Annotated in this window: 57 protein-coding genes and 1 pseudogene (1 of these 58 cut by a window edge); 28 read left to right on the forward strand and 30 right to left on the reverse strand. The window is 63.9% G+C overall.

Features of this window, described 5'->3' with window-relative positions:
• Positions 1-844, forward strand: an 844-nt coding sequence (locus Q3C01_RS07315; protein WP_458144648.1) for an aminotransferase class III-fold pyridoxal phosphate-dependent enzyme, incomplete at its 5' end; no start/stop codon positions are given.
• Positions 845-1025: 181 nt separating this feature from the next.
• Here the strand turns inward: Q3C01_RS07315 and rnd are convergent.
• The 6 genes from rnd to Q3C01_RS07345 all read right to left on the reverse strand — a co-directional run bounded on the left by rnd (position 1026) and on the right by Q3C01_RS07345 (position 8255).
• The gene (gene rnd / locus Q3C01_RS07320) at positions 1026-2174 is read right to left on the reverse strand and encodes a ribonuclease D (RefSeq protein ID WP_458144649.1); all 1149 of its coding nucleotides are present in this window, start codon (positions 2172-2174) and stop codon (positions 1026-1028) included.
• Positions 2175-2572: 398 nt separating this feature from the next.
• Positions 2573-3892 carry an ABC transporter substrate-binding protein gene (locus tag Q3C01_RS07325; RefSeq protein WP_458144650.1) on the reverse strand — a complete coding sequence of 440 codons (1320 nt, stop codon included), beginning with the start codon at positions 3890-3892 and terminating at the stop codon, positions 2573-2575.
• Between the two features lie 11 nt (positions 3893-3903).
• Entirely contained in the window at positions 3904-4773 is an 870-nt protein-coding gene (locus Q3C01_RS07330) for a carbohydrate ABC transporter permease (RefSeq protein ID WP_458144651.1), read from the reverse strand.
• Positions 4770-5720 (reverse strand): carbohydrate ABC transporter permease, encoded by a 951-nt coding sequence (locus tag Q3C01_RS07335; RefSeq protein ID WP_458144652.1) that lies wholly within the window; start codon positions 5718-5720, stop codon positions 4770-4772. Before Q3C01_RS07335 ends, Q3C01_RS07330 begins: the two co-directional genes overlap by 4 nt.
• Before the next feature lies 1 nt (position 5721).
• Entirely contained in the window at positions 5722-6573 is an 852-nt protein-coding gene (locus Q3C01_RS07340) for a phosphodiesterase (protein WP_458144653.1), read from the reverse strand.
• Positions 6574-6776: 203 nt separating this feature from the next.
• Entirely contained in the window at positions 6777-8255 is a 1479-nt protein-coding gene (locus Q3C01_RS07345; RefSeq protein ID WP_458144654.1) for a protein adenylyltransferase SelO, read from the reverse strand.
• 194 nt (positions 8256-8449) lie between these two features.
• Here Q3C01_RS07345 and aspS point away from each other — a divergent pair, with 194 nt between their 5' ends.
• Entirely contained in the window at positions 8450-10222 is a 1773-nt protein-coding gene (gene aspS / locus Q3C01_RS07350; RefSeq protein ID WP_458144655.1) for an aspartate--tRNA ligase, read from the forward strand.
• Positions 10223-10390: 168 nt separating this feature from the next.
• Here aspS and Q3C01_RS07355 read toward each other — a convergent pair whose 3' ends face one another.
• Positions 10391-10807, reverse strand: coding sequence for a hypothetical protein (locus tag Q3C01_RS07355; protein WP_458144656.1), 417 nt, complete (start codon positions 10805-10807; stop codon positions 10391-10393).
• Positions 10792-12363, reverse strand: a complete 1572-nt coding sequence (locus tag Q3C01_RS07360) for a hypothetical protein (protein WP_458144657.1) — start codon at positions 12361-12363, stop codon at positions 10792-10794. The genes Q3C01_RS07355 and Q3C01_RS07360 overlap by 16 nt, the downstream gene beginning before the upstream one ends.
• A 249-nt stretch (positions 12364-12612) precedes the next feature.
• Between Q3C01_RS07360 and Q3C01_RS07365 the strand changes: the two genes are divergently transcribed.
• Positions 12613-14925, forward strand: a complete 2313-nt coding sequence (locus tag Q3C01_RS07365; RefSeq protein WP_458144658.1) for an NADP-dependent malic enzyme — start codon at positions 12613-12615, stop codon at positions 14923-14925.
• Between the two features lie 158 nt (positions 14926-15083).
• Positions 15084-15536 carry a DoxX family protein gene (locus Q3C01_RS07370; RefSeq protein WP_458144659.1) on the forward strand — a complete coding sequence of 151 codons (453 nt, stop codon included), beginning with the start codon at positions 15084-15086 and terminating at the stop codon, positions 15534-15536.
• Positions 15537-15683: 147 nt separating this feature from the next.
• Here the strand turns inward: Q3C01_RS07370 and Q3C01_RS07375 are convergent, their stop codons facing one another.
• The 4 genes from Q3C01_RS07375 to Q3C01_RS07390 all read right to left on the reverse strand — a co-directional run bounded on the left by Q3C01_RS07375 (position 15684) and on the right by Q3C01_RS07390 (position 19668).
• Positions 15684-16235 carry a dihydrofolate reductase family protein gene (locus tag Q3C01_RS07375; protein WP_458144660.1) on the reverse strand — a complete coding sequence of 184 codons (552 nt, stop codon included), beginning with the start codon at positions 16233-16235 and terminating at the stop codon, positions 15684-15686.
• Between the two features lie 9 nt (positions 16236-16244).
• Positions 16245-17243, reverse strand: coding sequence for a polysaccharide deacetylase family protein (locus tag Q3C01_RS07380; RefSeq protein ID WP_458144661.1), 999 nt, complete (start codon positions 17241-17243; stop codon positions 16245-16247).
• Between the two features lie 162 nt (positions 17244-17405).
• Entirely contained in the window at positions 17406-17978 is a 573-nt protein-coding gene (locus Q3C01_RS07385) for a glutathione peroxidase (RefSeq protein ID WP_458144662.1), read from the reverse strand.
• 91 nt (positions 17979-18069) lie between these two features.
• Positions 18070-19668, reverse strand: a complete 1599-nt coding sequence (locus tag Q3C01_RS07390; protein ID WP_458144663.1) for a L,D-transpeptidase — start codon at positions 19666-19668, stop codon at positions 18070-18072.
• Between the two features lie 207 nt (positions 19669-19875).
• Between Q3C01_RS07390 and Q3C01_RS07395 the strand changes: the two genes are divergently transcribed.
• Positions 19876-20424: a CreA family protein gene (locus Q3C01_RS07395; RefSeq protein ID WP_458144664.1), complete on the forward strand. Its 549-nt coding sequence runs from the start codon at positions 19876-19878 to the stop codon at positions 20422-20424.
• On the opposite strand, the gene Q3C01_RS07400 is transcribed toward Q3C01_RS07395, so the two are convergent.
• Positions 20414-20617: a hypothetical protein gene (locus tag Q3C01_RS07400; RefSeq protein ID WP_458144665.1), complete on the reverse strand. Its 204-nt coding sequence runs from the start codon at positions 20615-20617 to the stop codon at positions 20414-20416. The genes Q3C01_RS07395 and Q3C01_RS07400 overlap by 11 nt on opposite strands.
• 415 nt (positions 20618-21032) lie before the next feature.
• On the opposite strand from Q3C01_RS07400, the gene Q3C01_RS07405 reads away from it, so the two are divergent.
• Positions 21033-21197, forward strand: coding sequence for a hypothetical protein (locus Q3C01_RS07405; protein WP_458144666.1), 165 nt, complete (start codon positions 21033-21035; stop codon positions 21195-21197).
• A gap of 39 nt (positions 21198-21236) precedes the next feature.
• Entirely contained in the window at positions 21237-21599 is a 363-nt protein-coding gene (locus Q3C01_RS07410; protein WP_458144667.1) for a hypothetical protein, read from the forward strand.
• Positions 21600-21708: 109 nt separating this feature from the next.
• On the opposite strand, the gene Q3C01_RS07415 is transcribed toward Q3C01_RS07410, so the two are convergent.
• Together Q3C01_RS07415 and pdxR are read right to left on the reverse strand one after the other, a co-directional pair.
• Positions 21709-21954: a DUF6719 family protein gene (locus tag Q3C01_RS07415; protein ID WP_458144668.1), complete on the reverse strand. Its 246-nt coding sequence runs from the start codon at positions 21952-21954 to the stop codon at positions 21709-21711.
• A 67-nt stretch (positions 21955-22021) separates the two neighbouring features.
• A complete protein-coding gene (gene pdxR, locus Q3C01_RS07420) occupies positions 22022-23506 on the reverse strand; it encodes a MocR-like pyridoxine biosynthesis transcription factor PdxR (protein ID WP_458144669.1) in 1485 nt (494 codons plus the stop codon).
• 74 nt (positions 23507-23580) lie between these two features.
• Here pdxR and Q3C01_RS07425 point away from each other — a divergent pair, with 74 nt between their 5' ends.
• The 5 genes from Q3C01_RS07425 to kynU all read left to right on the forward strand — a co-directional run bounded on the left by Q3C01_RS07425 (position 23581) and on the right by kynU (position 28768).
• The gene (locus tag Q3C01_RS07425; protein ID WP_458144670.1) at positions 23581-24306 is read left to right on the forward strand and encodes a pyridoxamine 5'-phosphate oxidase family protein; all 726 of its coding nucleotides are present in this window, start codon (positions 23581-23583) and stop codon (positions 24304-24306) included.
• Positions 24307-24354: 48 nt separating this feature from the next.
• Positions 24355-25632: an ArgE/DapE family deacylase gene (locus Q3C01_RS07430; protein WP_458144671.1), complete on the forward strand. Its 1278-nt coding sequence runs from the start codon at positions 24355-24357 to the stop codon at positions 25630-25632.
• A gap of 219 nt (positions 25633-25851) precedes the next feature.
• The gene (locus tag Q3C01_RS07435) at positions 25852-26661 is read left to right on the forward strand and encodes an alpha/beta hydrolase (RefSeq protein WP_458144672.1); all 810 of its coding nucleotides are present in this window, start codon (positions 25852-25854) and stop codon (positions 26659-26661) included.
• A gap of 18 nt (positions 26662-26679) precedes the next feature.
• Positions 26680-27519 carry a tryptophan 2,3-dioxygenase gene (gene kynA / locus Q3C01_RS07440; protein WP_458144673.1) on the forward strand — a complete coding sequence of 280 codons (840 nt, stop codon included), beginning with the start codon at positions 26680-26682 and terminating at the stop codon, positions 27517-27519.
• A 40-nt stretch (positions 27520-27559) separates the two neighbouring features.
• Complete coding sequence (gene kynU, locus Q3C01_RS07445; protein WP_458144674.1) at positions 27560-28768, forward strand: kynureninase; 1209 nt, start codon at positions 27560-27562, stop codon at positions 28766-28768.
• Between the two features lie 7 nt (positions 28769-28775).
• On the opposite strand, the gene Q3C01_RS07450 is transcribed toward kynU, so the two are convergent.
• The 4 genes and pseudogenes from Q3C01_RS07450 to Q3C01_RS07465 form a co-directional block, all read right to left on the reverse strand.
• The gene (locus Q3C01_RS07450) at positions 28776-29186 is read right to left on the reverse strand and encodes a DUF1801 domain-containing protein (RefSeq protein ID WP_458144675.1); all 411 of its coding nucleotides are present in this window, start codon (positions 29184-29186) and stop codon (positions 28776-28778) included.
• A gap of 54 nt (positions 29187-29240) precedes the next feature.
• Positions 29241-29448: pseudogene (locus Q3C01_RS07455) on the reverse strand (hypothetical protein).
• A 130-nt stretch (positions 29449-29578) separates the two neighbouring features.
• A complete protein-coding gene (locus tag Q3C01_RS07460) occupies positions 29579-30004 on the reverse strand; it encodes an SRPBCC family protein (RefSeq protein WP_458144676.1) in 426 nt (141 codons plus the stop codon).
• A complete protein-coding gene (locus Q3C01_RS07465) occupies positions 30001-30324 on the reverse strand; it encodes an ArsR/SmtB family transcription factor (RefSeq protein ID WP_458144677.1) in 324 nt (107 codons plus the stop codon). Before Q3C01_RS07465 ends, Q3C01_RS07460 begins: the two co-directional genes overlap by 4 nt.
• Before the next feature lie 285 nt (positions 30325-30609).
• On the opposite strand from Q3C01_RS07465, the gene Q3C01_RS07470 reads away from it, so the two are divergent.
• The 3 genes from Q3C01_RS07470 (at position 30610) to Q3C01_RS07480 (ending at position 33563) form a co-directional block, all read left to right on the forward strand.
• Entirely contained in the window at positions 30610-31983 is a 1374-nt protein-coding gene (locus tag Q3C01_RS07470) for a metal-dependent hydrolase family protein (protein WP_458144678.1), read from the forward strand.
• A gap of 416 nt (positions 31984-32399) precedes the next feature.
• A complete protein-coding gene (locus Q3C01_RS07475; RefSeq protein ID WP_458144679.1) occupies positions 32400-32801 on the forward strand; it encodes a PaaI family thioesterase in 402 nt (133 codons plus the stop codon).
• Between the two features lie 150 nt (positions 32802-32951).
• Positions 32952-33563, forward strand: coding sequence for a GNAT family N-acetyltransferase (locus tag Q3C01_RS07480; protein ID WP_458144680.1), 612 nt, complete (start codon positions 32952-32954; stop codon positions 33561-33563).
• Positions 33564-33662: 99 nt separating this feature from the next.
• Here Q3C01_RS07480 and Q3C01_RS07485 read toward each other — a convergent pair whose 3' ends face one another.
• Both Q3C01_RS07485 and Q3C01_RS07490 read right to left on the reverse strand, forming a co-directional pair.
• Positions 33663-33968, reverse strand: coding sequence for a hypothetical protein (locus Q3C01_RS07485; RefSeq protein WP_027523921.1), 306 nt, complete (start codon positions 33966-33968; stop codon positions 33663-33665).
• A 103-nt stretch (positions 33969-34071) separates the two neighbouring features.
• On the reverse strand, positions 34072-34758 hold the full coding sequence (locus Q3C01_RS07490; protein WP_458144681.1) for a DUF2161 domain-containing phosphodiesterase: 687 nt from the start codon (positions 34756-34758) through the stop codon (positions 34072-34074).
• 140 nt (positions 34759-34898) lie between these two features.
• Between Q3C01_RS07490 and Q3C01_RS07495 the strand changes: the two genes are divergently transcribed.
• Complete coding sequence (locus tag Q3C01_RS07495; protein WP_458144682.1) at positions 34899-35246, forward strand: hypothetical protein; 348 nt, start codon at positions 34899-34901, stop codon at positions 35244-35246.
• On the opposite strand, the gene Q3C01_RS07500 is transcribed toward Q3C01_RS07495, so the two are convergent.
• Positions 35243-35923 (reverse strand): SDR family oxidoreductase, encoded by a 681-nt coding sequence (locus Q3C01_RS07500; RefSeq protein ID WP_458144683.1) that lies wholly within the window; start codon positions 35921-35923, stop codon positions 35243-35245. The two genes, Q3C01_RS07495 and Q3C01_RS07500, sit on opposite strands and share 4 nt — an antisense overlap.
• A 119-nt stretch (positions 35924-36042) precedes the next feature.
• Between Q3C01_RS07500 and Q3C01_RS07505 the strand changes: the two genes are divergently transcribed.
• Complete coding sequence (locus Q3C01_RS07505) at positions 36043-36762, forward strand: SGNH/GDSL hydrolase family protein (protein WP_458144684.1); 720 nt, start codon at positions 36043-36045, stop codon at positions 36760-36762.
• Between the two features lie 15 nt (positions 36763-36777).
• Here Q3C01_RS07505 and Q3C01_RS07510 read toward each other — a convergent pair whose 3' ends face one another.
• Positions 36778-37521, reverse strand: coding sequence for a tyrosine-protein phosphatase (locus Q3C01_RS07510; RefSeq protein ID WP_458144685.1), 744 nt, complete (start codon positions 37519-37521; stop codon positions 36778-36780).
• Between the two features lie 84 nt (positions 37522-37605).
• Here Q3C01_RS07510 and Q3C01_RS07515 point away from each other — a divergent pair, with 84 nt between their 5' ends.
• Entirely contained in the window at positions 37606-37914 is a 309-nt protein-coding gene (locus Q3C01_RS07515) for an MliC family protein (protein ID WP_458144686.1), read from the forward strand.
• A gap of 114 nt (positions 37915-38028) precedes the next feature.
• Here the strand turns inward: Q3C01_RS07515 and Q3C01_RS07520 are convergent, their stop codons facing one another.
• Positions 38029-38232, reverse strand: a complete 204-nt coding sequence (locus tag Q3C01_RS07520; protein WP_458144687.1) for a DUF2735 domain-containing protein — start codon at positions 38230-38232, stop codon at positions 38029-38031.
• A gap of 528 nt (positions 38233-38760) precedes the next feature.
• Between Q3C01_RS07520 and Q3C01_RS07525 the strand changes: the two genes are divergently transcribed.
• From Q3C01_RS07525 to Q3C01_RS07550, 6 genes are all read left to right on the forward strand, one after another.
• Complete coding sequence (locus tag Q3C01_RS07525; protein ID WP_458144688.1) at positions 38761-39795, forward strand: glutamine synthetase beta-grasp domain-containing protein; 1035 nt, start codon at positions 38761-38763, stop codon at positions 39793-39795.
• Between the two features lie 199 nt (positions 39796-39994).
• Positions 39995-40699 (forward strand): GrlR family regulatory protein, encoded by a 705-nt coding sequence (locus tag Q3C01_RS07530; RefSeq protein WP_458144689.1) that lies wholly within the window; start codon positions 39995-39997, stop codon positions 40697-40699.
• A gap of 17 nt (positions 40700-40716) precedes the next feature.
• On the forward strand, positions 40717-41403 hold the full coding sequence (locus Q3C01_RS07535; protein ID WP_458144690.1) for a substrate-binding domain-containing protein: 687 nt from the start codon (positions 40717-40719) through the stop codon (positions 41401-41403).
• 32 nt (positions 41404-41435) lie between these two features.
• Positions 41436-42257 (forward strand): tetratricopeptide repeat protein, encoded by an 822-nt coding sequence (locus tag Q3C01_RS07540; protein ID WP_458144820.1) that lies wholly within the window; start codon positions 41436-41438, stop codon positions 42255-42257.
• A gap of 95 nt (positions 42258-42352) precedes the next feature.
• Complete coding sequence (locus tag Q3C01_RS07545; protein WP_211985139.1) at positions 42353-42502, forward strand: hypothetical protein; 150 nt, start codon at positions 42353-42355, stop codon at positions 42500-42502.
• Between the two features lie 257 nt (positions 42503-42759).
• On the forward strand, positions 42760-43464 hold the full coding sequence (locus tag Q3C01_RS07550) for a GrlR family regulatory protein (RefSeq protein ID WP_458144691.1): 705 nt from the start codon (positions 42760-42762) through the stop codon (positions 43462-43464).
• A gap of 141 nt (positions 43465-43605) precedes the next feature.
• On the opposite strand, the gene Q3C01_RS07555 is transcribed toward Q3C01_RS07550, so the two are convergent.
• Both Q3C01_RS07555 and Q3C01_RS07560 read right to left on the reverse strand, forming a co-directional pair.
• On the reverse strand, positions 43606-43998 hold the full coding sequence (locus Q3C01_RS07555) for a peroxidase family protein (RefSeq protein ID WP_458144692.1): 393 nt from the start codon (positions 43996-43998) through the stop codon (positions 43606-43608).
• Between the two features lie 399 nt (positions 43999-44397).
• Complete coding sequence (locus Q3C01_RS07560; RefSeq protein WP_458144693.1) at positions 44398-44907, reverse strand: DUF2867 domain-containing protein; 510 nt, start codon at positions 44905-44907, stop codon at positions 44398-44400.
• A gap of 676 nt (positions 44908-45583) precedes the next feature.
• Here Q3C01_RS07560 and Q3C01_RS07565 point away from each other — a divergent pair.
• Positions 45584-46381, forward strand: coding sequence for a methyltransferase domain-containing protein (locus Q3C01_RS07565; protein ID WP_458144694.1), 798 nt, complete (start codon positions 45584-45586; stop codon positions 46379-46381).
• Positions 46382-46491: 110 nt separating this feature from the next.
• Here the strand turns inward: Q3C01_RS07565 and Q3C01_RS07570 are convergent, their stop codons facing one another.
• From Q3C01_RS07570 to Q3C01_RS07580, 3 genes are read right to left on the reverse strand one after another with little or no spacing between them, the layout of a single operon-like run.
• On the reverse strand, positions 46492-47109 hold the full coding sequence (locus Q3C01_RS07570; RefSeq protein WP_458144695.1) for an Isoquinoline 1-oxidoreductase subunit: 618 nt from the start codon (positions 47107-47109) through the stop codon (positions 46492-46494).
• Between the two features lie 8 nt (positions 47110-47117).
• Positions 47118-47642, reverse strand: a complete 525-nt coding sequence (locus Q3C01_RS07575; protein WP_458144696.1) for a (2Fe-2S)-binding protein — start codon at positions 47640-47642, stop codon at positions 47118-47120.
• The gene (locus tag Q3C01_RS07580; protein ID WP_458144697.1) at positions 47639-50410 is read right to left on the reverse strand and encodes a xanthine dehydrogenase family protein molybdopterin-binding subunit; all 2772 of its coding nucleotides are present in this window, start codon (positions 50408-50410) and stop codon (positions 47639-47641) included. The genes Q3C01_RS07575 and Q3C01_RS07580 overlap by 4 nt, the downstream gene beginning before the upstream one ends.
• 247 nt (positions 50411-50657) lie before the next feature.
• Between Q3C01_RS07580 and Q3C01_RS07585 the strand changes: the two genes are divergently transcribed.
• The gene (locus tag Q3C01_RS07585; RefSeq protein ID WP_458144698.1) at positions 50658-52256 is read left to right on the forward strand and encodes a multicopper oxidase family protein; all 1599 of its coding nucleotides are present in this window, start codon (positions 50658-50660) and stop codon (positions 52254-52256) included.
• Here Q3C01_RS07585 and Q3C01_RS07590 read toward each other — a convergent pair.
• Positions 52253-52729, reverse strand: a complete 477-nt coding sequence (locus Q3C01_RS07590) for a DUF3828 domain-containing protein (RefSeq protein WP_458144699.1) — start codon at positions 52727-52729, stop codon at positions 52253-52255. The genes Q3C01_RS07585 and Q3C01_RS07590 overlap by 4 nt on opposite strands.
• Before the next feature lie 292 nt (positions 52730-53021).
• On the opposite strand from Q3C01_RS07590, the gene Q3C01_RS07595 reads away from it, so the two are divergent.
• Both Q3C01_RS07595 and Q3C01_RS07600 read left to right on the forward strand, forming a co-directional pair.
• Positions 53022-54644: an ABC-F family ATP-binding cassette domain-containing protein gene (locus Q3C01_RS07595; RefSeq protein ID WP_458144700.1), complete on the forward strand. Its 1623-nt coding sequence runs from the start codon at positions 53022-53024 to the stop codon at positions 54642-54644.
• 76 nt (positions 54645-54720) lie between these two features.
• Positions 54721-54952 carry the start of an amidohydrolase family protein gene (locus tag Q3C01_RS07600; RefSeq protein WP_458144701.1) on the forward strand. The gene runs 1259 nt beyond the window's last position, so the window shows 232 of its 1491 coding nt (coding positions 1-232); its start codon is at positions 54721-54723; its stop codon lies beyond the right edge, outside the window.

Genomic DNA, 54952 nt, shown 5'->3' on the forward strand with positions numbered 1-54952 from the left:
CGCGGGCTCGCCGCATTTCTACAAGGATGGCCAGGCTGGCGAGAGCGAGGAAGCCTTTGCGACGCGACGTGCGGAGGAGCTGGAAGCGCTGATCGTGAAGGAAGGTCCGGACACCATCGCGGCCTTCTTCGGCGAGCCGGTGATGGGAGCCGGCGGCGTGATCGTTCCGCCTGCGACCTACTGGGACAAGGTCCAGCAGGTCTTGAAGAAGTATGACATCCTGCTCGTCGCCGACGAGGTCATTTGCGGCTTCGGCCGCACCGGCAAGATGTTCGGCTGCGATACCTACAACATCAAGCCCGATGCGATCGTCGTCTCCAAACAGATCACCTCAAGTTATTTCCCGTTCTCGGCGGTCTTGATGAATGACCGGATGTTCGAGCCGATCGCGGACGAGAGCAACAAGATCGGCGTTCTCGGCCACGGTTTCACGGCAGGCGGTCATCCGGTCGGCGCGGCGGTCGCGCTGGAAAACCTCAAGATCATCGAAGAGCGTGGCCTGGTCGCGCATGCTGCAGAGACGGGAGCGCATTTGCAGGCGCGGCTGCGTGAGCTTTCGAGCCATCCGCTCGTCGGCGAGGTTCGCGGCGTCGGCATGATCGCCGCGATCGAGCTCGTGCTCGACAAGCAGCGCAAGATGGCCGCAAGCACGCCGGGCGCCGTCGGCGGCATCGCGGCGCGGATGCTCCAGGAGCGCGGCGTCATCTCGCGCAACATGCTCGACGCCATCGCCATCTGCCCGCCGCTGATCGTCACCAAGGGCCAGATCGACGAGCTGGTTGGCACCATCGCTGGCGTGCTGGACGACATGAAGGCGGAAGCTGCAAAGCTGACGCCGGCGTAGGGGGCGTGTGGTGGTGAGCGGTACGGTTGGTCACATCTTCGGGTGTCGTCCTGGCGAAAGCCAGGACCCATACCGCGTGATCTATCGATAGAACTCGGGGCTAGTACCGACTGCCTAACGAAATCCTAGGGTAATGGTCCTGGCTTTCGCCAGGACCACCTTGGGGAGGGATTGCGGGCTATTACGCCCGGCTCACCCCGACGACGCGGCCCTTGTCGATCGCGAGCGCGAGCTGGCCGTGCTTCAGCTTGAGCGCGGCGTCGCCGAACAGCTCGCGGCGCCAGCCGCGCAGCGCGGGCACGTCGGCCTCGTCGTCGGCTGCGATCTCTTCGAGATCGTCGACGGTCGCGATCACCTTGCTCGCCACCGCGTGGCGCTCCGCGGTCATCCGCAGCAACACCTTCAACAGCTCGACGATCGCCGCGCCGTTGGAATTATTGCGCGGCTTCTCCAGCTTCGGCAGCTTCGAGAGGTCGCGCGCCAGCCCGCGCTCGACCGCGGCGATGATGTCCGCGCCCCACCTGGATTTCTCAAAGCCCTTTGGCACCGAGCGCAGATGGGCAAGCTTCTCCACCGTGGTCGGCGCGTGGGTGGCGATGTCGCTGATCGCGTCGTCGCGCAGCACGCGGCCGCGCGGCACGTCGCGGCTTTGCGCTTCCTGCTCGCGCCATGCCGCGACCTCCATCAGCACCGCCAGATCCTTCGGCTTGCGCACCCGCGTCTTGAGCCGCTCCCAGGCGCGCTCGGGGTGGAAGTCGTAGGTGCGGGGCGAGGTCAGGATCTCCATCTCGATGGAGACCCATTCGCTGCGACGGCGCTTCTTCAGGTCGGCATCGAGCGCGGCGAACACTTCGCGCAGATGGGTGACGTCGGAGACCGCATAGTGCATCTGCTCCTTCGTCAGCGGACGGCGCGACCAGTCGGTGAAGCGATGGGTCTTGTCCGGCCGGTGGCCGGTGACCTTTTCGACGAGCTGGTCATAGGCGATGCTGTCGCCATAACCGAGCACCATGGCCGCGACCTGAGTGTCGAACACCGGGTGCGGGATGATGTTGGCCTGGTGCCAGATGATCTCGATGTCCTGGCGGGCGGCGTGGAAGACCTTCAGGACCTTCTCGTTGGCCATCAGCTCGAAGAAGGGTTTGAGGTCGATGCCCTCAGCCAGCGCATCGATGACCACGGCCTCCTTCGGGCTCGCCATCTGCACCACGCACAGGAGCGGGTAGTAGGTGGTTTCGCGCAGGAACTCGGTATCGACGGTAATGACGGGGTGCTCGGCCAGCCGGCTGCAGGCAGCGGCTAGGTCAGCGGTGGTGGTAATCAGATCCATGAACGGCCCATGACACGTACATCAGCCGTTCTGCCGAAAGTGCTGTGATGTCAAGGGGGTTGGAACGAATTCGACGCTTGATTTCGGCCGGAATCGTCGATGCCGGCCGCGGAAGGGCTAAACCGCAGGCCGCGGACACGAAATCCTACTCGTACCGGATCCGCTGCGACGGTTTCCGCCCGCAGGGCAGCGCCACCACGACCACGCACATGGCGAGCATCGCCAGTCCCAAGAACTCGAAAACCAAGAGATCCACGGCCAACTCCCCGAAAGATCGCTAGACTTGTCGGCGGGAAATTGACGGTCTGTTAATTGTCGTGGTTACCGGCGCCGGGACGGGCCGGATGGTGGACGGGAGGTTAACGGGCGCTCCGTCTGACGGAGCGCCCGGTTTGACTTCAAGGCAGCTTCAGCGCCGTCTCGGCATTGTACGGCTTGAGCAGCTCGTCGGCGGCCTTCTGGGCAGCGGCGAGTGCATCCTTGGGCTGCTTCTTGCCGTTCAGGACCAGCATCACCTCGTCCTCGAGGGTCTTGCGGACCGGCACGGTCTTGTAGGTCGCAAACCAGGGCTTTGCGACTTCGAGCTGGTCGACCGCGGTTTTCGCGTCCGGATTCTTGCCAAGGAAGTCGAGCATCTCCGGCGTCTTGTAGGCGGCCACGTTCGGGGCGAAATAGCCGGTGGCACGGCTCCACCAGCCGCTCTTCTCCGGCGAGGTCATCCACTTGATCAGCGTCCAGGCCGCCTTCTGCTTGTCGGCCTCGAGTCCCGCCGGGATGATCAGCGATGCGCCGCCGATCGGCACGGCATTGCGGACGTTGCGCGGGATGAACGCGACCTTGTAGGGGAATTTGGCGTTGTCGCGCACGTAAGTGAGCGAGCCGGTCGAGAGCATCATCATCGAGGCATTGCCGGAGATGAAGGCGGTGCTCACGGCCGGGCCTGGCGTGGCGCCCGGCGGATGCACCTTGTGCTTGGCGATGAGGTCGTTCCACCAGGACAGCGCGCCGAGCATCGAGGGCGTGTCGTAATAGACTTCGCCGCCGAACTCCTCGTTGTAGTAGCGCCCGCCATTGGACATGGTGAGCGTCTCCATCATCCAGCCGCAATAGTCATAGGCGCAGGGAATCTCGATGCCCCAGCGCGTGACCTTGTCGCCCTCGCGCTTGGTGAGCTTCTTGGCCCAGTCGGTGACTTCGGCCCAGGTCTGCGGCGGCTTGTCGGGATCAAGACCGGCTTCCTTGGCATGCTCGGCGTTGATGTAGAGCAGCGGCGTCGAGTTGTGGAACGGCACGCCATAGACCGAGCGGTTGATCACGGCATTGCCGTGCAGCGCGGGGAAGAACTGGCCGAGGAACTGCGCCTTGGTGGTGCCATCGGCGGCGATCAGGGAATCGAGATTGGTGAGCTCGTTCTCGATCTGCATGTCGAGGAGAAAGTTCGCCGACATGATCACGGCCGCCGGCGGCTTGCCGGCCTTGATCGCGGCACGCGTCTTGATCAGCGTGTCGTCATAGGAGCCGGTATAGACCGCGGTCGTCTTGATGTCGGGATGGGTCTCGTTGAATTCCTTGATCATGGTGCCCATGTCGCGGGCGAGCTTGCCGTCGACGGGGACGGGGAAGAACAAGTCGATCTCGGTCGGGCCTTCGGCAAAGGCCGGAAAGGCGAGGGCGCCCGCGATGGTGAGGCCGAGCGCAAGCCGGCGGGAGAACAGCATCGAAAAATCTCCTATTTGATGCCTGAGGTGACGAAAGAGCTGATGAAGCGTTTCTGAAAGATCAGGAAGGTGACGAGCAGCGGCGCGATCACGATCAAGGTGCCGGCGGCGATCGTGCCCCAGGCCTGCGTACCTTCGGCGGTGGCGGTGAACACGGACAGCCCCACGGTGAGCGGCCGCTTGTCCGGCGAATTGATCACCATCAGCGGCCAGAGGAAGTCGTTCCAGTGGCTGGTGACAGAGACGATCGCAAACGCCGAGAAGCTCGGCAGTGACAGCGGCACGTAGATGTGGCGGATGCGCGCGAACACGCCGGCGCCGTCGATCAATGCCGCGTCCTCGAGCTCGGTCGGGATGGCCTCGAACGCCTGCCGCATCAGGAAGGTGCCGAAGGCCGAGGCGAAAAACGGCATCATCACGCCGGTCAGGGTGTCGTAGAGCCCGAGCTTTGCCACCAGCGTCAGGTTCGGCACGATCAGCAGCACCGGCACCAGCATGAGCTGGAGCAGGAACAGGTAGAAGGTCAGCGTCTTTCCGGCGAAGGAAAGCCGCGCGAAGGCGAAGCCTGCAAGCGTCACGGTGACGAATTGCACGAGCAGGATGCCGGTGCAGATGATGGTCGTGTTGAGGAAGTAGCGCGGGAAGTCGCCGATGTCCCACGCATCTTTGATATTGTCGAGCGTGGGTTTCAGGCTCGGCATCAGCTCGGCCATGGCGTTGATGCCGTCCGAGGCCGGCCGCAGCGTCGCCACCACCATCCACAGGAACGGGATGAGCCAGACCAGCGCGAGCAGCACCACGAGCACAAAGCCGAGCTTCGGCGTGATCTCGTGTCGCGTTGCGAGCGGAACGTCCTCGAACAGCCGCTTGAACGGATTCATGGCCCGCCCTCGCGGTTTGCCAGCGTGCGGAAGGACAGCGCGGTCAGCCCCATCAGCACGCCGAGCGAGAGCAGCGTCGCTGCCGAGGCCTTGCCGACGTCGTAATGCTCGACCGCCTGCTCGTAGATGTAGAACAGCACGAGATTGGTCGCGTTCGACGGTCCGCCCTTGGTCATGACGAAGACGTGGTCGACCTGCGTCACCGCATTGAGGCCGGCGATCACGGTGACGAACAGGAAGGTGGGCCTGAGCTCGGGCAGGATGATGTAGCGCAGGCGCGCATAAGGTCCGGCGCCGTCGAGGTAAGCTGCTTCCATCGCGTCTTCGGGCACGGCCTGGAGGCCGGCGAGGAAGAACAGCATGTAGTAGCCGGCGTTCTTCCAGATCGTGATCACCATGATCGCGCCGAGCGCGATGTCGGGATCGCCGAGCCAGTTGGGCAGCACCGGAAGCAGGCGGCCGATATAGTGGTCGAGCAGCCCGACATTGGGCAGGAAGATGAACAGGAACAGCGCCGATGCTGCGACCATCGGGATCAGCACCGGCAGGAACAGCGCAGCGCGCAGTGCGCTCGTCACCGCATTGGTGCGCGACAGCGCCAGCGCAAAGAGAAAGGCGAGCGCCATGCTCGGCACCACGGTGCCGACCGCGTAGATGAGATTGTTGACGACAGCGCCGGTAAAGGCGGGGTCGGCGAGCACGGCCGCCAGATTGTCCAGCCCGACGAAGCGGCTCGGTGCCCGCGGCGTGGCGCGCTGATAGAGCGCATCGACGAACACCCGTCCCACCGCGCCGTAGGTGAACGCCGCGAGGAAGATCAGCGACGGCAACAGCAGCAGATAGGCCGGAAGCGAGGCCTTGAAGCCGGCGGCGAACCTTTGGAGGACGTTGAGGCGCGGCGGTCCTGCTCTGGTAACGGCGAGCGATGCTGGTTCGGCCAGGCTCATCTCACCGCGCCGGGAAGTTGAGCGCATAGTCGCGGTCGTCCATCCCCTCTGGTGGGGAGAAGGGGAAACGCAGGTTGGTGTCGAGGAAGTCGTGGCTGTGCACGACCAGGTTCTCCTGGTCGATCAGCACCACGCCGTAGGCCGGCGGCTCATGGCTCGCCAGATGGTTGGTGGCGGCAGGATCGAGCTCGAACCAGACCTGGTGGTTGGTGCCGCGCAGGGTGGAGAAGGGGATCTTGCCGTAGCTGCCCGAGATCGGCCGGTGCACATGGCCGAAGAACAGGTGGCGGATGCGGGAACGATAGGGCGCGATCACCTCGGCAAATTCAGCGCTCTGCTTCAGCGCGATCTCGTCCATCGCGTGGACGCCGACCGGGAACGGCGGATGATGCATGAAGAAGACGAACGGCACATCAGTCGGCGCCCTGGCGAGGGTCTCGGCAAGCCAGCCGAGCCGCTTTGCACACATCTCGCCGGCATCGCTGGTCTCGTCCAGCGTGTCGAGGAAGACGAACAGGCCGTGATCCGTGGTCCGCGTGCCCTGCACGAAACCGTTGGTATCGCGCGGCGCCGCCTTGAGCCCGTCAAGGCAGGCGACGCGGCGGTCGTGATTGCCGACCATCGCGATGTAGGGAATCTTGAGCGGGGCCATCGCGCTTGCGAAATCGGCGTAAGCCTCGGCGTCACCCCAATGGGTGAGATCGCCGGTCACGACGGCAAAGGCGGCATCGGCATGGTGCGTGTTGATATCAGCGATGGCGGCATCGAGGCGGGCACGCGGATCGAGGCCGTAGAGTTTCAGGCCGGGGCCCGCAAGATGCGTGTCGGTGAGGTGGATGAATTTGAAAGGCATGGCGCGTGTGTCAGGTCTCTGGGAGGACGGTCGCCTCCGGCAAGACGGCCCGCCAGCCGGTTAGAGTGCGAGTGTTTCAGTTTGATGACGATGGTTGCCGATGCGACAAATTGTTGGGCAGAACGGCAGAGGGGGTCAACCGGGTCGTCTCGCGGTGCGGTAGGGAGCGGATCGTGCAACGGGTAGCAGCGAGCGCCAGCCGCTCACGTCCCGCAGAACGTCCGCAACACGCGTTGATCGGGCAGCGGCGGGTCGGAGTAGGCCGCGTAGTCCGGCTGATCTTCGTACGGCTTCGCCAGCACCTTCACCAGCTCTTCGAACGGCGCGTAGTCGTCATTGTCCACAGCGGCGCGGATCACCGCTTCGACGCGGTGGTTGCGCGGGATGAAGGCGGGGTTGACGGCGTGCATGGCGGCCTGCCGCTTGGATGCGGACTGTGGCTCTGAAGTGAGACGCTCGCGCCAGCGCTTGGCCCAATCGTCGAACGCTGTCGGGTTCATGAACTGCGCGCGGACGTCGGCAACTCCATCTTCGTCGGCCGCGGCCTCGCTGAGCTTGCGGAAGGTGAGGGTGAAGTCGGCGGCATTCTTGGCCATCGCATCCAGCAAGTCCTGGATCAGCGCCTCGTCGCCGCCGCGCTCGGTGAACAGGCCGACCTTCCTGCGCAGGCCCGCCTGATAGGCCCTGCTGAAAGTGTCCGGGAACGCGCCAAGAATTTCCTGCGCCTGCTCGATCGCTTTCTCCTGATCGTCGGAGAACAGCGGCAACAGGCATTCGGCGAGCCGCGTCAGATTCCATAAGCCGATGCGCGGCTGGTTGGCATAGGCGTAGCGGCCCATCTCGTCGATCGACGAGAACACCTGCGCAGGATCGTAGGAGTCCATGAAGGCGCAGGGGCCGTAATCGATGGTCTCGCCCGAAATCGAGGTGTTGTCGGTGTTCATCACGCCATGGATGAAGCCGACCAGCAGCCAGCGCGCGACGAGATCGGCCTGGCGGGCGACGACGCCGGCGAGCAGCGCGTGATAGGGGCGCTCGGCGCCACGCAGCTCCGGATAGTGTCTCTCGATGACATGGTCGGCGAGCCGGCGGATCGCGTCGGTGTCGCGGCGCACGGCAAAATACTGGAAGGTGCCGACGCGGATGTGGCTTGCGGCCACGCGGGTCAGCACCGCGCCGGGCAGCGCGGTCTCGCGGATCACATGCTCGCCAGTGACGACGGCGGCGAGCGAGCGCGTGGTCGGGATGCCGAGCGCGTACATCGCTTCGCTCACGACGTATTCCCGCAGCACCGGCCCGAGCGCGGCGCGGCCGTCGCCGCGGCGGGAGAAGGGGGTGGGGCCCGAGCCCTTGAGCTGGATGTCGCGGCGGACGCCGTCCTTGTCGATGACCTCGCCGAGCAGGATCGCCCGGCCGTCGCCGAGCTGGGGCACGAACTGCCCGAACTGGTGCCCGGCATAGGCCATCGCGATGGGGTCCGCGCCGGCAGGAACCGTCTTGCCAGCCAGGATCTCGGCGCCCTCCGGCGTCTCCAGCAGGTCCGGATCAAGCCCGAGCTGGACCGCGAGCGGCCGGTTCAGCTTGATCAGCCGGGGCGCGGCAACCGGGGTTGGCGCCACGCGGGCAAAGAAGGTGTCCGGCAGCGCCGAATAGGAGTTCTGGAACGGGAAATGGACGGTCATGGGCTTAAATGTAGGGCTGGAACGCCCATTGGCAAAGGCTCAGGTCCGGCTTGCGTAAAAATGGACTGTCCGGGCCGAAAACAGGCCGTTCCCTTGGTTGCCGCACCCGTCCTCGTCGGGTAAACCCACCCGCAACGTCGGACCGGCCATTTGGGTCGTCCGATTCGATCCTCCGACATCATTTTGGGACTACCATGCATCGCTACCGGTCACATACATGCGGCGCGCTCCGCGAGAGCCACATCGACGAGACGGTTCGCCTGTCCGGTTGGGTCCACCGCGTCCGCGACCACGGCGGCGTGTTGTTCATCGACCTGCGCGATCATTACGGCCTGACCCAGTGCGTGGTCGACCCGGACTCGCCGGCGTTCGCGCTGGCCGAGAAGCTGCGCTCGGAATATGTGGTGCGGATGGACGGCAAGGCCCGCCGTCGCCCGGAAGGCACTGACAATGACGACCTGCCGACCGGCAAGGTCGAGGTCTATGTCAATGAGATCGAGGTGCTGGGCCCGGCTGGTGACCTGCCGCTGCCGGTGTTCGGCGACCAGGAATATCCCGAAGACATTCGCCTGAAGTACCGCTTCCTCGACCTGCGCCGCGAGAAGCTGCACCAGAACATCATGACGCGCGTCGCGATCATCGATTCCATGCGCCAGCGGATGAAGGCGCAGGGCTTCTTCGAGTTCAACACGCCGATCCTGACCGCGTCCTCGCCCGAAGGCGCGCGCGACTTCCTGGTGCCGTCGCGCATCCATCCCGGCAAGTTCTACGCGCTGCCGCAGGCGCCGCAGCAGTACAAGCAGCTGCTGATGATGAGCGGCTTCGACCGCTATTTCCAGATCGCGCCCTGCTTCCGCGACGAGGACCCGCGCGCCGATCGTCTGCCCGGCGAGTTCTACCAGCTCGACGTCGAGATGAGCTTCGTCACGCAGGACGACGTCTTCGCGGCGATGGAGCCGGTCATCACCGGCGTGTTCGAGGAGTTTGCCAAAGGCAAGCCGGTGACCAAGGGCTGGCGGCGGATTCCGTTCGCGGAAGCTCTGCGCAAATACGGCAGCGACAAGCCGGACCTACGCAACCCCATCGAAATGCAGGACGTCTCCGAGCATTTCCGCGGCTCCGGCTTCAAGGTGTTCGCGCGCATGCTCGAAGACCCGAAGAACCAGGTTTGGGCGATTCCGGCCGCGGGCGGTGGCAGCCGCGCCTTCTGCGACCGCATGAATTCGTGGGCGCAAGGCGAGGGGCAGCCCGGCCTCGGTTACATCATGTGGCGTGAGGGCGGCGAGGGCGCGGGTCCGCTTGCAAACAACATTGGCCCCGAGCGCACCGCTGCGATCCGCACGCAGCTCGGCGTGAAGGAGGGCGATGCCGCCTTCTTCGTCGCCGGCGATCCCGACAAGTTCTGGAAGTTCTCTGGCCTTGCCCGCAACAAGGTCGGCGAGGAGTTGAACCTCACCGACAAGGAGCGGTTCGAGCTCGCCTGGATCGTCGACTTCCCGATGTACGAGTACAACGAGGACGACAAGAAGGTCGACTTCTCGCACAACCCGTTCTCGATGCCGCAGGGTGGCCTCGAGGCGCTGAAGGGCCAGGATCCGCTGACCATCAAGGCGTTCCAGTACGACATCACCTGCAACGGCTACGAGATCGCCTCGGGCGGCATCCGCAACCACGTGCCGGAAGCCATGGTGAAGGCGTTCGAGATCGCGGGCTATGGCGAGCAGGAAGTGGTCGAGCGCTTTGGCGGCATGTACCGCGCCTTCCAGTACGGCGCGCCGCCGCATGGCGGCATGGCTGCGGGCGTCGACCGCATCGTGATGCTGCTCTGCGGCACCACGAACCTGCGCGAGATCTCGCTGTTCCCGATGAACCAGCAGGCCATGGACCTCCTGATGGGCGCGCCGTCGGAAGCCACGACCAAGCAGCTCCGCGAGCTGCACGTTCGGGTGAACTTGCCGCAGAAGTGATGAGCAAGTTCGGGTCTCGTGCCCCGGACGCAGCGCAGCGCTCTTCAGCGGTGCGCTGCAGAGCCGGGGCCCACGTCCCCCCGACCAGCGGCCTCTCTAGGTCCCGGCTCTGCGCAGCAACGCTTGCGCGTTGCAGCGCGTCCGGGACACGAGACCAACCAGCTCTCTTTACAGCCTCGTCGACGCCTCGATCCTGAACTGCGCCAGCGTGCCCTCTGGGTCGGCGTTGAAGAGCTGCATCAATTGCAGCAGCGGCACCTTCGCGCGCGGCGTGACCTTGATGACGAGTGTCTGGCCCGGCGTCTCGATGAAGCTTGCGATCGAATCCACGGCCGCGCCTGCCTCGGGATTAGCGGCCGCGATCTCCGCCCGCTGGGCCTTGACGCTGTCAACGAGCGTCTGGCGTGCAGCGTCACGGCTGACATTTCGTCCTCGTGCATTCTGCGTCACCGCGGTATCGACGAGACCATTGTCGCGCACTGAGAATTCGAGCGAATCAGCCTCAATATTGGCCGCCTGACCCATGAACTGGGCTGGATCGGCCGAAAACAGCTCGCGTGGCACGTTGCTCAGCGCAATTCGCAATTGCGCTTTTGCGATGCCTCCGAGTCGAGGGTTGCCGGCGCCAGGGCGAAGCTCTTGGAGGACTCTGTCCACTCCGCGCCGAGATCGAGGTCGATGGGGAGTTGCTCGATTCCGCCGAGAACCAACGGAAGCTGCTTCGGGTCGGATGGATCGGTAGGCGTGACGAATTTCGCAACCACATGCGCCTTGCTCGGGATCGAGCCGATCAGCTGCCCCCAGTCCAGTCTCAGCGTGTCGATCGTGACGAGCTTTTTGGTGTTCTTGAAGGGCGCGGCCACGCCCTTGACCTCTGCGCCTGCGAGCACACCGAACAGCCCGAGCATCTGGTCGGGCGAGGGCGCCCGGCCGGGAGTGGTCAGACTCGCTGCCCAGCGCATCAGACCCGCTACACTGAAGGATTTCAGCGCGAAGCGCTCCATCTTGAACTGCCCCTGCGGCGCCGGCGCGTCGAGGCCTTCGAGCGCGAACTCGCCTTGGGCGTATTTGATCGCATTGAGCCGGACGGTCCCTTGCGGCGTACCCATCGACAGATTGCTGATCTCGATCTTGCCGACGCGCAGGCCCTCGTACATCGCGGCCACCTTCTCCATCATCTCGCGCCCCTGGGCAGGCGTTGGTGGAGACGACGGGTCCTTCGGCAGCAAGGCCAGAACCTCGGCCGGCCGGAATTTTGACGGCTGAAATCCGAGGTCCTCGATGGCGATCCCATCGACTTGCGCGCGCACGCCTTGGGTCGATGTCAGCACATAAGGCCCGACCGAAATCCTCCGATAGGCCCGATGATAGCTGTCGTCATTGGCCTTCTCCGGATCGAGTGCGGCGATCACGGCATTCACGTCGACATCGTCGATGATCATGTCGGAAAACTCGCCGATGAGCTTGTCGGGCTTAGCCGCCCTAAGCGTGGTGAAGCTGAAAACGGCGCGATCGATCTTCGCCGTATCGACCTTCCCGCGATTGATGTTGCGGATCGCGAGCCCCGAATAGGTGATTTCGCCGCTGCCGGCTGCGTTTGAGCCGGTGTCCATGGTGACGCTCACCGTCGGCACCATGACCGAGGCAGCCGTGAGGCTCGCATACTGCGCGAGCGCGAAGCGGTAGGCGTCGACCAGCGAGGGTGAGGCCGGCGCGCCTTGGGCGCGGGCTGGGCCGGAGTAGCCGGTCACCGCGATCTGCGGGAGCTTGTACGTTGCCTTTACCTTTGCCGGGCCGGCGGCGCCGTCAATGGCAAGCTCCGCGCCGGCGATGTCGATCGTCTCGGCCGAAAAATGCGCCTCGTCGGTCTGGCGGACGCCGGCCGCCTTGATGCTCGCGGCCTTGAGCCCGGCCAGCGGCGGCTGTGCCGGCTCGACGGTGATATCCTCGACCGTCAGGGTCCGCGTCATCAGGTCAAACGCCACCTTGCCATGGCTCGCCTTGCCGCCGCGGCTGCGGATCTGGTCGAACGCCGCCTCGACCTCGGCGGTGGCGCGGTGCTGAACGTAGAGATTGAAGCCAAGCCAGCCGCCGCCTGCGAGCAACGCAAGCGCGATCAGGCCGATCAGGATTCGTCTCATGCGGTCAGCTCCAGTTGCTGGCTCAGGGCAGAACAACCTGCCATATTCGCAATAGCTTGCCCGGTCCAGGGAAAGCCATGGTTTTCAAATGTTTGACGGCACCGTCTGTTGATGGGGCCACAATCGGATGTTGCCACAAAGCCGCCGGCCGTGCTTGATCCCGTTTCCATGATCCGGAATACCGTCTTCGGGCTGGGGCCGGTCGGGGAAAAAAGCTTTGAGGCCGCAAAACGCGAGGCGAGGCAGGGCATGTCGTCTTATTCTGAAGATCTCCACCAAGCGGCGCTGGCCTATCACCGTCTGCCGCGGCCCGGAAAACTCGAGATCCAGGCGAGCAAGCCGCTCGCCAATCAGCGCGACCTTGCGCTCGCCTATTCGCCGGGCGTCGCCGCCGCTTGCACCGAGATCGCCAACAACCCGGCCGAAGCCGCCACGCTGACGGCCCGCGCCAACCTGGTCGCCGTCGTCTCCAACGGCACCGCGGTGCTGGGGCTCGGCAATATCGGGCCGCTGGCCTCCAAGCCCGTGATGGAAGGCAAGGCGGTCCTGTTCAAGAAATTCGCCGGCATCGACGTCTTCGACATCGAGATCGCCGCCGACACCATCGAGCGCGTGGTCGAGACGGTGGCGGCGCTGGAGCCGACCTTCGGCGGCATCAATCTCGAGGACATCAAGGGCCCCGAGTGCTTCGAGATCGAGGCGCGGCTGAAGGAGCGCATGAAGATCCCGGTCTTCCATGACGACCAGCATGGCACCGCGATCATCGTTGCGGCCGCGATCACCAACGGCCTGCGGCTGAACGGCAAGAAACTCTCGGACGTCAAGATCGTCGCGTCGGGAGCGGGGGCGGCGGCGCTCGCGACGTTGAACCTTCTGGTCTCGATGGGTGCACAGCGCAAGAACATCTGGGTCTGCGACATCGACGGCCTCGTCTATGACGGACGCAACACGCTGATGGACCGCTGGAAGGCGGTCTATGCCCAGAAGACCGACAAGCGTACGCTCCGCGACGTGATCGGCGGCGCCGACATATTCATCGGGCTCTCGGCACCGGGCGTGCTGACGCCCGAGATGGCCAAGGCGATGGCCGACCATCCGCTGATCATGGCGCTTGCGAACCCCACGCCGGAGATCATGCCGGAGGAGGCGCGGAAAGCGCGCCCCGACGCCATGATCTGCACGGGGCGGTCCGACTACCCGAACCAGGTCAACAACGTCCTTTGCTTTCCTTTCATCTTCCGCGGTGCGCTCGACGTCGGCGCCACCGCGATCAACGAGGAGATGAAGCATGCCGCGGTCGATGCCATCGCGCAGCTCGCGCGCGAGGCGCCGTCGGACGCGGTCTCACAAGGCAGCTTCGACACCGGCGAGGCGGGTGGCTTCGGCCCGGGCTCGCTGATCCCGAGCCCATTTGATCCTCGGCTGATCCTTCGCATCGCGCCGGCGGTCGCCAAGGCCGCGATGGAATCCGGGGTTGCGACGCGTTCCATCACCAATTTCGATGAATATGCGGCCCAGCTCATGCGCTTTGCCTTCCGCTCCGGCATTGTCATGAAGCCGATGTTCGCCAAGGCCAAGACCCAGCCTGTGCGGGTGATTTACGCCGAGGGTGAGGACGAGCGCGTGCTGCGCGCCACGCAGGTGGTGCTGGAGGAGAAGCTCGCGCGTCCCATCCTGGTCGGCCGTCCGTCGGTGGTCGAGGCACGCATCAAGCGCTTCGGCCTCTCGATCAAGGCGGGCAAGGATTTCGACCTGGTCAACCCCGAGGACGATCCTCGCTACCGCTCCTATGTGCAGTCCTATGTCGAGGTCGCTGGCCGCCGCGGTATCACGCCCGAGGGAGCGCGCACCGTGGTGCGCACCAACAACACCGTGATCGCGGCGCTCGCCGTGGGGCGCGGCGAGGCCGATGCGATGCTCTGCGGCGTCGAGGGCCGCTACATGAGCCATCTGCGCCACGTCCGCGAGATCATCGGCTTCTCGAGCGGGATCAGCGACTATGCCGCGCTGGCGCTGCTGATCACCACCAAGGGGGCGTTTTTCATCGCGGACACCCAGGTGCGGCCCAATCCGAGTGCGGAGGAGCTGGCCGAGATCGCGGCGCTCGCAGCCATCCATGTGCAGCGCTTCACGCTGAAGCCGAAAGTCGCCTTCGTGTCGCATTCCGATTTCGGCAGCTATGACACGGACACCTCGCGCAAGATGCGCCGTGCGACGCAGCTCCTGAAGGAGAAGCATCCGGAGATCGAGGCCGATGGCGAGATGCAGGCCGACACTGCCCTGTCGGGGGCGGCACGCAAGCTGGTGCTGCCGCACTCGAACCTGGAAGGCGAGGCCAACATCCTGATCATGCCGACGCTGGATGCGGCCAATATCGCTTACCAGACCATCAAGGTGCTGGCCGACGCGCTTCCCGTGGGACCGATCCTGATCGGCCCGGCGCGCCCGGCACACATCCTCACGCCGGGTGTCACCGCGCGCGGCATCCTCAACATGACCGCGGTCGCCGTGGTGGAAGCCCAGGAGCGGGCGGCGCGGCAGCAGCCGAGCTTGTTTACGTAAGCAGTCCAGGCCTCACCGGATCACCGCGCTTTCTCTTCTCCCCTTACAAAGGGGAGAGGGGAAGATATTTCCCCGTTTGAAAATCGCGCGTGGACTCTTCATAATCGCGCTGTCATCGCGTCAGCGTCCCGCCCTAAAGCATTGCCAAGAGGCCGACCATGCCAGCGTTCGTGACTTTCGGGCGAATCCTGTTCGCCGTGCTGTTCATCTATACGGGCGCAACGAAGCTGTTCGCGATACAGGCGACTGCCGATTTCATTGCCAGCAAGGTCACTGTGCCCGAGATGATTGCGCCCTATGCCCAGCAGGTCGAGCAGGCCACCAGCATGACGACGCCGCAGCTGCTCGCGATCGCGGTCGGCGGACTCGAGATCATCGCGGGGCTGATGATCGCGCTGAACTTCGGGGCGCGTTTCTTTGCGCTGCTGCTGATCATCTACGTCGCGATCTCGACGTTCCTGTTCTACGACTTCTGGAACCAGACCCCGCCCGACAACGCGAAGATGCTGGTGGACGCGCTGAAGAACCTCTCGATCATCGGCGCGCTGTTCATGATCATGGGCTATGGCCGCGCCACACGCCCGGTCGAGGCGGCTTACGGCGACGTATAGCGTCGCAGTGCGACATCCAGGACACAACTGGAAGTGCCGGGGCTGATCTGACGGCAATTCCGTAGCCCCTAAGTTCTACTTTGCATGGGGTTGTTTTCGACGTTTTCGCACGGACGCGGGATGAAGGCGCCGCGAACATGGGTGTCGCTACCCCCGTCGCCACGGCGTGACCGTGACGCCGTGTGCGGCATCGAGCACACGCACTCCACCCGGCTTCATCCCATGCGCCGCAAGCACCTCGTGCGGCGTCCGCTCCGGCACACCGACGAAGCAGCCTTCGCCGCCAGGCAGGCGCACCCGCGGGGCTTCCGAGAGCCAGAAGGTGTCGTAGCGGTCCATGAACATGTCGAACACGACGGGGCCGCCGATGATTGCGACCGTGCCCGAGGATACGTCGGCGAAGGCGCAGGCCTCCTCGAAGCTCGCGCCATGCGGATTCCACAGTGTCGCGTTCGGCATCTCCGGATCGACCGCGAGCGCGGCTATCTTGCGGGTCAGGATCAGCCGCTTTCGCTTGGGTGAGTTCGGCTGTCCCTCATACGAGTGCCGGCCGTGCACGATCAGCGTGGCGAGATCGAGCGCCTGCTCGAAGAACCTCTTGTCGCCCTCGAACTTCAGGCTATCGGGCATGACATGCCACGCGTCGGCAAGCATGCCGTCGGCGGAGACGATGACGTAGCCTTCGAAACGGAAAGACAAGTGTGAAGGCTATTCGGAAACGGTCGTCACCACGCTGTTGACCGGGCGCTGGCTCACCGTCGGCAGCTTGACGTCCTTGAGCAGCTCCTGGTCGTACTCGGGCAGCGTCGATACCGGGCTCTTCGCGCGCATCGCCACGACCTTGTAGCCACCGGCCTTGAGCTGCTGCAGCAGTGCGGGCAGCGCTTCGGCGGTGTGCTTCTGGAAGTCGTGCATCAGGATGATGCCCTTGCCGAGCTTGGTCAGCTTCTTCATCACGGTGTCGATCACCTTCTCGGGCTTGGAGGCCTTGAAGTCGAAGGAGTCGAGATCGCAGGAGAAGATCGCGATGTTGCGGTTGCCGAGATAGGTGACCATCTCCGGCGGGTGCTGCAGGGCCGGGAAGCGGAAGAACGGCGAGGGCGAGATGCCGCCGAGCGCCCACTTCACCGCGGAGAAACCTTTCTCGATTTCGTCCTTCTTCTGCTGTTCGGTCAGCTTCTTGTCGTTGAGATTGGCGTGCGACCAAGTATGTGCGCCGACGGTGTGGCCGGCGGCATAGACCTGCTTCAGGATCTCCGGCTCGTAGGTCGAATGCTTACCGATCGGGAAGAAGATGCCGGTGGTGCATTCATCGGCCAGCGCCTTCAGCACCGCGGGCGTGTTGCGCGGCCAGGGGCCGTCGTCGAAGGTCAGCACGACCTCGTGGTCGCGCAGGAAGTCGAGCTCCTTGAAGTGCTCGAAGCCGAAGCCGGGACCACCCGTGGTGTCGATCTCGACGGTACGGGCGACGCCGAGCGCATTGGGATTGCTGCAGGCGGCGCGTGCCGGCTGCGCGCCTTGTGCCGCCGCTGGCGGGCTGGCGGCCGCCGCGGGAGCTGCCGCCGGGGCAGGTGCCGCTGCCGGCGCTGCGGCAGGGGCGGCTTGCGTGGCTGCCGCGGGCTTCGCGGCCGGGGTCTGCGACCATGCGGCGCTCGCCATCGCAAGAGAGATTGCGCTCGCCAAAATCAGTCTTGCCGCAACACGCATGACGTTGTCCTCGATAGATTGATCCCGTTGTTCGGCCGTAGCTTTTTTGCCCCTGTCCGAACCTGTCCGCCCCAGACAGTCTTAGCCTAGATGGTTGGCCATCGCCAATGCAACGGCTGTTTGGCTCCGCGAGGGAATTGTGCCCAAGCGCGTGAGACCGGCTCAGCTATCGGCAAGCGCCTTGGCAACGGCTGTCTTGATGCGGGTGTCGGTCGGCTCGACCGCCGAGGCAAAAACCTCGGTGATATAGCCGTCGCGGCCGATCAGGTATTTGTGGAAGTTCCAGCGCGGAACTTCCTTGGGCCGGGCTTCCGCGGCCCATTTGTAGAACGGATGGGCCTTCGGACCGACCACGACGACCTTGGCGGCGATCGGGAAGGTAACGCCGTATTGGTGATGTGCGGTCTCCGAGATTTCCGTCGCGCCGCCTGGCTCCTGGCCGCCGAAATCGTTGGAGGGCACGCCGATGATGGTTAGTCCGCGTTCGCGGAACTCGCTCCAGAGTTCCTGAAGTCCAGCATATTGCGGGGTGTAGCCGCACAGCGAGGCCGTGTTGACGATCATCAGCGGCCGGCCGGTAAACGCGGCGAGCCGGATATCGTCGCCGGAGAGCGCGGGGAAGGAGAAGGCATAAGCCGAGATCTTGCTCATCGCGCCCTCGGCAAGCGCGCGAGTCGCGGCGGGAACGGCGATCGCGCCGACCGCCGCGGTGAGCATTGTCCTTCGGTTCAGCATGGCGATGTCCCCCAAGTTGATCCGGGACGGATCATACTCCGGGAGAACGATCCCTCGCGCTCAATACCGCGTTATGCGCGCTACAGCGCGATCAGTGCAGACGAACGATGAAATCCGTGCCTTCGCCGGTTTCGCCCTGGTTGATGCCCTGGTCGGAGACGATGATCGAGCTGCCGGTGGTGAGCATCTCGTTGATCTTCGCCATGGTGTCGGCGGCGATGGAGATGCGGTCGAGCGCCTCGGCCGGACTATCCGCAGTGATCACGGGCTTTGCGGCAACCGGGATGACGCCGGCCATGCGGTGGTGGCGAGTCATCCGGCTGCCGTCGTCACGCTCCACCGAGCGGACGATGACGGGCACCGACACCACCGACCAATGCAGCGCGTTGGCATCGCTCTTGTCGGCTTCCGCGGTGAAGACATGCGTGCCGAGCGGACGGTCGCTGGCGGCGATCGTCACGGGCGCTTCGAACAGCGGCGAAAAGTTCTGCCGCACATAGATCTTGGAATCCTTGCGGCTGATGAACACCGCGATCTGGCCGGCGCGCTTCGGCGGCTCGGGCTTTGCGCCAGGGGCCGGCTCGGTGGCGCGGGTCTGATCCTTTTTCGCATCGGCAGCGGGCTGCGCAGGCGTCGGTGCCGTCACCGCGATATCGGGTTTCTTGGCATCGGTCGCTTCGGTTTTTGCAGGTTCAGGCTTGGCGGTCGCTTCGTCCGATGCCGGTTTTGCCGGCTCGGATGCGTCGGCGGTTTTCGCACCGTCCGTGCTTGCGCCTTCGTTCGGAGCGGGCGTGTTGGCGGGGGCTTCCTCGCGCGCCATCGCGTTGCCGATGGTTGCGTCGGACATCACGGTGTGGCCGACGGTCGAGCGGAGCTCCATCGCCGGCTCGACGTTCGCGCTCTTGACCTCGGTAGCCTCGTTGACCTCGGCGGCTTTGCTCTCGTCGGCCTTGCTCTCAGGAGACTTTGCCGCGGCCGCGCCCTTGTCCGACTTGTCGGCGACAGTCGTCGCAGGTTGCTCCAGGCTCGCAGCGGGCTGCGGCGGGACGCGCAGGCTCGCGAGCAGGGGATGCGAGAAACTGTGTGGCGTCATCTCGCCGGGCGTCACGATCACGCGCGCGCCCATCTTGGTCCAATTCCACATCTTCACCGCGAACGCCATCGGCATGCGGATGCAGCCATGAGAGGCGGGATAGCCAGGCAGGACGCCGGCATGCATGGCGACACCCGACCAGGTGATCCGCTGCATGTACGGCATCGGCGCGCCGCTATAGATGTTGGAATGATGGAATTTGTGTTTCTGAATGACGCTGAACACGCCCAGCGGCGTCGGATGGCCCTTCATGCCGGTCGACACCGGCGATTGCGCGAACACGCCGTTGGAATCGTAGACCGTCACCTTCTGCCGGTCGATCGAGATAGCGATGACCAGAGGCCCTTGCGGCTTGGCGCCGGTCTCCCTCTCAGCGATCTCCTTCTTGCCCGGGACAGTCGCGCGTTTGCGCGGCTTCGCACGCTCAATCCGCGGCTGTGGCTGGTGGTAGTAAGCACCGTCGGTATAGTCCGACCAGTAATACATCGCGGCTTCCGCCCGGGTCGTGGTGACAATCGCACCCGCCGCCGTCAAAATGGCGACCCGCCACAACTGCGCCCTTGCGGCAGAAGAACCGGTCACGCTCACGCTGTTCATCCTCGAATCCGTATTCCAAATCAGTAATTAGTCTCGCAAAGGGGATACGCGTTCACTACCACAGCGGTTCGGCTATCAGCCAATTTTGTCGAAGCCGTAGCAAAAAAGCCTCACAGACCGGTAAACGGTGGCCGCGCAGGTAGCTTCTCGCCTTCCTGATCGGCCCTCGCATCCCTAAATTGTGGGGACTTGTTACCGGAGAACTTCATGTCATCTCGTTTCCCCGGTCTTTCGGGCATGCGCTTGAAAGGCCTCGCTTTATTCCTCCTGCTCATGGCCATGCCGGCCAGCTTTGCCCAAGCCGCCGACGAGCCCGATCTGATCTTCCGCCGCTCCACCGTCTTCAAATGGCTGAGCCCGAACGACAAGCTCGCGACCTACGGCCTCGACGATCCCGAGGTCGAGGGAGTTGCCTGTCATTTCACGGTGCCGGAGAAGGGCGGCTTCAAGGGCTGGATAGGGCTCGCGGAGGAGGTCTCTGACATCTCGCTCGCCTGCCGGCAGGTCGGTCCTATCAAGTTCAAGGACAAGCTGGAGCAGGGCGATGACATGTTCCGCAAGCGCCGCTCGCTGTTCTTCAAGAGGATGCAGATCGTGCGCGGCTGCGATACCAAGCGCAACGTGCTGGTTTACATGGTTTATTCCGACAAGCTGATCGAGGGCTCGCCGAAGAATTCGACGTCGACCGTGCCAATCATGCCGTGGGGGCCGACGGATAACAGTATTCAGAAGTGCAGCGACTTCTTCACTCAGTGACGAGATTGCGGCTGAAGCGCGGCTTTGCGAGATGCGAGCCGCTCAGCCGCACGAAGGCCTGCGGTGCCGCCTCATAACCGCGGTCGGATTGCAGTGCCATCGCGCCGGTGGCGTAGCGCGGCCACTGCCTTTCGTTGGCTCGGTCAGAGCCCTGGTCCACGTCGCGCGCCATTGCGCGATCTAAAGCCATCATGATGGCCATCCCTCAACCCTGAGCCTCGGTTTGATGCCGGGCTTATCGCTGTTCGAAGCTTCGGTCGTCGCTGAAACGTCCCCGGTGCAGCGGAACTTCGCGCTTCTTTGCGCTCCTCTTCAGCAGAGAAACGTAAAATGCCTGTGAAGCGTCTGCTTCGGGACTGTGGCCGCGAGCGCGCGCGGGTCGCTGCGGGAACACCGGAGAGCGCCGCGAAGCAGCCATCGGCTGTGAGACGACCTCACTGAAATAATTGGGGTTTTTGACTTAATGTTTCGTCGTATCGGCGCCGACGAAACAATTCTCACGAAGATGAAACCATTTTACGCATTTGGCGCATCACGCATGAAACCGCCCGTGGTTATCAACCGACCAGAGGTAGCGGCGCACAGCCGCGGGGAACTGGAGACTTCACATGCGGGCGCTCAGCTTCATCCTTGCTTTCAGCTTTGTGCTCGCCGGGTCCTCCCTGGCCGGAACCAGCGACGGTGGGCTGCCGGGCGTCGGGACCTTTGCCTATAGCGGCACGCCGGTCGGCGCCAAAGCGCCTCAGCCGATCGTGATGGCCGCGCGTCTCTGATCGCAAGAAAAAGACCAGCAGGATCAAGAAAAGCCAGTCATGTCTCGCATAGGCGCCGCCGTTTTCCTCGCGTCCCTCCTCACGATCACTGCGGCCCAGGCTCAGGTGCGCTTTCCCAGCAGGTTGCCGGATCCTCGCACCGATTTCGTGCGCCAATGCGCGCCGCACATGCTCGGGCGATGGGCGCATCCGGAGGAAGTCTGCGGCTGTCTGCATGACCATGCCGCCGCAGTTGTCGAGGACCGCGACCTGCGCGAGGCGCTCCTTCGTGGCATCAGCGAGACCGGCGTGCCGACCATCGAGAACGAATGGGTGCCGGTCACAAAACAGTCCGAGATCGGACCAACCTTCACCAAGATCGCCAAGCCGACCCTTCAGTGCATGTTCGACCCGGCGAAGTAGACTTTAGAGCATGATCCGGAAAAGTGCGCAGCGGTTTTCCGAAGAGATCACGCTCAAACAATAACCTAGCGCAATGACGCTTCATCCCCGATCTCATCGCGAGTTGGGGCTATTTCGACTTCGGTCCGAACCGCGGCACGCAGGTGCGCGTCCGCGTGATGCCGCTTTCGGTCATCTTCGCGCCGCGCACTTCCTTGATCTGCCCGGCTGGGCAGGTGCCGTCATCGACCATCACGCGCTGGCCAAGCCGCAAGCCGACGATGTCCTGCTCGCGCCCGACCGTATCGGCGCGTGCCAACGTTATTGTTGCTGCGACGAACAGCGCACATACGCAGATTGCGCGGAAATGGGGCATGACGAAAATCCCGACCTCGATACCGCAATGTTAGAAAGCCGCGCGCGATTCTCATAGTGAACCTTCGTCACGCCCGGCGCGCCGGCTTGTCGCTGCCGCGAAGCGCGGCCAGCGATTGCGTCGCGAGCTTTTCGGCTGCCGCCACCAGTTGCGGAACCGAATGGCCGGAAAAGCCGAGAACGAAACCGGGCAGGGGACGGGCGCGCGCATAAGTGTCGGCGAGCAGCCAGCCTTCCGCTCCGGCCGCGTGCTTGGCCTGCGAGGCGACGCGCAAATCGACCGATGGCTCGAACCGCGCGACCAGATGCAGGCCTTGAGAGGGCACGGGAACCGACAGCCGGCCGTCGGACGCCGCCTGAAGCGTCGCAGCCAGTGCGTCGCGCGCTTCGCGATAAAGCTTTCGCACGCGCTTCAGGTTTGCGGCGAAGGCGCCGGAGTTGAGCATGTCCGCGACCGCGCCTTCCATCAGCGTACCGGGAAAGCGGTCCAGCGCGGCCCGCGCGGTCGCGACCGGCCCGATCAGGCGCTCCGGCAGCGCGCAATAACCGATGCGCAGGCCCGGAAACAGCGTCTTGGCAAACGTGCCCATGTAGATCACGCGCTCGAGCTGATCGATGCCGGCAAGCGACATCAAGGGCGCGCCGTCGTAGCGGAACTCGCTGTCGTAATCGTCCTCCAGCACGAAAGCGCCGGCCTCTTTCGCCCAGTCCAGGAGCTCGAGCCGGCGCGGCATCGACATCTGCACGCCCAGCGGAAACTGGTGCGACGGCGTGACATAGGCCGCGCGCGCCTTTGGTGCCGCCGTCCGGCCCTTGGCGACGCGCAGGCCATGCTCATCGACCGGCACGGAGACGGCGCGATAGCCGCAATGGAGGATCGCCGCGCGCGCGGTCGGATAGCCAGGATCCTCGCACCAGATCTGGTCGTCGCGCTCGAGGATCGCGCCGAGCACGATGCGCAGCGCATGCAGTGTGCCTGACGTCAGCATGATCTGGTCGGGATCGCAGCGCAGGCCCCGCGCCGCTAGCAAATGATCGGCAACCGCCGCGCGCAGCTCGCGGCTGCCGCGCGGATCACCATAGTGCAGATGTTCGGTGCCGAAGGCGCGCATGCGCCGGCCGACGAAGCCGCGAAAGCGCTGCAGCGACCGTTCGTCGACATGGGTGCAACCGAGTGCCAGCGTGCCCTGCCGTGGGACCTCGACGGTGATCCTCGCCTTGCGCAACTCGCGCGCGCGAGAGGGAATCTTAGCAGCGACGAACGTCGCGGAGCCGACGATCGCTTCCGCAAATCCATCTGCAATCAGTCGCTCATAGGCCGTGACGACGGCGTTGCGCCGGAAGCCGGTCTGCTTCGCCAGCGTCCGCGATGGCGGCAGCGGCTCGCCCGGCCTGGCAAGGCCCTGCACGATCGCGTGGCAGAGCGCCTGGTAAAGCCGGTGCGCCGAAGAGGCGCTTTCCGTGATGTGCGCTCCCGAAAAATCGAGCGGCAGCTCGGCCCTGCGCGGCGGGGCTTTCGGGGACGGCTTTGAATTGGTCGGATTTTTTAGCATCGAATTGGAACTATCGCAGACCAAATGGGCCGCTACAACTCCTTCCAGATTCAAATTCCACGACAGGAGTCGCCGTGTCCGATGGTATCGCCACCACGTCCTATCCGGTCTCGTCCCGTAACCAGGTGAAGCGCCGCCATGATCGCGGCGCTTACGATCACGCCACCGTTCACCGGATCCTGGACTCTTCGATGCTGTGCCACGTCTCCTATGTGATCGACGGCCAGCCCTATTGCACCCCGACCTTTTTCTGGCGGGAAGGGACAAAACTCTATTGGCACGGCTCCAGCGCGAGCCGCATGCTGCGCAATCAGTCGGAAGGCCAGAGAGTCTGTCTCACCGTTGCACATCTCGACAGCCTCGTGCTGGCGCGCTGCGGTTTCAACCATTCGGCGGATTATCGCGCGGTGATGGCTTTTGGCGCCGCTTACCTCGTGACCGATGCGGAGGAGAAGAGCCGCGCGATCAGCGCCATGGTCGACCGCTTCTTCCCGGATCGCACTGCGGGGCTGCGCCCGAGCAGCACGCAGGAGATCAAGGCGACGACCTTCATCGCGATGGAGATCGAGGAGGCCTCGGCCAAGGTTCGCGCGAAGGGGCTTGCAGACGACGAGGAGGACCATGCGCTGCCGATCTATGCGGAGCGGATATCCGTGCGCACCGTGCTCGGCGCGCCGGAACCTTGCGCGCGTCTGCTCGACGGCGTCACGCGGCCGCAGACCCTGAATGGCTATTCGGAAGGCCGACTGCTCGAAGATGCATTGCTGGAGGCCTATTTTCAGGAGTACCCGGAGGGTTGAAATCGACTAGCTTCGCGGCGCTCTTGAAAGCCGATCGGAGTTGCCAGCATGAATACCGAAACGCAGCAAAGGATTCTCGATGCCGTCGATGCGAGCTTCGAGGCCCAGCTTGCGACCACACGGGATTTCGTCGCGATCCCCTCGATCCGCGGCGCGGAGGGGCCCTGTCAGGACATGATCGGCGACCTCCTGCGCGCTCGGAGTTATGAGGTCGACGACTGGCATATCAACATCGACGAGTTGAAGGATCTGCGCGGCTTCGGTCCGATCGAGCACGATTTCTCCAAGGCGCGTACGGTGGTCGGCACCTATCGCCCGCTAACGAGCAGCGGCAAATCGCTGATCCTGCAAGGCCATTGCGACGTCGTGCCGGCTGGACCGCTGGAGCTCTGGGACACCCCGCCATTCTCGCCGGTCATCAAGGACGGCAAAATGTATGGCCGCGGTGCCTGCGACATGAAGTCCGGCACCATCGGCGCGCTCTACGCGCTCGATGCGATCAAGGCCGCAGGCCTTCGGCCCACGGCGCGGATCCATTTCCAGTCCGTGATCGAGGAGGAGAGCACCGGCGTCGGCGCGCTCTCGACGCTCCAGCGCGGCTATCGCGCCGACGCCTGCTTCATTCCCGAGCCGACCGGCGGCAAGATGGTGCGCTCGCAGGTCGGCGTGATCTGGTTCCGCCTGCGCGTCAAGGGCCATCCGACCCATGTGGCATTTGCCGGCTCCGGCGCCAACGCGATCATGGCGGCCTATCATCTGATCCAGGCCCTGCAAAAGCTCGAGATCGAATGGAATGAGCGGGCAAAGGCCGATCGCCATTTCAAGACACTCAACCATCCCATCAACTTCAACCCCGGCGTCATCAAGGGCGGCGACTGGGCCTCCAGCGTGCCGGCCTGGTGCGACGTCGATTGCCGCATCGCAGTGCTGCCGGGCTGGTCGATCGCCGATCACCAGAAAGAGATTCTCGCTTGTGTCGCGGCTGCGGCGCGCAACCATCGCTTCCTCGCCAACAATCCGCCCGAGGTGGAATGGTCCGGCTTCCTGTCGGAAGGTTATGAACTGACCAACGCGGCCGCGCCCGAAGCCGCCTTTGGCAAGGCGTTTAACGCCGTCTATGGCGGCGGGGTCGAAGACCTCGTCTTCACCGCGCTCACCGATACCCGCTTCTACGGCCTCAACCACGGCATCCCCAGCCTCTGCTTCGGCCCGAGTGGCGGTGAGATTCACGGATTCAACGAATATGTCGATCTGGAATCGCTGAAGAAGTCGACCAAGGCGATGGCGCTGTTCATTGCCGAGTGGTGCGGGGTGGAGAAGGCGTAGGCGTAGGCTCTGTCGCCGTGCTTCGTAGGGTGGGCAAAGTCGCCCTTGCGCCGTGCCCACCAGCTTTCCCGGATCGAGGCCAAAGTGGTGGGCACGCTTCGCTTTGCCCACCCCACAGGCGCCGGCGTCACGATGCTTTAAGCTTAAAATAAAGACTATGATGGCGGCGCTGCAGGTGGCAGACTGGCGACCTGTCGCCTGAATCTTCTGGGAGCAACGATGCGCGATTGGGATGACGCCTATGCCAACTCGGCTCACGTGCCGGGCTCGGACCGACTGCCTGAACTCTGGGCAGAGCGCGCAGCGGCCTATCGCGCGAGGCTGAGGGCATTTCGCCCCGACGTCGCCTATGGCGAAGGCGAGCGCAAGCGCTTCGACCTGATCCTGCCCGATGGAGACAGCAAAGGCCTCGTCGTCTTCGTCCATGGCGGCTATTGGATGCGCTTCGACAAATCGTCATGGACCGACCTTGCCGAAGGCGCGCGCCACCACGGCTGGGCGGTGGCGCTGCCGAGCTACACGCTGACGCCGGCCGCACGCATCTCCGATATCACGGCGGAGATCGCGGCGGCCGTTGCGGCGGCCGCTGCACTGGTTTCCGGACCGATCCGGCTCGCCGGGCATTCGGCGGGCGGCCATCTCGTCACGCGCATGCTCTGCGACGACAGCTGGCTTGAGTCCGCGGTCTACAATCGCATCGCCGCGACGTTGTCGATCAGCGGCCTGCACGATCTGCGCCCGTTGCTGAAGACCAAAATGAACGCGACGCTTGGAATGTCGCTGGAGGAGGCGACGCTTGAAAGCTCAGCGCTGCATCTGCCGCGCGGGCATGCTCCGGTTACGACCTGGGTCGGAGGCGCCGAGCGTCCCGAGTTCATCCGCCAGGCGGAGCTGATGGCAAACGTCTGGACCGGTTTTGACGTGCCCACGCGTCTCGTGATCGAGCCCGGCTTCAACCATTTCTCTGTCGTCGACGGGCTCAAGGATCCCTCGTCAAAAATCACCGCGAGCCTGGTTGGCCTAGACTGACGGCAGTAGAGGGATGTCATGACCAGCAACGACTACGACCCCACCGCCGAGGGCGCCGAGACCAACTTCGCCCGGCGCATGTCCTATGGCGACTATCTCCAGCTCGATGCGATCCTCGGAGCGCAGCATCCGTTGTCGGATGCCCATGACGAGATGCTGTTCATCATCCAGCACCAGACCTCGGAGCTCTGGATGCGCCTTGCCATTCACGAGCTCAGCGCCGCCCGCCGCGCCATCGCGCGTGACGAGGTGTCGCCGGCGATGAAGATGCTGGCGCGTGTGTCCCGCATCTTCGAGCAGCTCAACAGCGCCTGGGATGTGCTGCGGACGATGACGCCGAGCGAGTACACGCATTTCCGCTCCAAGCTCGGGCAGTCCTCGGGATTCCAGTCGAGCCAGTACCGCCTGATCGAATATCTCCTCGGCAACCGCAATCACGCGATGCTCAAGCCCCATGCGCATGACGCCGAAGTCACACGGCTGTTGGAGGCAGAGCTGGCAACGCCGAGCCTCTATGACGAGGTGCTGCGCCTCGCCGATCGCAAGGGGCTCGCGATGCCGCCTGGTGTGCTGGCGCGTGACGTCCGCGAGACGCACAGCCTGAACGAAGGCGTGCTTCAGGCGTGGCGCCGGGTCTACGAGGCGCCGGAGACGCACTGGATGCTCTACGAGCTCGCCGAAAAACTCGTCGACTTCGAGGACTATTTCCGCCGCTGGCGATTCAACCATGTGACCACCGTCGAACGCGTCATCGGCTTCAAGCGCGGCACTGGCGGCACCGGCGGGGTCAGCTATCTCAAGCGCATGCTGGAGGTCGAGCTGTTCCCCGAACTCTGGCGCGTGCGCACGATCCTTTGAGAAGTCCTGCTTCTAACCAAGTCCGGCCTTTGAGCAAGCCATGACCGAGACCCGACTTCGCGTCTATGACAACACCAGGGCGCTCTTCCATCTGCCCGAGGGCGTGATCTATCTCGACGGCAATTCGCTCGGCGCGCTGCCGCTCGGCGTTGCCGAAAAGGTGGACCGCGTGATCCGGCAGGAATGGGGCGATGAGCTCATTCGCGCCTGGAACACCGCGGGCTGGTATGTGCAGCCCCGCAACGTTGGCAATCGCATCGGCCGGCTGATCGGCGCGGAGGCGGGCTCAGTGATGATGGGCGATACGCTTTCGCTCAAGGTCTATCAGGCGCTCGCCGCCGCGCTCGATATGAGCCCTGAGCGCAAGTTCGTACTCTCCGACACCGGCAATTTCCCGACCGATCTCTACATGGCCGAAGGCCTGATCGCGACGCTCGGGCGCGGGCACCAGCTGCGCCTCGTCGCGCCGGAGGCGGTCGAGGCCGCGCTGTCGGAGGAGATCGCGGTGCTCTACCTCACCGAGGTCGACTACCGCACTGGTCGGCGCCATGACATGGCGAAGTTGACTGCGAAAGCGCATGCGCTGGGCATCGTGACCGTCTGGGACCTCGCGCATTCGGCCGGCGCGCTGCCGGTTGATCTCGCGGGTACGGCTGCCGACTTCGCCGCAGGGTGCACCTACAAATATCTCAATGGCGGGCCTGGTGCGCCGGCTTTCCTCTACGTCGCGCCGCGCCACGCCGATTGGGCACGCGCCGCCCTCTCTGGCTGGATGGGCCACGCAAAGCCGTTCGCCTTCGATCTCGGCTATGCGCCCGCGGGCGGCGTGGAACGCATGCGCGTCGGCACGCCGCCGGTGCTCGCGATGGCTGCGCTGGAAGCTTCACTCGACATCTGGGATCGCGTCGATCTTGGGGAACTGCGAGCTCGTTCGCTTGCGCTCGGCGATCTCCTGATCATGGAGGTCGAGCGGCGCTGCCCGCAGCTCAAGCTGGTCACGCCGCGCGTGCATGCGGAGCGTGGCTCGCAGGTCTCCTTCGCCTTCGACGGCGGCTACGCCGCCATGCAGGCCCTGATCGCCCGTGGTGTCATCGGCGACTTCCGCGCCCCCGACATCATGCGCTTCGGCTTAACGCCGCTGTATATCGGGGAGGACGAGGTGATGAAGGCGGCCGAGATCATCGAGGAGGTGATCACGGGCGAAATCTGGAGGCGACCGGAATTCCAGGTCGTCAATGCGGTGACGTGATCGGATTTTACCCCGCCTTGCGGGCTTTGGCGCGCGCCGCCGGCGCTTTCTTCTTCGCCTTGCCCTGATTGTATTCGATGGCTGCACGTACGAGCTGTTTCAGCGCCCGCGCATTGATCTTGTCACCCTCGAGGAAGTCGATCGAGCGGCGTTCGTTGCCTTCGAGGCCGGCGTTGAAGAGTTTTTCGGGATCGGCGAGGCGCGCGCCGTACATGAAGGTCAGCTTCACCTTGCCCTTGTGGGCATTGGCGACCGCGATGATGCCGTCGCGCTCCCACACCGGGCTGCCCATCCACTTCCATTCCTCGACGATCTCGCTGTCGGCATCGAGGATGGTCTTGCGCAGGTTCGCGAACGTCTTGCCGCGCCAGTCTGTGATCCCGGCGATCAGCTGGTCGATTTTCTCCGATGGAGTCATTTGAGTCCCTGTGCTCCGCAATAATCCCGTTCTACGTCAGGCAAGCGGTCGCCGTCAGCCGCTGCGCCATTTGGTGGCATAGGGCCAGGGCGAACAGATAGAGGCCGGAGAGCAGAAGCAGGATGAGCGGGAACAGCGCCAGGAGGCCGATCCAGATCGCCTGCGTCTGCAGTGCCATGGCGAGGACATTGATGATGACTGCCGCCGTGAAGCCCATCGACAGCCAGCGGTGAACCTGCCGAATCCACGTGTTCCAGTTCAATGAGATCTCCTACCCTAGAGCATGATGTGAAGCGGCTTTCCCTCGCGACAAACGCGGAACGCGTTTGCGCGGAGATCGTGCTCAGCCAATAACCTAAGATGACATCGCGGTTTAGAGCGCGACGGCGGCATCAGTCTGCCTGCGGCAATACCTCTTCCAGCTTCGCCAAAAACTGCTTCCATCCAGCTTGTGCGCCACCAAAGGCCTGCTTCTGGTCCGGGCGGAAGCCCACCTGCTCGACGCGGAGCAGAGTCCCGCCGCGCGTCGGGGTGAGGGTGAAGGTGACCACGCTCTCCAGATTGTAGGCCGCATCCTGATGCGCAAAGTTCCAAGTGTAGGACAGCGCCCTGTTCGGCTTGATTGTCAGGACCTCGCAGTCGAGCGCGCCGCCCCATTCGCCAGTGAGGTTGAAACGATGGCCTACCACCGGCACAAAATCGTTCTTCATCAGCCATTCCGAGATCAAGTGCGGCTGCGTCAGTGCGCGCCAAAGCTTCTCGGGCGGATGTGCGAACTCGCGCTCTACGACGACGGAACGGGTCTCGGTCTTGTTCATTGGTCCATCCTCTTGAGAAGATCTTCGAGGTCGTCGAACCGGCTTTGCCAGAAGCCGGTCATCTTGCTGGTCCAATCGATCAGCGGGGCGAGGGCGCGAAGCTGCGCGCTGTAATGCGTCTGGCGACCTTCGTGGCGGTCGCGCACGAGGCCCGCCTGCTTCAACGCCATCAGATGCTTCGAGACGGCCGGCTGCGACACGCCGGCCCGCGCGGTCAATGCGCCAACGGTCTGCTCGCCATGGCGGCATAGCCGTTCAAAGATAGCCCGCCGGGTCGGATCGGCAAGGGTCCGGAACAGCGCATCGTGGGTGTTGGCCATGAGAGATCTATAACTGGTTGGTTATGGATTTACGTATAACTCTGTGGTTATGAATTTGTCAAGCGGGAATGCGGCTGACGTCGCTCGCGCGCCGGGACGGAACAGCTCCTGTTTGAATCAATTGAAGCCGGCGCGACAGCTCCAGTCGCACCTCCGCTCGTGCCGGATGGCTGGGCTGCACGTTTCCGCATGGCTGTGAGTTGACTCGCTCTGCACGCAGGCGCTGAGTTAGGCCCAAGGCATCGCTGCCGAGGGACGAGCAGACGTGCCGGCAGGAGGGCGGAAATGTCTGACGCGCGCGGGCGGCCTGGTGGCATCTTCATCGTCCTTGTGTTGCTCGTCACAATCGGCGTGAGCCTTGTTGCTTCTCCGCCGGCGCAGGCACAACAGGACTCCGCCGTCCTGTTCCAGAACGTCCGCATCTTCGATGGCCGCAGCAGTGCGCTCTCCGCGCCGTCCAATGTGCTGATCCGCAACGGCAAGATCGAGAAGATCTCTGCCGCACCGCTGACCACGGACGCGCAGGCGATCGACGGTGGCAATCGCGTGCTGATGCCCGGGCTGATCGACGCGCATTGGCACGCGATGCTAGTGCGTCCGACGCCGGCAGCTGCAATTGCGGGTGACGTCGGCTACCTGAATTTGCAGGCGGCCGCGGAAGCCACCGCCACGCTGATGCGAGGCTTTACGACGGTGCGCGACATGGGCGGGCCGAGCTTCGGGCTCAAGCGCGCCATCGACGAGGATCTCGTCGCAGGTCCCCGCATCTATCCCTCCGGCGCGATGATCACCATCACGGGCGGCCATGGCGACTTCCGGCAATTGTCCGACCTGCCGCGGACAATCGGCGGCATGCTCAGCCGCATGGAGCTGATCGGCGGTAGCATGATCGCCGACAGTCCGGACGAGGTCCGTGTGCGGGCCCGCGAGCAGCTCATGCAGGGCGCCTCGCAGGTCAAGCTCACGGCGGGTGGCGGTGTGGCCTCGCCGTTCAGTCCGCTCGACGTTTCCACCTTCACCGAGCCCGAGCTGCGCGCCGCGGTCGAAGCGGCCGAGAACTGGGGCACCTATGTCGCCGTGCACGCCTACACGCCGGTGGCCATCCAGCGCTCGATTGCGGCGGGCGTGAAATGCATCGAGCACGGCCACCTCATGGACGAGGCCTCGGCGCGCCTGATGGCCGAGAAGGGCATTTGGCTGAGCACGCAGCCGTTCCTCGATCTCGCCGGCGCCGCCGCGCTGGGGCCCTCGGAGCAGGACAAGATGCGCCAGGTGGTGGCCGGCACGGAGAGGGTCTATACGCTGGCGAAGAAGTACAAGATCAAGACTGCCTTCGGCACCGACGTCCTGTTCTCGAAGGCGCTCGCCGAGGGGCAGGGCGCGATGCTCGCCGATCTCGCCCGCTGGTACACGCCCGCCGAAGCGCTGGCGATGGCGACATCGACGAACGGCGAGCTATTGAGTCTTTCCGGTCCGCGCAATCCCTATCCCGGCAAGCTCGGCGTGGTCGAGGAGGGCGCTTTGGCAGACCTGCTGCTGGTCGACGGCAATCCGATCGAGAACATCAAGCTGGTCGCAGACCCTGCGAAGAATTTCGTCGTCATCATGAAAAGCGGCAAGATCTACAAGAACGCGCTGGCGGGCGACAAGACAAGATAACCAATGCGCGCATCTCGGCGTAACCGCCGAACTGGCCTCCAGCTCAGCCTCCGTGTCGCGGCACCTCGACGGGATCGAGCCGCGCGGCGCGCCATGACGGGTAGAGCGTTGCGAGAAACGAAAGCGTCAGCGCCGGTTGAAGTAGGACTGCGCCTCCGCGATCGACATGAAAACCATGCTCGCGTCGTACTCCGGCATGCCGATCTCGAACACTGCCGCGATCTTGTATTCGTTGATGTACGGCTGACGCCCACGATTCTCGGGGCTCGTCAGCCGGTTTGGCGACCTTGATGTCCTCGAGCAAACGCGGCGGGTGGGCGTAGCGTCGATATCATCGCGGCCATGACCTCGGACGTCATTGCATTATGTCGCGGGACAATTCACCTTGAGAATTCAAGACACTGGGAGGAGATCCGATGACGCCGCTCGAAAGACTTCATGCGATGAAAATGCCGTTCGCCGAGCTCAAGGGCGTGGAATTCGTCGCGGCCGAGCCGGATCGCGTGGTGGCGAAGATGACGATCAGGCCCGACCTCTGCACGCTCGGCCATGTCGCGCATGGCGGCGCCATCATGGCCCTTGCCGATTCCGTCGGGGCGGCCGCGACCGTGATCAACCTGCCGGCGGACGCCAAGGGCACGACGACGCTCGAAAGTAAAACCAACTTCATCGGCGGCGCGAAGGAGGGAACCACGGTGATCGCCACCACGACCCCGATCCACCGGGGGCGGCGAACCCAGGTCTGGCAGACCCGTCTCGAGACTGAGGACGGCAAGCTGGTGGCGTTGGTGACCCAGACCCAGATGGTCCTCGTATGAATACGGGGTTTTGATTTCATTAACGAATTGGTCGTTTGCCATGCCTCCAACTTGGGCAGGTTCCCGTCTTGCAAATCATGTTGCGTCGCACAATATAGGAGGCCTAGGGATTCGAACGCCTCCTTGAGGGACACCAAGAGGAGTTTTGACGTGGCACTTGAAGAAATCATCCACACCGAGTCCGTGCAGGGCTATGTGCGAACCCTGATCCAGCAAGAGGAATTGCCGCTCCTGCGTGATCATCTGCTGAGACTCGATCCCGAGAGCCGGCACGACCGCTTCAACGGTTTTCTCGACGACAGTTTCATCGAGCGTTACGCCGCCCGCTGCGCGGACGACGGCACCGTGATCGTCGCCTACATCGTCGACGGCGTGGTCCGCGGCGCGGCTGAGCTGCATCCGCCGGAAGGCGATTCGCTGCCCGAGGTAGCGTTCAGCGTGGAAGCCTCGGCGCGCCGCCAGGGCGTCGGCTCTGTACTGTTCCGGCGGCTGATCGCGGAAGCGCGCTGGAAGGGCTTTGGTCGTTTGCGCATCACGACGGGAGCGGAGAATCAGGCGATGCGGGCGCTGGCGAAGAAGTTCGGCGCGCATCTGGCATTCCGGCACGGCGAATCGACCGGCACGATCGATCTCACCAAGACGCCGGAGGCGGAATTAGCGGATCTTGCGGCAGCCCCCTTCAAGGCCGGGCGCGCGCTGCTGAGCTTCAACAGCACCTGGTGGAAGCTGTTTTCCAGCATGTACGGTAATCGCGCCGCCTGACGGCACGGTTTTGCGCAAAGGATGTGCGCGAAGAAGAGAATCAAAAAAGCGGACCGGCAAGGCCGGTCCGCTTTCGTATCTTCAGAGGCTAGAGCGCTCTCAGGTGCCCGTGCGCTTGTCGTTGCCAAAGCGGCGCACGACGCGGCGCTCGACCACCACCGAGCGCTGCGCGCCCTGTTCGCCGGCAATCACGCGCGTGGCGGTGATACGGCTGTTGGTACGGGCCTGCTTCTTCACCTCGGCCTGCACGACATCGAGCGGCATGCCCATCAGGGACGCGGCGATCTCGGCCTGCTGCTCCTGGTCGTCGGTGATGCCGATCGCGGCGAAAATCGCCTCGTCCAGGGTGGGCGGATCATGGCGGACGCGCCGCGTGCCATATTTGGTATTCCAGTCTGCGCTCATGGTAGCCTCATTTCGATCTGGGATACCTAGTGCTACCTATGTTGCATTGCAATATGAATTTGGTGTGGCATCTCAGTTATTCGCCTCTTGCATCGATCTGATGTCAGGGCTGTGACGGCTGGCCGGTGTCGAGCGCGATCTTCGGCTGCGGCCAGCGCTTAAGTGCTGCATGGCCAGCGTCGGTCAATCCGTAGATTCCCCGCTCGGCCCGTGCGAACCAGCCATAGACGTTGTGCAGCAGAATCTTGCCGGCATCGGGACACCGCACGCGCAGATCGCGCACCGCTCGCGGGCCATCGGCGAGCGCCGAGGCGCAGGCCAGCGCCTGCTGGCGATAGGCGGTCATGATGGGTGCGCGGGTGCTGCCGCCGAGCACCGGATCGCCCTGGCGACGCTGGTGCTCGGCAACGAGTCGCGAGCGCTTCTTCGGCTCGCGCCGCGGCGCTGCGGTCGGCGGCTTCAGCAGCACCTCGACCTGGCCGCGTTCGGTAACTCCAAGCATGCCGAAGCCGAGGCGACGGCAGAGATTGCGATAACGCGCATCACTCTCACGGCCCTTGCCGCGTGCGGACATTTTTGCGGCGATCCAGATCTCGTCGCCGGCCGGGGCGCGATCGACAGCCTGCAAGATCAGCTCGAGATTGAAGGCGAGCTTGAGCTCGCCGATCACCACGACAGGCGGATCACTGGCGCTGAGGCCGACGAGATCGCAGCCGCCGATCTCGCCCTTCACGCTGAAGCCGAGCTCTTCGAGGAAGCGTTTGACGGGCAAATAAAGCGCGGTTTCCAAAGAAAGGTTCCCGGTCTGCGTTCCGATTGGAGAATCAGTTGCGCAAGTCTAGCCCGGTTCGGACTCGCCTCGACTGGCCATTTGATAGGACGCGGTCGGACCAGCTATTCTGCAAGAGGGGCCAGCCGGGCACTTGCGACATGACAATCAGGAACGGGCTCTATCACATTCGCATCGAGATGCTGGATGGTGTCGAGGGCGGCAATCAGGGCGTCATGGTTCTGCGCGATGGCACCATGCGCGGCGGCGACTCCTTCTTCTTCGCCTACGGCACCTACACGTCGTGCGATGGCAAATGGAAGGGTGAGCTGATCAACGAAGAACACTCGCCCTCGTTCGACGAGCGGCCGGTGTGGGGCCGCAAGGTCGTGACCATCGGCTTCAGCGGGACCTACACCGACCAGACCGCCTATGGCGAAGGCATCGCACTCGCCGGCAAGCAGAGCATCCGCTTCAAAGGCAATCTGCGGCTCCTTGTGCCGGATTAAACGCGTCCGCTCACCGGGATTAGCGCACCCGTCACGCCGCTTGCTGCATCGCTTGCGAGGAACAGGATCACTTCAGTGAGCTCCTGCGGCGTCACCCATTTGGAGACGTCCGCATCAGGCATGCTGGCGCGGTTGGCCTTGGTATCTATGATCGAAGGCAGCACCGCGTTCACCGTGACCTTGCCTTTCCACTCGTTGGCGAGCGCCTCGGTGAGGCGGTGCACGCCGGCCTTCGAGGCTGCGTAGGGGCCCATGCCGGAGCCGGCCTGGAGCGCACCCATGGCACCGACATTGACGATGCGGCCGGCCTTCGAGGCTGCAAGATGCGTGAGCGCGGCGCGTGAGGTGTTGAGCGCGGTCAGCACGTTCAGCGCATACATCCGCTGCCAACTCTTGATGTCACCGTCGCCGACGGTTTCGAAGGCAAAGCCGCCGGCGATATTGATCAGCGCATCGAGCCGGCCGAAATGTTTTGCCGCCGCCGAGACCGCCGTCTTCGCCTGCGCCTCGTCCGTGAGATCGACGCCGCCGAACTCGATACGCTGCGCAGTCGCGACTGCCTGCGAAGGCGCGTGATCGATGCCGGCGACGCGCGCGCCGCGCGCCAGCGCCGTCTCCGCCACCACCTGGCCCAGCGCGCCGAGCGCACCGGTCACGACAATGACTTTCCCCTGCACGATGTCCTCCGTCGGTATAATTCGCGCCGACTATTGCGCGGAGCGAATTGGGCTTGCAATGGCGGCAGCTTCAAGGCTGGGCTATAGATGCAACTTTAGATCGTAGAGGAGGTTGTTTCATGTCCGACAATTTGCCGACCATCGAGTTTCCCGCGGCGATCGTCGACCTAAAATACCCGCTGATGCGGCTTCGGCAGGCGTTGGACGGGAAGGGCCCGGTACGCATCGTGGCCATGGGATCATCCTCGACCGCCGGACGAGGCGATGTCGTCCCGTATCCTTATCGGCTCGAGATGTATTTGCGACAATACTTCAAGGACGTTGTCCACCGGCCGGACATCCGGATTGACGTGCTCAACCGGGGCAGGGGCGGAGAAGAGGCAAACGAAGAACTCGGACGCTTCGAGGCCGATATTTTCCATGATGATCCGGCATTGGTCATCTGGCAGGTCGGAACGAACGCGGTCTTTCACAATGACATATATGACGTGGACGTCGTTGCCGGGAACATCAGGAAGGGCCTGGCGCAATTGTGCGCTCGCGGCTTCGAGGTTCTGATGATTGATCCGCAGTATACGACGAAGATGCTCTGGGACGATCGAGCCGAGCTCTCGGACAAGATGGTCCGGCTGATCCGCGATGCTGCCAATGAGGCCGAGGTCAATCTGTTTCAGCGCTGGGCACTCATGCGGCATTGGCACGTGCAGGACAACGTGTCGTTCGAGCAATTGATAGATATGAGCGATCCTGACAAGCTGCATCAGGGTGACTGGAGCACCCAGCAGATCTCTTCTGCCCTCAAGAACGCCATCATCAAGGCGACCGGGCTGACGGCTTGAGAAGGCCGCTGTGGCTCACGCTTGCAGATAGCGCTCCTTCAGAGCGGTGCGCTCGGCTGTCCCGAGCTTGAGTCCGTCGCGCAAATAGGTTTCGAGATCGCCATAGTCAGCGTGCACGGCTTCGAAGCCGGCCTCGAGATAGGAGGCCTCTACCGAGCCGATTGCGTCGCGCACGTCCGCCGGAAGTTCGGATGCCGCCGACGGGTCGCGGCGGTAGAAACGGTTAGTCAGCAGATAGTCTTCCGCAATGGTCTCCTCGGGCACGCCGAGCGCATGCAGGATCAGCGCGCAGGCAAGGCCGGTGCGGTCCTTGCCGGCGGTACAGTGGATGACGAGCGGCGCGCGATCCTCCAGGAGATGACCGAACAGCGCGCGAAAACTATGCGTGTTGTGGCGGACATAGTTGCGGTAGGACTCGCGCATGATCTCCAGCGCGGCCGGCGCGGTCAGTGCGCCCTCGGCCAGCCGCGCCCTGAGTGCAGCCACCACCGTCGGCTCGATCGGCAGGGAATGTGTGTTGATCTCGTGCACGCTGCACAGGGCGTCCGCGCGCTCTTCGACACCGCGGAAATCGAACGCGCTCCGCACGCCGAGGCCGCGAACGATCTCGACATCGGTCGCGGTTAGGAGGGCGAGATGATTGGAGCGGAAGAGGTGCCGCCAGCGGGTCTGCCGGCCGTCCGCGGTCGGGTAACCGCCGAGGTCGCGAAAATTGCTGGCGCCTTGCAAGGCGAGGTGGCGGGCAGGGGAGTCTGACATAGGAACAGCCTGGGCTATGTTGCCGGCGGAATCGATCGCGCGGCTCGTGCGCGATATACTTGAACTCCATTACAGGGGGCGAGCATGGACCGGCACAAGGCCATTATTTTGGCTGTCGCCGTCTCGGCAGGCGGAACCTTCCATGCGACCGGTGCGAGCGCGCAGACGTTTCAGGGCTATCGTTGCGCCGACGGCACGCAGTTCATCGTGGCATTCTACGAGCACGACAAGCGCGCCTTCATGCAGATCGACGGCGGCGCCATTCCGCTCGCCAAGCGGCTGACACTGTCGGGTGCGCGCTACTCCGGCGCCGGGATCACGCTCAAGATCGGCAAGACAGGTACCACGGTCCAGCATCTGAAGCGGCCGGTCACAGCCTGCGAACTGGGCTGAGCGCAAGCATCAGAACGAGAATCAAAAAGGGCCGAAACGATCCCGTTTCGACCCTTTTTCAAACTTCCGCTGGACGCTTGCGAGCGCGGGGCGGCACCGAAGGCAACGCAGGCATCAGCGATCCCATTTCGGCTTGGCTTCCTCGATCGCCTCCTGGTGATACCAACTGCCGCTGCAGATCGTCTCGACGATGGGCGACGAGACCTGATCATCCGGCGGCCTGGCCTCACTATTCCGACGACCATCGAGAGCCGCGCGGCCCCCGACAGGGAATTGGTAGATCTTGGCCGACCCCTGGCCCAAGTTACTGTTCATCATTGCGGTATCTCCTTAAGCCGGAGCGCTTGCCCTCCATGGTGCGCCCGACTCGTTCGCTTATGGTTACTGGGTCACCCCATATTGGCCCTGCTGGCTGAAATGCAAAGTGCTGAAAATGGCATCATTGTTGGCCTAATTTGTAGGCAGTCGAGTATCTGCATTCTGCGAGGCAGGTTCCGAGTGACCAACACTTTGGCCGGTGCGAAGGTTGCGGGGAGGCAGCCCGGGACATCGCGAAAATTTCGAGCGATTGGCGCGGCTTTAGCCGGTGGCTGGGTGCAGCGCGGCGTATGCCGTGAAATCGGGCTTTTTCCGCGGTTTTTTGCGGTGCGGGGTAGCGTAAAGGTGCGCTGCTTTGACGCATGCGCCGATAAATAGCCGGCGAGATTCGCAGCCTCACGGCCGGTAAACCTCCCGCAGTGCGGCGTTTTGGCACGCGAAATGCTTGTAAAGCGCCGGCCGATGGTGGCCGGGTACAACGTGCGGGGGCCACCGGTCCCCACCTTTCGCATCATCTAGAGAGGCTCAATGACCAAGTACAAGCTCGAGTACATCTGGCTCGACGGATATACGCCGACTCCGAATTTGCGCGGCAAAACTCAGATCAAGGAATTCGCGTCGTTCCCGACGCTCGAGCAGCTTCCGCTTTGGGGCTTCGATGGCTCCTCCACCCAGCAGGCCGAAGGCCACAGCTCCGATTGCGTGCTGAAGCCGGTCGCGGTGTTCCCGGACGGCGCCCGCACCAACGGCGTGCTCGTGATGTGCGAAGTCATGATGCCCGATGGCAAGACCCCGCATGCGTCCAACAAGCGCGCCACCATCCTCGACGACGCCGGCGCATGGTTCGGCTTCGAGCAGGAATATTTCTTCTACAAGGACGGCCGTCCGCTCGGCTTCCCGACGGCCGGCTATCCGGCGCCGCAGGGCCCGTACTACACCGGCGTCGGCTTCTCGAACGTCGGTGACGTCGCCCGCAAGATCGTGGAAGAGCATCTCGACCTCTGCCTCGCGGCCGGCATCAACCATGAAGGCATCAACGCGGAAGTCGCGAAGGGCCAGTGGGAATTCCAGATCTTCGGCAAGGGCTCCAAGACCGCTGCCGACCAGATGTGGATGGCTCGCTACCTGATGCTGCGCCTCACCGAGAAGTACGGCATCGACATCGAATTCCACTGCAAGCCGCTCGGCGACACCGATTGGAACGGCTCGGGCATGCACGCCAACTTCTCGACCGAGTACATGCGTACGGTCGGTGGCAAGGAGTATTTCGAGGCGCTGATGGCTGCCTTCGACAAGAACCTCATGGACCATATCGCCGTCTACGGCCCGGACAACGACAAGCGTCTGACCGGCAAGCACGAGACCGCGCCCTGGAACAAGTTCAGCTACGGCGTGGCCGACCGCGGTGCTTCGATCCGCGTTCCGCACTCCTTCGTCAACAACGGTTACAAGGGCTATCTGGAAGACCGTCGTCCGAACTCGCAGGGCGACCCATACCAGATCGCTTCGCAGATCCTGAAGACGATCTCGTCCGTGCCGACCGACAAGAAGGCGGCCGCCTAAGATCCTCCCGGCCCGGACCTTGGGGGCTTGGTCGGGGTTGGCTCTCGAATCCGCCGAGGCCGAGAGGCTTCGGCGGATTTTTGCATTTTGATGACAGTTGGCGATATCGCGCGCTGCGGTGAGTTACGAAACTTGTCCCCCACGGACGAAAGCGGGGTACACTCCCGCCTCGGATGCGCGCAGGCCGGGGACGCGGCTGGTGTTGGAAGGTTTCTACAAGGTACGGTTTCAGCTCGGCGAAGCTATTGGCCGCAGCGTCATGCATGTCGGCGACGGCCGGATGCTGGGCGGCAACTCGGCCTTCGCCCATATCGGCACTTATGAGGAGGCGGGCGAGGAGGTCGCGATCGTCATCAAGACCGTGCGCCATAATCCCGATCCGAATTATCTCGCGATGGCCGGCACCGATGATGCGACCCTGCTCGCGAAGGGCTGGCCGGACGGTGATCTCTACCGTTTCAAGGGCGAGCTGAAGGAATTGCCCGGCGTGCCCTTCCAGTCGGTGATGATGCCGATCAGGGAGGACGAGGTGCCGATCGCTGGCGGCGTCGGGGAGGGCGGCATCCCCGACGGTCTCTACTCGATCCATCTTCGGATGCTGGACGGCATCGAAGGGGGCCTCACCGGCGTCATGCTGCTGAACCAGGGCCGCATCCTCGGTGGCGATGCCTCGTTCTACTATCTCGGCAGCTACACGGCGGCAAATGGCCGCTGGAAGGGCCAGATCCTGAACCAGGAGCACACGCCGGCCCGCGATGAAAATCCGGTGTTCGGCGGCCATGAGGTCGGCATCGGCTTCTCCGGCACCTATGATGACGAGCAGGCGGTACTGGAAGCCACCGCACTCGCCGGCAAGCGCAGCCTGCGGCTGACTGCGGCGCTGAAGCTGATGCATCGCGCCTGAGTGATCGACGGAGAACCATGGAAAACATCGTCCGCATGCTCTCGACGCTCGGCCTGATGGGGGCGATGCGCAGCCTGTCCGCCGCTTACGAAGCCGCGACGGGTGTCCATATCGACGCCGACTTCGCGCCGACGCAGGCGTTGCTCAAGCGTTTACGGGACGGAGAGGCCGCCGATCTCGTGATCCTGACGCGCGAAGGCCTCGACGAAGTCATCGCCGAGGGGCGCGTCGTGGCGGAAAGCGCCGCCGACCTCGCGCGCTCCTATGTCGGCATCGCCGTGGCCGCAGGGCAGGCGCATCCTGACATCTCCAGCGAGAGCGCCTTGCGCAAGACGCTGCTTGCGGCGCGATCGGTCGCCTATTCGCGGCTGGGTGCGAGCGGCATCTACTTTGCCGGGTTGATCATTCGAATGGGCATTGCGGCCGAGATCAACGCCAAGGCGACCATCGTCCAGCAGGGGTTTACCGCGGAACGGCTGGCGAGCGGCGAGGCTGATCTCGCCGTACAGCAGATCAGCGAGTTGAAGCAGGTCGACGGCATCGAGGTGGTTGGACCGATCCCGCTGGACTTGCAGACGCCGGCGCTGTTCTCGGCCGGTCGCATGACAAGGGCGACGAATGCTGGGAACGCCGATCGGTTGTTGCGCTACCTGGCTTCGCCCGAGGTTGCGCCTGTGTTGCGAGAGTCGGGCCTCGAGCCTTGAATTCGCCGATGCCCGGACGCAACCTGCCGGCCATGCGGAAAGCTCTCTGCGCCATTCTCCTGACGTTCGCGGCACCGCTCGCCGCACATGCGCAGTCGGCCGATCTCGTGCTGTGCGATCGCCTGGCGGCCGATCCCAGCGATCCCGACAAGCCGGCTGACGTGAAAGGGGTCGCCGAGCTAGCTCCTGCCGACATCGCGACCGCGATCAAGTTCTGCAAGACGGCGGCAGGGGCCTCGCGCCGTGCGCTGTACGAGCTCGGGCGCGCCTACGCCGCCGGTCGTTACATGGCGGACGCGATGGCAGCCTGGCGCAAGGCGGCGGACAGGGGCTCGAGTGCGGCGATGGTCGAGCTCGGCGTGCTCTACGGCACCGGCGCAGGCGTCGCCAAAGACGAGGCGCAGGCGCGAAAGCTGTTCGAGAAGGCGGCGCAGGCCGGCAATCCCCGCGGCGTCAGCAATCTCGCCGCGCTCGGTGGTTCGGGAGGGGCAGCTCCGGCCGACCCGGCGCGGGCGCGCGAGCTGCGGGGCAAGGCTGCCGAGACCAACGCGGAGGCGCAATACCAGCTCGGCCTGATGCTCGCGAGCGGCGACGGTGGTGAAAAGGACGACGTCGCGGCGCGCGCACTGTTCGAGAAGGCCGCCGCGCAAAATCACCCGGGCGCACTGGAGCGGATGGGCGCGTTCGCGCAGGAAGGCCGTGGCGGCCAAAAGGATGCGGCCGCTGCGAAGGCGTATTACGAACGAGCAGCGGCGCTCGGCGACGAAGATGCCAAGAAGGCGCTGGAGCGGATCCGTTGTCCCTATGCGATCAAGAACAAGCAAGGCCAGCTCGTCACCACGCTTTGCTTTTGAACGGCTTTGGAAATCAGTAGTTCTCGCCAGACAAGCCGTGAAGGAACCCAGTTCGCGTCCCGGTCGTTGAGACCGAAACGAACAGGAGTCGCGACATGATCCGCAAATTGTCGTCCGGCGAATATCGTCTCTATTCGCGCAAGGTGAACCCGAAGACCGGCAAGCGCCGCAACCTCGGAACGTTCAAGAGCCGTGCGGCCGCCGAGAAGCACGAGCGTGAGGTGCAGTATTTCAAGCGGCACTAGAATGCCGTCGCGGACCGAGCAACAAAAACATCGAAAACAACCCCATGCAAAGTAGCCGGGGAGGTGAGGTGATGTATTGCGGATTTGGCGAAATTGGTTGACGCGTCGGGCAAATCAGAGGCATGATGGCATTATCGGAGCGGAAAGCGCCTCTCCAACGGAGCGCCCTGCGCGGAAAAGCCTGATGGCCTCGGCAAGGTGGCGGTGCTAGGTAGCCGTGACTTGGGACTCGACATGGCTTTCCGGGATTTCCTTCGTTGCTGAACGGGCTCTACAAGGTGGAATACGGCGTCAACGACGCGTTCGGCCGCAGCATCATGTGTATGCACAACGGCAAGCTGCTGGGCGGCAATTCCGCCTTTGCGCATCTCGGCACCTATGAGGAGCGTGGCGGCGAGATCATCGGAGAGGTGATCACCGAGCGTCACAACAACGATCCCTGCTACAAGCCGCTGATGGGCACCGATGTCGCCGCCATCAGCGTGCGCGGCCGGCCCAACAGCAATGGCATCTGTTTCGAAGGCGAGGCCGCTCCGGTGCCGGGCGCGATGTTCTGGGCCGAGCTTACGCGGCTCGACGACGATGCGCTGCCGCCGCGCGGCATTGTCGGAGCAGGCGGCATCGCGAACGGGCTCTACGCGATCCATCTGCGCGCGCTCGATGGCGTCGATGCCGGGCTCACGGGCGTGATGCTGCTGATGGACGGCCGTATCCTCGGCGGCGACGCATTCTTCTACTATCTCGACTCGTATTCCTCGGCGGACGGCCGCTGGAAAGGCGAGATGCTCAACCAGGAGCACACGCCCGCGAAGGGCGAGAATCCCGTCTTCGGCGGCTATGAGGTTGGGATCGGTTTCTCCGGAAGCTGCACCGCGGACAGCGGTGAGTTCGAAGGCGTCGCCCTCGCAGGCAAGCGCAGCCTGCGTCTTGCGGCTTCGCTCAAGCTGATGCGGCGCGCCTAGGGCATGTACCTCGACGAGGCGCGCCACTTCGGTGAAGGGCCTCACCGGACCCCAGCGCCGCAGCAAAGGCTTACTCGATCACTTCGTCGGCGGCTGTTAGCAGTGTGGTTGGCACGCTAAGAGACAGCGCCTTGGCGGCTTTCAGATTGATCGACAATTCGAATTTCGTAGGTTGATAGAAGGGGTCAACGGAATTACGGTGCCTTGAGGTAGGCTGTCACCCGCCGGCACGGGTATTGAAATATCCGCCGTATTGGTTCCACTCTTTTCTAGGTCGAGGTCATGATCGACAAACTGGCCCCATGCATACATCATCCCGGACAGCGCCACGCCGTTGACCTCAAGATGCGTGTCGGGACCGTTCGCCACCACGATGTTACTGATCTCGCGTGGGTTGGGACCAGGCTGCATGGCGTCGAAGCCATCGGCGAAATTTGCCGGCCCCACCCGTGCAAAGTCTGTGTTGGCCTGATTTAGCGCCGGGTCCGAAGGATTGTTGTCTGAACCGTCGATGGTACGGAATTGGAGCGCCATGGGTACCCTCCCTGAGTCCCCAGCTCGCGCTATCAACTGCTTTTGAAACGGCGCTTTGATGGTTCATTGTGTTGGTCGTGCGGTTGTTAAGCGACGATGTGAAAGCATTTTCGGGGACCCTTGAAAAAAGCGGAACTGAAGTTATGGGCAGACATCGGGCGGCACCACAATTTTGTCACCTATCTGCATTGTCCGACTCCGAACGCGCGTCTGCAATGGCTCTCAACGCAGCATTAAAAGCGGACATCATCGCAGGTCTCACATGGGTCGAAATGGGTGGAACTAAGTGTGAGCAAATCTAGTCCGCTATACCCGCGCGTCCGGACCTCAGCGACTTCGCGCGATGCGCCACGGACCGCTAATGGCCGACTACAGCCAGTCGCGACCACCAAAGCATGCTTAAATCTTCATTGCTCTTGCCGCCTGTTCTAAACTGGCCCGCACAATCACGCGATGAAACGGTGCTATCGTCGTAAGATAGGTGCGCCCCAGTCGGCTATGGCAATGCACCACGGTACCCGCGACCAGTTCGCGCCCATTTGCTGCATCGGCGCGAAGCTGGATGGTGACGCGGAAGTCGAGATGCCAGTCATCCGCGCCCACTACCAACTCCGTCGCGCTCTTTGACAGCACCGGGAAGAAGCCGATGACCGACCCACGCGCCGCTGCGGCAAGACCGACGGCGCGCGACGATTTGACGGCGACTGTCGCCATCACCACATCGCGGACACGAGTGAGCGCACGAATCCACCACGCCTGTCGCTCGAGCGCGGCGCGTGCCAGTACCTCTAGATCATCGCTGGCCCCCGCCGGCAGTTGAATTGCAAAGGCGTCCAAAAGGTCCGCACCCGCGTAAAGCGGCGCAAGCACGCTGTTGCTGGGCATGGGCACGGCGCGCGCTTTGGTCATGCGATAGGGACCGGATGCTGGGGAGGGGCGCAGCGCCGTTGGCGTTGCGGACGATCTTGCCGCCGTAGTCCTTTTCTATATCCACGCGCTCTGCATCGCAACAATCCTGCGGCGCAGATGGCTCAGTTGGGTCAAAATGCGAGGAACTCAACGTGAGCAAATCAAGTCCGCTTTCACCCCGGGGCCGGACCTCAACGAGCGCGCGGTCACTTCGCTGATGGGCCAGCAACTGACATGCTCCCACCTCGTGATCGGAACGAACTATCCGCCAGTAGGGGAAAAAAGGTGGATGTACGGCATGCTGTCGGGTGGCATGAACCAGCGGGCGCGGGATGGCCGTCACGTAACGTTTCCAGACCATCGTCTGCCTTGCGGCTTGGTTGCGTCATGATGGCGCGCCCTTGCGCTTGAGAGTTGGCTTACATTTTCTCCTACCGGTGGCCTATTCTTCGTGCTCCAAGGTTTCCGCACCGGGTGACTCCTGAGAGGGAATGGCAATTTGCGTATCTCTTCGTGGATTGCGCGATCGACATCGAACGGCGTTAGCCGCAGCGAACGATTTAACGGCCGAGGTATCGCCACCTGCGTGAAATGAGACCGGTCGCAGCCCTACGCACGACAGAGATTGAGATACTCGGTGCCCTGTGGAAAGCAATTCTGCGAGCGAGGCAAGAACATGTCGGTCCCACAAGCTTTGATCGAGGCAGCAACGGCCTATGAGGCACTCTTCGTTCCCGCTCTTTTCCGGCAATGGGCTCCAATCGTGGCAGATGCCGCGCACATTAAGCCTGGAGATCGAGTCTTAGATATCGCGTGCGGCACCGGCGTGCTGGCCCGTGAGGCGGCAATGCGTGTGGGACAGACCGGCCATGTCGTCGGCATTGACCCGCATGCTGGAATGCTGGCGGTGGCAAACGGTATTTCGTCCGCAATCGACTGGCAAACGGGCACGGCCGAGGCGCTGCCGTTCCCGAATCAATCCTTCGACGCAGTCGTCTGCCAGTTCGGGCTCATGTTCTTTGCCGACCGCAACATGGCGGTTCGTGAAATGTTGCGCGTGATGGTTCCTGGTGGACGCTGCGCAGTCGCGGTTTGGGGCACCCTAGAGAATGCCCCCGCATTCGCTGCTCTCGTGGCCCTGCTCGACCGCATCGCTGGCAACGCCGCTGGCGACGCGCTGCGGGCGCCCTTCGTGCTCGGGGACCGACAAGTGCTCGCCGCGCTCTTCGGTGACGCAGAAGCCGGATCTATCAATGTCACGACTCATCAAGGTACAGCACGATTTCCCTCCACACACGAGTTCGTAGAGGCGGAAATTAAGGGCTGGTTGCCCGTGATGGGCGTTATTCTGCCCGAGCCAACGATCAACCGTATCCTGGCAGAAGCGGAGAATGTTCTCGCGCGCTACGCTACGCCGGCGGGTGGCCTAGCGTTCGATGTATTCGCGCATGTAGTCAGCTCAAGGAAGCTCTAGCTGCCTCGACCTCTATTTCGGGTCAAAAAGCCGTCGATGACGACCAAGCCGGGCGACTGCCGCTTTACCTTCGGAAGCCGACGCTTATGACTACTCGCCCTAGCTTCTCGTCACGGCGCGGGACAGGCGGCTCCGGTCTTCACCCAGGCTTCGACCAGCGCACCAGCCTGCGCCTGCGTGCCAGGCACCGGCGAGCGGCCAAAGCCCGGCTTCCAGGCCCAGCCGACCAGCGTGTCCTTGCCGATATGGTCGATCAGCGCCTCCACCTTGCGACCGCCGTTGCGCGCGGGGTCCCTGATCTGCTCGCAGATCTCGCCGATCGTCTTGCCCTCCCAGGCCATTTCACGTGGGGCAAGATGCCATTCGGGATGGCCGGGCACGCGACCGGGCTCGAAATTGGCCTTCTGGTGACAGGTGTGGCAGCGCATCGACTCCAGACCATGGCCGTCTGCGCCGCGCGTGACCGGCGGCTGATGGAGATGCGGATTGTCGCCTTGCCGCGGGCTGTCGCCGGCCGGATGGCAGTTGGTGCAGCGCGGATGCGTCAGCACCTTGCCGAGCTCGGTGAAAATCGCGGCCGATCGTTTTTCAGTGTCGGTAATGTTGGCGAAGCTCTCGGGCGAGGCCAGAGCATGACTCGCCGTCTCGGAGGCAGCAAGGCCCGCGCAAAGGCTGCTGGCGAGCGCCGCGATCACGGCCATCGTCTTGAAGCGCGCGTCGGAGATCATGGCTCGTGTCACTTGGTGGCGATGAGGTAGCGGTTCGAGTCGGCAAGGATCACGTCGCGCACGGCCTCATGATACTTGATGTAGCCGGTGCAGCGGCAGAGATGGCCGTCGAGCGCGTCGGCAATCGTCTGCTCCAGCGCGTCGCGGGGGACCGGCTTGCGCGCGAGGCGCTCGAGCAGGACCTGTCCCTCGTTGAGGAAGCCCGCCGTGCAGTAGCCGCACTGAAACGCGAAATGGTCGATGAAGGCCTTTTGCAGCGCGGAGAGGTCGCCATCCCTGGCATGTCCCTCGACGGTGCGGATCGACTTGCCGTCGAAATTCACGGCCGGCGCGATGCAGGTCGGGCTGGTGTAGCTGGTGCCGTCGGGCTCGTCGACGATGATGGCGCAGCTCAGGCATTGCGCGGCGCCGCAGCCGAACTTCGTGCCGGTCATGCCGAGCATCTCGCGCAGAAAGTCGTTCATCGAGAGGTCGTCGCGCACCTCCACCGGACCATGCTTTTGGCCGTTGATGGTGAGGCTAAGTGTCGTCACGCGAGCACTCCCTTCAAAAGGCTTGACGTCACCGGCAGCGCACGGAAGCGGTGGCTGGTGGCATCATGGATGGCGTTGATGAGCGCCGGCACAATCGGGATCATCACGACCTCCGCCATGCCCTTGGGCTCTTCGTCCGGCGTCAGCGGCTTCAGCATCTCGATCTCGAGATCGCGCAAGGGCAGGTCCGAGCCGCGCGCGACGAGGTAGCGTCCGAGATTCCATTCGCCGTTGCCCGGGCCGCCTTCGAAGGGCGGCAGCGTCTCGAGCAGCGCGTAGCCGACGCCCATCGCGAAGCCGCCATGGGCCTGGCCCATGACGACCTCGGGCACGAGCGCGGTGCCGCATTCGAACACGCTGTAGGCCTTGGCGATGCGCAAGGCGCCGGTCGCGCGCTCGATCTCGACGCGGACGACCGTGCCGCACATCGAGGTGTAGGCTGTGCCGATGCGGTTGTTGTCGGTCGGAGGAAACTTGACACTGGTGCGGTTGATGCGCTCGAACTTGCCGCTGCCCCGGCGGATTGCGAGGGCGTCGATGTCGGCGCGGTATTGCTCGCCGAACAGCGGAAAGCGGGCGCGCGACCAGGCCCAGCGGGAAAAGCTGTGCGCGACCGCACCGGTGACGAAGCCGCGCGCATGGGCGGTTGCGGCAAGCGCGGGCAGCGCGAGTGGTTCGAGGCCGGGCATGACGAGCTGGCCATTTTCCCAGCGCGCGCTGGCCCATTGCCTTGCACGAGGATCGGCCTTCGGGATGTGCCAGAGCTCCAGCGCCGCCGGCCACAGCCCGAAGCGGAAGATGACGCGGGCAGCTTCTGCAGACGAATGCGTGCCGACATGCGCGCCGATCGAGGCTGATGTGGCCGAGCTGATCGCGGGCACCCAGCGCGGATTCCTCTCGGCTGCATCCTGGGTCTTCTGATCCATCGTGTAGGGATCACCGGAGGTGACGAGTCCGAGCGCGTCGTAGCTGTCGACGCGGGCGACCGAGACCTCGTCGGCTATCGAGCCGAGATGGCTCGCCACCCGGTTCGCGAGCGCCGTGCCGACGCCGTTGCCCATCTCGACGTGGTCGCAGAAGATCGCGATCTTGCCGTCGGCGGTCAGCTCGACGCGGCCGAGCGAGCAGTCCGCGCCGGAGCCGTAGTCCTTGGTCACGCAGGCAACACCGGTACCGACCAGGCGGTCGGATGCGCCTTGCTTGAACTGCGCGCGCTGTTGCCAGATCGGATGCTTTTCGAGCTTGTGGAGGATTTCCGGCGTGCGCACCGAGACGATATAGGGATTGCCCGTCATGGTCCGGCCGTTTTGCTTGAGCGCATTGCGGCGGCGGAATTCAATCGGGTCGAGCTTCAGCTCGCTTGCCGCCTCGTCGATCAGCACTTCCAGCGCGGTCATGGTTTGCAGCGTGCCGTAGCCGCGCATCGAGCCCGCGGTGACGCCGCGCGAATGCAGCGCCACGGTCGTGACGTCGACCTTGGGGATGTCGTAGATGCCGATCGCGCCGGTGGCGGCGACCACGGCGACGTTGGCCGAGAAATTGGCGAGACCGCCGCCGTCGAGCACGTGATCGGCGGCGAATGCCTTGATCGTCCCGCTCGCGCGATCGATGCCGATGCGCGAGCGCATCTTGATCGGGTGGCGTTTGATGCCACCCTGGAACTGCTGGTAGCGGTCATGAGCGAGCCGCACCGGCTTGCCCGGGAAGCAGACCGCGGCCAGCGCGACATAAAGGATGAAAGGCGTGTGATCGCGGCCGCCGAAGCCGCCGCCGACGTGGGCGAACTGCGCGTTGATATGCGCCGGCTTGTAGGGTGCGCGAGCCTTGGCCAAGAGATGCGCGATCGACTCGGCGGCCTCATAGGGCGACTGAACGCCGAGCACCAGCTCGAGATTGCCGCCCTTGCTGTTGTACCAGGCAAGCCCGCATTCCGGCTCGAGAAACATCGGATCGACCGATTGCGTCTCGAACTCGCGGTCGAGCACGAGCAGCGAAGCATCGTCCGCCGCAAGCTCGGTGCGGATCTGCTCGCCATGTTTGGCGGCCTTGCTGTAATCGGCCGGCATCTCCTTGGCGAGCGGCGACCACACCGGCAGCGCGGCGCTCTGCACCTTCTTGGGCGAAACCCAGCCGGCCTGGATCGGCGAATAGATATCCGGCTTCTCAGGCGCGCTACCTGCCACGCGAGTGAAGCGAAAGGAGCCGTAATCAGGCGCGATCACCGGCCCGGTTTCCTCCCCGAATTTGACGAAGGTCCCGTCGCGCAGGACGAGGCGTGCCTGGTCGAAGGCGTCGAACTTTTCGAAGATGAGGAGCGCGACCGGCTGACCCAGATAGAGCGGCGTCTTGCCGACGGGGCAGAACAGATCACCGGCATAGAAGTCCGGCACCTGCGTTCCGATCCGGTCGAGATCTGCGGCCGTGACGATGACCGAAGGCTTGAGCGCGCCGCCGAGCCGCTTGAGGTCCATGCCGGTGTAGACGTGCGTGGCATCGTTGGCGCGGACCAGGATCGCGTGCGAGGTGGCCTGTGGCCAGCCCGGCAGATCGTTGGCGCGGAAATCGGAGGCGTAGAGCTTTGCGCCCGTCACCTTGGCGACGCCGTCGACGCGGCCCGCACCTTTCGTCGCAGGATTGAAGTTGCCGCGCCCGGGAAGCGTCTCATGAGCCGCAAAAGGAGCGTTTGCCGCCGAAGCCAGGTGCGACAGGCTGACCGAGATGCCGCCCGCCGATAACCACTTCACGAGCTCGCGTCGCGAAGGCCGCATGTTCTGATCCTTGTACAAGGTTTCGAGCACATCATGATGCTGACGGCATCGGTGCCCGGAGGGTACGCGCCAACGCTCGCGTGAAGCTGTCATGATTCGTCATGCAGGCATAGAAACGGGTAGCGCGTTTACATCAGATGAAGACCTGGCGTGTCACGTGTGCGCGGATTGAGAATTCCATTTCCGCTTGCCTGGCAGTCGAATCAACTTGATTGAGGGAATTGGATGACGAGGGGCGGGAACTCACATGGGGCAGAATTTGAACGATCTCTCTCCGGTTAGCACGTCGACCGGAGTCACAAGGCGCCAACTGCTTGATTGCGGTCTCAAGATGGGCGCGCTGTCGTTGTTCGCTGGCGCCGCGAACGCCCAGCACGTGATGCACAACCATGCCGACGCCTCGCACACCGCGGACATGTCGCCAGCCATGGGCATGGTACCGGAAACGCCAGTTCCGGCCATGGATCAGCCGCTGGTCGAGCCCGAGGTGCGGCGGTCCGTCAACGGCGTGCTGAGTACGACCTTGCGCTGTAGCTACGCCTATCGCCAGATCGGCGGCGTCAGGCTCTATGTCAGGTCGTACGAGGGCGGCAGTCCGGGACCGACCTTGCGCATGAAGCCCGGCGAGACGTTGCGGATCAAGATGATCAACGATCTGCCGCCGAACCGAGACGGGCTGCCCGCCGACATCAGCCATCCTCACCAGTTCAACAACACCAATTTCCATTTCCACGGCGCGCATGTCAGCCCGAGCGGCATTGCCGACAACGTCATGCGTTCGATGGCGCCCGGCCACAGCTACAACATCGAGATCACGCTGCCGGCCGACCACACCCGCGGCACCTACTGGTATCACCCCCACCACCACGGCAGCGCCGACATCCAGATGTCCAGCGGCATGGTGGGCGCCGCTATCGTCGAGGGCGATTTCGCCGACGTTCCGGAGATCACGGCGGCGCGCGAGCGCCTGCTTGTGCTGAGCCAGGTGGTATACGATGCCAACGGCATGATCGAGAATTTCGAGACGCTGTTCCCGGAGACGGCGACGCGCTTTCTCGCGATCAACGGCCAGCGGCGGCCGGTGATCGAGATGCGCCCCGGCGAGGTGCAGCGCTGGCGCATCCTCAATGCCGCCTATCAGGACGACATGCTGCTCGACCTGGAGAAGCACGATCTGCACGCGGTTGCCTATGACGGCATCCAGTTCGGCGCCGTTCAGCCGCTAAGACAGCTTTTGATCGCGCCGGGTCAGCGCGCCGACATCCTGGTGAAAGCAGGCAGCCCAGGCACCTATGCCTTCAACGCGGCGCCCTACGATCAGGGGCATCCATCCCCGGTCGGCCCGCTGGCGCGGGTCGTGGTGTCGGGCGCGCCGATGGACATGAAGCTGCCACGAGCACTTCCGCCGGCGCCCCTCGCGACCATCAAGGACTCGGAGATCACCAACCGCCGCAAGGTGGTGCTGTCGGCGACCGCGCCGGAGGCCGATGCCGCTGGCCATTGGCAGGAATTCGGCTTCTTCATCGACGGCAAGAAGTTCGATCCCGCGCGTATTGATCATCGGGTCAAACTTGGCGCGGTCGAGGAGTGGACCATCGTCAACACGCACGAGCACGACGACCACGTCTTCCACATCCACACCAATCCGTTCCAGGTGGTCTCGGTCAACGGCAAGGCGTTGGCGACGCCGGAATGGCGGGATTCCGTGATCGTGGAGCGCAAGGGTGGGGAGGTCGTGTTCCGCTCCCGCTTCCTCGATTTCACCGGTGTCTTCATGCTCCACTGCCACATGATGAACCATGAGGAGATGGGCATGATGCAGACGGTCGAGGTCTATAAGCCTTAATGCACGAACATCTCCCTGAGCGTCGCGGTCTTGCCGTTGTTGACCCAGGTGATGTCGTGGATACGCCAGTCGGTCTTCAACTGCAGCAGGTCGAGCAGGACGATCATGGGTTGTCCCTGATTGACGAATTTGACGGTGGCCTGCGCCTTGCCGGCGGTGGCGTCGCCGACAGTGATGTCATAGGTCGTTGTGTCCCAATCCTGCGCGTCGAGGAACGGATCGAAATCCAATTGTCCCACAGCGCCGCTCCGCGCTGCGGCCTTCCGGTCCTTGGCCATCAGGGTGGCAAGCCGCGGCTCGAAGTAGCGGCGAATGCTCCTCTCGTTGTCGAGCGACACGCCCTTGGCGTCCTTGCCACGATAGGAATCGTAGATTCCCGTGACGAAGGCGGTGGCCGAGGCATCGCCGGCGCGGGCGGGGGCAGCGGTCAGCAGGCAGGCGGCGGCGAGGGTAAGGCTGCGTCGCGTCAACATCGGTGTCAGGTCCAGGTTTCGAGGATCGGCCTTCTGTCGCGCGAAGATGCGACGGGGTTCATCCGTGCGGGCCAAAACGGCGACAGAACGTGTCGTTCGCTCGTGCTGCGGATCTGACATCCGCTTCGGTCGGGTTTTGTGGGCCAAGGCGAGCAGCTCCCGACGCTTGCGACCCGGGGAATTTGCGGGAATTTTGCTGCTGTCGGGGCGGAATCCGGGCGCAGCCGGGCTTCCCCTGGCGGCCGGCATGGCCTATTTACGCCGCAACGCAAATTCCCCCCAAAAAGACCTCATGATCCGCCTCGACAACGTCAGCAAGCAAGCCGGCCACCAGATCCTTTTCATCGAAGCCTCCGCAGCGCTCAACAAGGGCGAGAAGATCGGCCTTGTCGGCCCGAACGGCGCGGGCAAGACCACGCTGTTCCGCATGATCGCGGGGCAAGAGCTGCCTGACGAGGGCCAGGTCTCGATCGATCGCGGCATCACCATCGGCTATTTCAACCAGGATGTCGGCGAGATGTCTGGCCGCAGCGCCGTGGCCGAGGTCATGGATGGTGCGGGCCCGGTCAGCGTGGTCGCGGCCGAGCTGCGCGAGCTCGAGGCGGCGATGGCTGATCCCGATCGTGCCGACGAGATGGAGGAGATCATCGCACGCTATGGCGAGGTGCAGCACCGTTTCGAGGAGCTCGACGGCTATGCGCTGGACGGCCGCGCGCGCGAAGCTCTGTCCGGCCTCGGCTTCAGCCAGGAGATGATGGAGGGCGACGTCGGTGCGCTCTCCGGCGGCTGGAAGATGCGCGTGGCGCTGGCGCGGATCCTCCTCATGCGTCCCGACGTGATGCTGCTCGACGAGCCGAGCAACCATCTCGATCTGGAAAGCCTGATCTGGCTGGAAACGTTTTTGCGCGACTACGAGGGCACGCTGCTGATGACCTCGCATGATCGCGAATTCATCAACCGCGTGATCTCCAAGGTGGTCGAGATCGACTCCGGCTCGCTGACCACTTATTCCGGCGATTACGAGTTCTACGAGCAGCAGCGTGCGATGAATGAGAAGCAGCAGCAGGCGCAGTTCGAGCGTCAGCAGGCGATGCTCGCCAAGGAGATCAAGTTCATCGAGCGCTTCAAGGCGCGCGCGTCTCATGCCGCGCAGGTTCAGAGCCGGGTGAAGAAGCTCGACAAGATCGAGCGGGTCGAGCCGCCGCGCCGCCGCCAGAGCGTCGCCTTCGACTTTATGCCGGCGCCACGCTCGGGCGAGGACGTCGTCGCGCTGAAGAACGTCCACAAGGGGTACGGCAGCAAACGGATCTATGACGGGCTCGATTTCATGATCCGTCGCCGCGAGCGCTGGTGCGTGATGGGCGTCAACGGCGCCGGCAAGTCGACCCTGCTCAAGCTCGTGGCCGGTGCGAGCGATCCCGATCAGGGCACGGTGGCGCTGGGGGGCAGCGTCAAAATGGGCTATTTCGCTCAGCACGCAATGGACCTGCTCGACGGCGACCGCACCGTGTTCCAGTCGCTGGAGGACGCGTTCCCGACCGCGGGGCAGGGGTCCCTGCGCGCGCTCGCCGGCTGCTTCGGCTTCTCCGGCGACGATGTCGAGAAGCGCTGCCGCGTGCTCTCGGGCGGCGAGAAGGCGCGCCTCGTGATGGCAAAGATGCTGTTCGACCCGCCGAACTTCCTGGTGCTGGACGAGCCGACCAACCATCTCGATCTCGCCACCAAGGAGATGCTGATCACGGCGCTGTCGGATTTCGAGGGCACCATGCTGTTCGTCTCGCACGACCGGCACTTCCTCAGCGTGCTCTCCAACCGCGTGCTGGAGCTGACACCCGAGGGCGTCCACCAATATGGCGGTGGCTACACTGAATACGTCGCCCGCACCGGCCAGGAAGCGCCGGGATTGCGGAGCTAGCATTCCAGTACGCGCCTTGACGCGTTGATTGCACTAGCTACGCTCGCGCCGCTTTTTGGAATGCGGGAGTAGCTGAATGGGCGGGTTGGTGATCGCGGGTGGTCGGGTGGTTGATCCGGCCAGCGGGACGGATGCTGTCGGCGATGTCGCCGTCATGGACGGCCGGATCGTCGCGGTCGGCACCTCCCTTGGCGGCGCCGAGCGGACGATTGATGCGCGTGGCCTCGTGGTGGCGCCCGGCTTCATCGATCTGCATGCGCACGGCCAGTCAATCCCCGCCGATCGCATGCAGGCGTTCGACGGCGTGA

Source organism: Bradyrhizobium sp. UFLA05-109, assembly GCF_054185165.1.

What these genes read in the sequence shown, in the direction of transcription:
- Q3C01_RS07475 (WP_458144679.1), top strand. Translation starts at nt 32,400, where the DNA reads ATGACGCCGCTCGAAAGACTTCATGCGATGAAAATGCCGTTCGCCGAG.
- Q3C01_RS07430 (WP_458144671.1), top strand. Translation starts at nt 24,355, where the DNA reads ATGAATACCGAAACGCAGCAAAGGATTCTCGATGCCGTCGATGCGAGC.
- rnd (WP_458144649.1), bottom strand. Translation starts at nt 2,174, where the DNA reads ATGGATCTGATTACCACCACCGCTGACCTAGCCGCTGCCTGCAGCCGG.
- Q3C01_RS07380 (WP_458144661.1), bottom strand. Translation starts at nt 17,243, where the DNA reads ATGCGTGTTGCGGCAAGACTGATTTTGGCGAGCGCAATCTCTCTTGCG.
- Q3C01_RS07465 (WP_458144677.1), bottom strand. Translation starts at nt 30,324, where the DNA reads ATGGCCAACACCCACGATGCGCTGTTCCGGACCCTTGCCGATCCGACC.
- Q3C01_RS07540 (WP_458144820.1), top strand. Translation starts at nt 41,436, where the DNA reads ATGCGGAAAGCTCTCTGCGCCATTCTCCTGACGTTCGCGGCACCGCTC.
- pdxR (WP_458144669.1), bottom strand. Translation starts at nt 23,506, where the DNA reads ATGCTAAAAAATCCGACCAATTCAAAGCCGTCCCCGAAAGCCCCGCCG.
- Q3C01_RS07365 (WP_458144658.1), top strand. Translation starts at nt 12,613, where the DNA reads ATGTCGTCTTATTCTGAAGATCTCCACCAAGCGGCGCTGGCCTATCAC.
- Q3C01_RS07340 (WP_458144653.1), bottom strand. Translation starts at nt 6,573, where the DNA reads ATGCCTTTCAAATTCATCCACCTCACCGACACGCATCTTGCGGGCCCC.
- Q3C01_RS07580 (WP_458144697.1), bottom strand. Translation starts at nt 50,410, where the DNA reads ATGCGGCCTTCGCGACGCGAGCTCGTGAAGTGGTTATCGGCGGGCGGC.
- Q3C01_RS07545 (WP_211985139.1), top strand. Translation starts at nt 42,353, where the DNA reads ATGATCCGCAAATTGTCGTCCGGCGAATATCGTCTCTATTCGCGCAAG.
- Q3C01_RS07560 (WP_458144693.1), bottom strand. Translation starts at nt 44,907, where the DNA reads ATGACCAAAGCGCGCGCCGTGCCCATGCCCAGCAACAGCGTGCTTGCG.
- Q3C01_RS07395 (WP_458144664.1), top strand. Translation starts at nt 19,876, where the DNA reads ATGTCATCTCGTTTCCCCGGTCTTTCGGGCATGCGCTTGAAAGGCCTC.
- Q3C01_RS07325 (WP_458144650.1), bottom strand. Translation starts at nt 3,892, where the DNA reads ATGCTGTTCTCCCGCCGGCTTGCGCTCGGCCTCACCATCGCGGGCGCC.
- kynU (WP_458144674.1), top strand. Translation starts at nt 27,560, where the DNA reads ATGACCGAGACCCGACTTCGCGTCTATGACAACACCAGGGCGCTCTTC.
- Q3C01_RS07360 (WP_458144657.1), bottom strand. Translation starts at nt 12,363, where the DNA reads ATGAGACGAATCCTGATCGGCCTGATCGCGCTTGCGTTGCTCGCAGGC.
- Q3C01_RS07385 (WP_458144662.1), bottom strand. Translation starts at nt 17,978, where the DNA reads ATGCTGAACCGAAGGACAATGCTCACCGCGGCGGTCGGCGCGATCGCC.
- Q3C01_RS07525 (WP_458144688.1), top strand. Translation starts at nt 38,761, where the DNA reads ATGACCAAGTACAAGCTCGAGTACATCTGGCTCGACGGATATACGCCG.
- Q3C01_RS07570 (WP_458144695.1), bottom strand. Translation starts at nt 47,109, where the DNA reads ATGATCTCCGACGCGCGCTTCAAGACGATGGCCGTGATCGCGGCGCTC.
- kynA (WP_458144673.1), top strand. Translation starts at nt 26,680, where the DNA reads ATGACCAGCAACGACTACGACCCCACCGCCGAGGGCGCCGAGACCAAC.
- Q3C01_RS07335 (WP_458144652.1), bottom strand. Translation starts at nt 5,720, where the DNA reads ATGAGCCTGGCCGAACCAGCATCGCTCGCCGTTACCAGAGCAGGACCG.
- aspS (WP_458144655.1), top strand. Translation starts at nt 8,450, where the DNA reads ATGCATCGCTACCGGTCACATACATGCGGCGCGCTCCGCGAGAGCCAC.
- Q3C01_RS07460 (WP_458144676.1), bottom strand. Translation starts at nt 30,004, where the DNA reads ATGAACAAGACCGAGACCCGTTCCGTCGTCGTAGAGCGCGAGTTCGCA.
- Q3C01_RS07405 (WP_458144666.1), top strand. Translation starts at nt 21,033, where the DNA reads ATGCGGGCGCTCAGCTTCATCCTTGCTTTCAGCTTTGTGCTCGCCGGG.
- Q3C01_RS07470 (WP_458144678.1), top strand. Translation starts at nt 30,610, where the DNA reads ATGTCTGACGCGCGCGGGCGGCCTGGTGGCATCTTCATCGTCCTTGTG.
- Q3C01_RS07415 (WP_458144668.1), bottom strand. Translation starts at nt 21,954, where the DNA reads ATGCCCCATTTCCGCGCAATCTGCGTATGTGCGCTGTTCGTCGCAGCA.
- Q3C01_RS07450 (WP_458144675.1), bottom strand. Translation starts at nt 29,186, where the DNA reads ATGACTCCATCGGAGAAAATCGACCAGCTGATCGCCGGGATCACAGAC.
- Q3C01_RS07330 (WP_458144651.1), bottom strand. Translation starts at nt 4,773, where the DNA reads ATGAATCCGTTCAAGCGGCTGTTCGAGGACGTTCCGCTCGCAACGCGA.
- Q3C01_RS07390 (WP_458144663.1), bottom strand. Translation starts at nt 19,668, where the DNA reads ATGAACAGCGTGAGCGTGACCGGTTCTTCTGCCGCAAGGGCGCAGTTG.
- Q3C01_RS07520 (WP_458144687.1), bottom strand. Translation starts at nt 38,232, where the DNA reads ATGATGAACAGTAACTTGGGCCAGGGGTCGGCCAAGATCTACCAATTC.
- Q3C01_RS07515 (WP_458144686.1), top strand. Translation starts at nt 37,606, where the DNA reads ATGGACCGGCACAAGGCCATTATTTTGGCTGTCGCCGTCTCGGCAGGC.
- Q3C01_RS07505 (WP_458144684.1), top strand. Translation starts at nt 36,043, where the DNA reads ATGTCCGACAATTTGCCGACCATCGAGTTTCCCGCGGCGATCGTCGAC.
- Q3C01_RS07590 (WP_458144699.1), bottom strand. Translation starts at nt 52,729, where the DNA reads ATGTTGACGCGACGCAGCCTTACCCTCGCCGCCGCCTGCCTGCTGACC.
- Q3C01_RS07370 (WP_458144659.1), top strand. Translation starts at nt 15,084, where the DNA reads ATGCCAGCGTTCGTGACTTTCGGGCGAATCCTGTTCGCCGTGCTGTTC.
- Q3C01_RS07585 (WP_458144698.1), top strand. Translation starts at nt 50,658, where the DNA reads ATGGGGCAGAATTTGAACGATCTCTCTCCGGTTAGCACGTCGACCGGA.
- Q3C01_RS07345 (WP_458144654.1), bottom strand. Translation starts at nt 8,255, where the DNA reads ATGACCGTCCATTTCCCGTTCCAGAACTCCTATTCGGCGCTGCCGGAC.
- Q3C01_RS07535 (WP_458144690.1), top strand. Translation starts at nt 40,717, where the DNA reads ATGGAAAACATCGTCCGCATGCTCTCGACGCTCGGCCTGATGGGGGCG.
- Q3C01_RS07510 (WP_458144685.1), bottom strand. Translation starts at nt 37,521, where the DNA reads ATGTCAGACTCCCCTGCCCGCCACCTCGCCTTGCAAGGCGCCAGCAAT.
- Q3C01_RS07485 (WP_027523921.1), bottom strand. Translation starts at nt 33,968, where the DNA reads ATGAGCGCAGACTGGAATACCAAATATGGCACGCGGCGCGTCCGCCAT.
- Q3C01_RS07435 (WP_458144672.1), top strand. Translation starts at nt 25,852, where the DNA reads ATGCGCGATTGGGATGACGCCTATGCCAACTCGGCTCACGTGCCGGGC.
- Q3C01_RS07565 (WP_458144694.1), top strand. Translation starts at nt 45,584, where the DNA reads ATGTCGGTCCCACAAGCTTTGATCGAGGCAGCAACGGCCTATGAGGCA.
- Q3C01_RS07495 (WP_458144682.1), top strand. Translation starts at nt 34,899, where the DNA reads ATGACAATCAGGAACGGGCTCTATCACATTCGCATCGAGATGCTGGAT.
- Q3C01_RS07410 (WP_458144667.1), top strand. Translation starts at nt 21,237, where the DNA reads ATGTCTCGCATAGGCGCCGCCGTTTTCCTCGCGTCCCTCCTCACGATC.
- Q3C01_RS07595 (WP_458144700.1), top strand. Translation starts at nt 53,022, where the DNA reads ATGATCCGCCTCGACAACGTCAGCAAGCAAGCCGGCCACCAGATCCTT.
- Q3C01_RS07555 (WP_458144692.1), bottom strand. Translation starts at nt 43,998, where the DNA reads ATGGCGCTCCAATTCCGTACCATCGACGGTTCAGACAACAATCCTTCG.
- Q3C01_RS07400 (WP_458144665.1), bottom strand. Translation starts at nt 20,617, where the DNA reads ATGATGGCTTTAGATCGCGCAATGGCGCGCGACGTGGACCAGGGCTCT.